At 70.7% G+C, this 56,268-nt stretch carries 57 protein-coding genes (1 of these 57 only partly in view); 23 read left to right on the top strand and 34 right to left on the bottom strand.

The window, feature by feature from the left end; genetic code table 11:
* The 5 genes from VF330_RS05065 to VF330_RS05045 form a co-directional block, all read right to left on the bottom strand.
* Window positions 1–510 carry the start of an aromatic amino acid ammonia-lyase gene (locus VF330_RS05065; protein ID WP_330850305.1) on the bottom strand. The gene continues 1,002 nt to the left of window position 1, outside the view, so only the first 510 of its 1,512 coding nucleotides appear in the window; its start codon is at window positions 508–510; its stop codon lies beyond the left edge, outside the window.
* Window positions 511–670: 160 nt separating this feature from the next.
* Entirely contained in the window at window positions 671–2,098 is a 1,428-nt protein-coding gene (locus tag VF330_RS05060) for an AMP-binding protein (protein WP_330850304.1), read from the bottom strand.
* 111 nt (window positions 2,099–2,209) lie between these two features.
* Window positions 2,210–2,995: a M23 family metallopeptidase gene (locus tag VF330_RS05055; protein WP_330850303.1), complete on the bottom strand. Its 786-nt coding sequence runs from the start codon at window positions 2,993–2,995 to the stop codon at window positions 2,210–2,212.
* 868 nt (window positions 2,996–3,863) lie between these two features.
* Window positions 3,864–5,957: a transglycosylase domain-containing protein gene (locus tag VF330_RS05050; RefSeq protein ID WP_330850302.1), complete on the bottom strand. Its 2,094-nt coding sequence runs from the start codon at window positions 5,955–5,957 to the stop codon at window positions 3,864–3,866.
* A 122-nt stretch (window positions 5,958–6,079) separates the two neighbouring features.
* The gene (locus tag VF330_RS05045; protein ID WP_330850301.1) at window positions 6,080–7,108 is read right to left on the bottom strand and encodes a carbohydrate kinase family protein; all 1,029 of its coding nucleotides are present in this window, start codon (window positions 7,106–7,108) and stop codon (window positions 6,080–6,082) included.
* A gap of 140 nt (window positions 7,109–7,248) precedes the next feature.
* Between VF330_RS05045 and VF330_RS05040 the strand changes: the two genes are divergently transcribed.
* Window positions 7,249–8,454 (top strand): MFS transporter, encoded by a 1,206-nt coding sequence (locus VF330_RS05040; RefSeq protein ID WP_330850300.1) that lies wholly within the window; start codon window positions 7,249–7,251, stop codon window positions 8,452–8,454.
* Here the strand turns inward: VF330_RS05040 and shbA are convergent.
* The 5 genes from shbA to VF330_RS05015 form a co-directional block, all read right to left on the bottom strand.
* Complete coding sequence (shbA, locus tag VF330_RS05035; RefSeq protein ID WP_330850299.1) at window positions 8,417–9,112, bottom strand: RNA polymerase sigma factor ShbA; 696 nt, start codon at window positions 9,110–9,112, stop codon at window positions 8,417–8,419. The two genes, VF330_RS05040 and shbA, sit on opposite strands and share 38 nt — an antisense overlap.
* Window positions 9,113–9,257: 145 nt before the next feature.
* Entirely contained in the window at window positions 9,258–10,484 is a 1,227-nt protein-coding gene (locus tag VF330_RS05030; RefSeq protein ID WP_330850298.1) for a cyclopropane-fatty-acyl-phospholipid synthase family protein, read from the bottom strand.
* Window positions 10,481–11,161, bottom strand: coding sequence for a DUF1365 domain-containing protein (locus VF330_RS05025; protein ID WP_330850297.1), 681 nt, complete (start codon window positions 11,159–11,161; stop codon window positions 10,481–10,483). Before VF330_RS05025 ends, VF330_RS05030 begins: the two co-directional genes overlap by 4 nt.
* Window positions 11,158–12,450 carry an NAD(P)/FAD-dependent oxidoreductase gene (locus VF330_RS05020; protein ID WP_414675337.1) on the bottom strand — a complete coding sequence of 431 codons (1,293 nt, stop codon included), beginning with the start codon at window positions 12,448–12,450 and terminating at the stop codon, window positions 11,158–11,160. Before VF330_RS05020 ends, VF330_RS05025 begins: the two co-directional genes overlap by 4 nt.
* Entirely contained in the window at window positions 12,389–13,060 is a 672-nt protein-coding gene (locus tag VF330_RS05015; protein ID WP_330850295.1) for an alpha/beta hydrolase, read from the bottom strand. Before VF330_RS05015 ends, VF330_RS05020 begins: the two co-directional genes overlap by 62 nt.
* Before the next feature lie 118 nt (window positions 13,061–13,178).
* On the opposite strand from VF330_RS05015, the gene VF330_RS05010 reads away from it, so the two are divergent.
* Together VF330_RS05010 and VF330_RS05005 are read left to right on the top strand one after the other, a co-directional pair.
* The gene (locus VF330_RS05010) at window positions 13,179–14,003 is read left to right on the top strand and encodes an alpha/beta hydrolase (RefSeq protein WP_330850294.1); all 825 of its coding nucleotides are present in this window, start codon (window positions 13,179–13,181) and stop codon (window positions 14,001–14,003) included.
* A gap of 9 nt (window positions 14,004–14,012) precedes the next feature.
* Window positions 14,013–14,582, top strand: coding sequence for a nucleotidyltransferase family protein (locus tag VF330_RS05005; protein WP_330850293.1), 570 nt, complete (start codon window positions 14,013–14,015; stop codon window positions 14,580–14,582).
* Between the two features lie 297 nt (window positions 14,583–14,879).
* On the opposite strand, the gene VF330_RS05000 is transcribed toward VF330_RS05005, so the two are convergent.
* From VF330_RS05000 to VF330_RS04990, 3 genes are all read right to left on the bottom strand, one after another.
* Window positions 14,880–15,728 carry a glycosyltransferase family 2 protein gene (locus tag VF330_RS05000; protein WP_330850292.1) on the bottom strand — a complete coding sequence of 283 codons (849 nt, stop codon included), beginning with the start codon at window positions 15,726–15,728 and terminating at the stop codon, window positions 14,880–14,882.
* Between the two features lie 25 nt (window positions 15,729–15,753).
* Entirely contained in the window at window positions 15,754–16,881 is a 1,128-nt protein-coding gene (locus VF330_RS04995) for a glycosyltransferase family 1 protein (protein WP_330850317.1), read from the bottom strand.
* A 68-nt stretch (window positions 16,882–16,949) separates the two neighbouring features.
* Window positions 16,950–17,933, bottom strand: coding sequence for a glycosyltransferase family 1 protein (locus VF330_RS04990; RefSeq protein WP_330850291.1), 984 nt, complete (start codon window positions 17,931–17,933; stop codon window positions 16,950–16,952).
* A gap of 20 nt (window positions 17,934–17,953) precedes the next feature.
* Here VF330_RS04990 and VF330_RS04985 point away from each other — a divergent pair, with 20 nt between their 5' ends.
* The 4 genes from VF330_RS04985 to VF330_RS04970 all read left to right on the top strand — a co-directional run bounded on the left by VF330_RS04985 (window position 17,954) and on the right by VF330_RS04970 (window position 23,088).
* Window positions 17,954–18,856 carry a glycosyltransferase family 2 protein gene (locus VF330_RS04985; RefSeq protein WP_330850290.1) on the top strand — a complete coding sequence of 301 codons (903 nt, stop codon included), beginning with the start codon at window positions 17,954–17,956 and terminating at the stop codon, window positions 18,854–18,856.
* An 89-nt stretch (window positions 18,857–18,945) separates the two neighbouring features.
* Window positions 18,946–19,497, top strand: coding sequence for a hypothetical protein (locus tag VF330_RS04980; protein WP_330850289.1), 552 nt, complete (start codon window positions 18,946–18,948; stop codon window positions 19,495–19,497).
* A 3-nt stretch (window positions 19,498–19,500) separates the two neighbouring features.
* Complete coding sequence (locus VF330_RS04975; protein WP_330850288.1) at window positions 19,501–21,996, top strand: glycosyltransferase; 2,496 nt, start codon at window positions 19,501–19,503, stop codon at window positions 21,994–21,996.
* Window positions 21,997–23,088 (top strand): glycosyltransferase family 1 protein, encoded by a 1,092-nt coding sequence (locus tag VF330_RS04970; RefSeq protein WP_330850287.1) that lies wholly within the window; start codon window positions 21,997–21,999, stop codon window positions 23,086–23,088.
* Between the two features lie 234 nt (window positions 23,089–23,322).
* Here the strand turns inward: VF330_RS04970 and rfbD are convergent, their stop codons facing one another.
* Together rfbD and rfbB are read right to left on the bottom strand one after the other, a co-directional pair.
* Window positions 23,323–24,171, bottom strand: a complete 849-nt coding sequence (gene rfbD, locus VF330_RS04965) for a dTDP-4-dehydrorhamnose reductase (RefSeq protein WP_330850286.1) — start codon at window positions 24,169–24,171, stop codon at window positions 23,323–23,325.
* A 3-nt stretch (window positions 24,172–24,174) separates the two neighbouring features.
* The gene (rfbB, locus tag VF330_RS04960; RefSeq protein ID WP_330850285.1) at window positions 24,175–25,161 is read right to left on the bottom strand and encodes a dTDP-glucose 4,6-dehydratase; all 987 of its coding nucleotides are present in this window, start codon (window positions 25,159–25,161) and stop codon (window positions 24,175–24,177) included.
* Window positions 25,162–25,287: 126 nt separating this feature from the next.
* Between rfbB and VF330_RS04955 the strand changes: the two genes are divergently transcribed.
* The 3 genes from VF330_RS04955 to VF330_RS04945 all read left to right on the top strand — a co-directional run bounded on the left by VF330_RS04955 (window position 25,288) and on the right by VF330_RS04945 (window position 28,799).
* Entirely contained in the window at window positions 25,288–26,829 is a 1,542-nt protein-coding gene (locus VF330_RS04955; RefSeq protein WP_330850284.1) for an LCP family protein, read from the top strand.
* A gap of 67 nt (window positions 26,830–26,896) precedes the next feature.
* The gene (locus VF330_RS04950) at window positions 26,897–28,087 is read left to right on the top strand and encodes an LCP family protein (RefSeq protein ID WP_330850283.1); all 1,191 of its coding nucleotides are present in this window, start codon (window positions 26,897–26,899) and stop codon (window positions 28,085–28,087) included.
* A gap of 10 nt (window positions 28,088–28,097) precedes the next feature.
* Window positions 28,098–28,799, top strand: a complete 702-nt coding sequence (locus VF330_RS04945) for a TIGR03089 family protein (RefSeq protein WP_330850282.1) — start codon at window positions 28,098–28,100, stop codon at window positions 28,797–28,799.
* On the opposite strand, the gene VF330_RS04940 is transcribed toward VF330_RS04945, so the two are convergent.
* Together VF330_RS04940 and VF330_RS04935 are read right to left on the bottom strand one after the other, a co-directional pair.
* Window positions 28,780–29,196, bottom strand: a complete 417-nt coding sequence (locus VF330_RS04940) for a DoxX family protein (RefSeq protein ID WP_330850281.1) — start codon at window positions 29,194–29,196, stop codon at window positions 28,780–28,782. The genes VF330_RS04945 and VF330_RS04940 overlap by 20 nt on opposite strands.
* A gap of 121 nt (window positions 29,197–29,317) precedes the next feature.
* Complete coding sequence (locus tag VF330_RS04935) at window positions 29,318–29,998, bottom strand: META domain-containing protein (RefSeq protein ID WP_330850280.1); 681 nt, start codon at window positions 29,996–29,998, stop codon at window positions 29,318–29,320.
* A gap of 175 nt (window positions 29,999–30,173) precedes the next feature.
* Between VF330_RS04935 and VF330_RS04930 the strand changes: the two genes are divergently transcribed.
* From VF330_RS04930 to VF330_RS04920, 3 genes are all read left to right on the top strand, one after another.
* The gene (locus tag VF330_RS04930) at window positions 30,174–30,500 is read left to right on the top strand and encodes a metalloregulator ArsR/SmtB family transcription factor (protein ID WP_330850279.1); all 327 of its coding nucleotides are present in this window, start codon (window positions 30,174–30,176) and stop codon (window positions 30,498–30,500) included.
* On the top strand, window positions 30,497–30,976 hold the full coding sequence (locus VF330_RS04925; RefSeq protein ID WP_330850278.1) for an SRPBCC family protein: 480 nt from the start codon (window positions 30,497–30,499) through the stop codon (window positions 30,974–30,976). Before VF330_RS04930 ends, VF330_RS04925 begins: the two co-directional genes overlap by 4 nt.
* A gap of 166 nt (window positions 30,977–31,142) precedes the next feature.
* Window positions 31,143–31,268 carry a hypothetical protein gene (locus tag VF330_RS04920; RefSeq protein ID WP_330850277.1) on the top strand — a complete coding sequence of 42 codons (126 nt, stop codon included), beginning with the start codon at window positions 31,143–31,145 and terminating at the stop codon, window positions 31,266–31,268.
* 54 nt (window positions 31,269–31,322) lie between these two features.
* Here VF330_RS04920 and VF330_RS04915 read toward each other — a convergent pair whose 3' ends face one another.
* The 7 genes from VF330_RS04915 to VF330_RS04885 form a co-directional block, all read right to left on the bottom strand.
* The gene (locus VF330_RS04915; RefSeq protein ID WP_330850276.1) at window positions 31,323–32,486 is read right to left on the bottom strand and encodes an acyl-CoA dehydrogenase; all 1,164 of its coding nucleotides are present in this window, start codon (window positions 32,484–32,486) and stop codon (window positions 31,323–31,325) included.
* Window positions 32,487–32,564: 78 nt separating this feature from the next.
* Window positions 32,565–33,053: a 5-(carboxyamino)imidazole ribonucleotide mutase gene (gene purE, locus VF330_RS04910; protein WP_330850275.1), complete on the bottom strand. Its 489-nt coding sequence runs from the start codon at window positions 33,051–33,053 to the stop codon at window positions 32,565–32,567.
* The gene (locus VF330_RS04905; RefSeq protein WP_330850274.1) at window positions 33,050–34,237 is read right to left on the bottom strand and encodes a 5-(carboxyamino)imidazole ribonucleotide synthase; all 1,188 of its coding nucleotides are present in this window, start codon (window positions 34,235–34,237) and stop codon (window positions 33,050–33,052) included. Before VF330_RS04905 ends, purE begins: the two co-directional genes overlap by 4 nt.
* Window positions 34,238–34,292: 55 nt before the next feature.
* Window positions 34,293–35,288 carry a hypothetical protein gene (locus tag VF330_RS04900; protein WP_330850273.1) on the bottom strand — a complete coding sequence of 332 codons (996 nt, stop codon included), beginning with the start codon at window positions 35,286–35,288 and terminating at the stop codon, window positions 34,293–34,295.
* A complete protein-coding gene (locus VF330_RS04895; RefSeq protein ID WP_330850272.1) occupies window positions 35,285–36,079 on the bottom strand; it encodes an ABC transporter ATP-binding protein in 795 nt (264 codons plus the stop codon). Before VF330_RS04895 ends, VF330_RS04900 begins: the two co-directional genes overlap by 4 nt.
* Window positions 36,076–36,456, bottom strand: a complete 381-nt coding sequence (locus tag VF330_RS04890) for a GntR family transcriptional regulator (RefSeq protein WP_330850271.1) — start codon at window positions 36,454–36,456, stop codon at window positions 36,076–36,078. The genes VF330_RS04895 and VF330_RS04890 overlap by 4 nt, the downstream gene beginning before the upstream one ends.
* Before the next feature lie 113 nt (window positions 36,457–36,569).
* On the bottom strand, window positions 36,570–37,337 hold the full coding sequence (locus VF330_RS04885; protein ID WP_330850270.1) for a GGDEF domain-containing protein: 768 nt from the start codon (window positions 37,335–37,337) through the stop codon (window positions 36,570–36,572).
* Window positions 37,338–37,533: 196 nt separating this feature from the next.
* On the opposite strand from VF330_RS04885, the gene VF330_RS04880 reads away from it, so the two are divergent.
* The 3 genes from VF330_RS04880 (at window position 37,534) to VF330_RS04870 (ending at window position 40,958) form a co-directional block, all read left to right on the top strand.
* Entirely contained in the window at window positions 37,534–39,762 is a 2,229-nt protein-coding gene (locus VF330_RS04880) for a sigma-70 family RNA polymerase sigma factor (protein ID WP_330850269.1), read from the top strand.
* Window positions 39,763–39,874: 112 nt separating this feature from the next.
* On the top strand, window positions 39,875–40,474 hold the full coding sequence (locus VF330_RS04875; RefSeq protein WP_414675338.1) for a GtrA family protein: 600 nt from the start codon (window positions 39,875–39,877) through the stop codon (window positions 40,472–40,474).
* Window positions 40,404–40,958, top strand: a complete 555-nt coding sequence (locus VF330_RS04870; RefSeq protein ID WP_330850268.1) for a GtrA family protein — start codon at window positions 40,404–40,406, stop codon at window positions 40,956–40,958. Before VF330_RS04875 ends, VF330_RS04870 begins: the two co-directional genes overlap by 71 nt.
* 20 nt (window positions 40,959–40,978) lie before the next feature.
* Here the strand turns inward: VF330_RS04870 and VF330_RS04865 are convergent, their stop codons facing one another.
* Window positions 40,979–42,253 carry an ATP-binding protein gene (locus VF330_RS04865; RefSeq protein ID WP_330850267.1) on the bottom strand — a complete coding sequence of 425 codons (1,275 nt, stop codon included), beginning with the start codon at window positions 42,251–42,253 and terminating at the stop codon, window positions 40,979–40,981.
* Window positions 42,253–42,927 (bottom strand): response regulator transcription factor, encoded by a 675-nt coding sequence (locus VF330_RS04860; protein ID WP_330850266.1) that lies wholly within the window; start codon window positions 42,925–42,927, stop codon window positions 42,253–42,255. Before VF330_RS04860 ends, VF330_RS04865 begins: the two co-directional genes overlap by 1 nt.
* A gap of 31 nt (window positions 42,928–42,958) precedes the next feature.
* Between VF330_RS04860 and hisN the strand changes: the two genes are divergently transcribed.
* Complete coding sequence (gene hisN, locus VF330_RS04855; RefSeq protein ID WP_330850265.1) at window positions 42,959–43,738, top strand: histidinol-phosphatase; 780 nt, start codon at window positions 42,959–42,961, stop codon at window positions 43,736–43,738.
* On the opposite strand, the gene VF330_RS04850 is transcribed toward hisN, so the two are convergent.
* Genes VF330_RS04850 through VF330_RS04835 form a run of 4 tightly spaced genes read right to left on the bottom strand, consistent with a single transcriptional unit; the run spans window position 43,719 to window position 47,401 of the window.
* Window positions 43,719–43,973 carry a hypothetical protein gene (locus tag VF330_RS04850; protein WP_330850264.1) on the bottom strand — a complete coding sequence of 85 codons (255 nt, stop codon included), beginning with the start codon at window positions 43,971–43,973 and terminating at the stop codon, window positions 43,719–43,721. The two genes, hisN and VF330_RS04850, sit on opposite strands and share 20 nt — an antisense overlap.
* Window positions 43,970–46,621, bottom strand: coding sequence for a TNT domain-containing protein (locus VF330_RS04845; RefSeq protein WP_330850263.1), 2,652 nt, complete (start codon window positions 46,619–46,621; stop codon window positions 43,970–43,972). Before VF330_RS04845 ends, VF330_RS04850 begins: the two co-directional genes overlap by 4 nt.
* 1 nt (window position 46,622) lies before the next feature.
* Window positions 46,623–46,937: a hypothetical protein gene (locus VF330_RS04840; protein ID WP_330850262.1), complete on the bottom strand. Its 315-nt coding sequence runs from the start codon at window positions 46,935–46,937 to the stop codon at window positions 46,623–46,625.
* A complete protein-coding gene (locus VF330_RS04835) occupies window positions 46,934–47,401 on the bottom strand; it encodes a YbaB/EbfC family nucleoid-associated protein (RefSeq protein WP_330850261.1) in 468 nt (155 codons plus the stop codon). The genes VF330_RS04840 and VF330_RS04835 overlap by 4 nt, the downstream gene beginning before the upstream one ends.
* A 95-nt stretch (window positions 47,402–47,496) precedes the next feature.
* On the opposite strand from VF330_RS04835, the gene VF330_RS04830 reads away from it, so the two are divergent.
* The gene (locus VF330_RS04830; RefSeq protein ID WP_330850260.1) at window positions 47,497–47,934 is read left to right on the top strand and encodes a MaoC family dehydratase; all 438 of its coding nucleotides are present in this window, start codon (window positions 47,497–47,499) and stop codon (window positions 47,932–47,934) included.
* 16 nt (window positions 47,935–47,950) lie between these two features.
* Here VF330_RS04830 and VF330_RS04825 read toward each other — a convergent pair whose 3' ends face one another.
* The 3 genes from VF330_RS04825 to VF330_RS04815 are packed head-to-tail and all read right to left on the bottom strand — an operon-like array spanning window position 47,951 to window position 50,209.
* The gene (locus VF330_RS04825; protein ID WP_330850259.1) at window positions 47,951–48,880 is read right to left on the bottom strand and encodes a hydroxymethylglutaryl-CoA lyase; all 930 of its coding nucleotides are present in this window, start codon (window positions 48,878–48,880) and stop codon (window positions 47,951–47,953) included.
* Entirely contained in the window at window positions 48,880–49,392 is a 513-nt protein-coding gene (locus tag VF330_RS04820) for a PH domain-containing protein (RefSeq protein WP_330850258.1), read from the bottom strand. Before VF330_RS04820 ends, VF330_RS04825 begins: the two co-directional genes overlap by 1 nt.
* Before the next feature lie 13 nt (window positions 49,393–49,405).
* Entirely contained in the window at window positions 49,406–50,209 is an 804-nt protein-coding gene (locus VF330_RS04815; RefSeq protein WP_330850257.1) for a biotin--[acetyl-CoA-carboxylase] ligase, read from the bottom strand.
* 117 nt (window positions 50,210–50,326) lie between these two features.
* Between VF330_RS04815 and VF330_RS04810 the strand changes: the two genes are divergently transcribed.
* Window positions 50,327–51,976, top strand: coding sequence for an acyl-CoA carboxylase subunit beta (locus VF330_RS04810; RefSeq protein ID WP_330850256.1), 1,650 nt, complete (start codon window positions 50,327–50,329; stop codon window positions 51,974–51,976).
* Window positions 51,973–52,212: an acyl-CoA carboxylase subunit epsilon gene (locus VF330_RS04805; protein ID WP_330850255.1), complete on the top strand. Its 240-nt coding sequence runs from the start codon at window positions 51,973–51,975 to the stop codon at window positions 52,210–52,212. The genes VF330_RS04810 and VF330_RS04805 overlap by 4 nt, the downstream gene beginning before the upstream one ends.
* On the opposite strand, the gene VF330_RS04800 is transcribed toward VF330_RS04805, so the two are convergent.
* Window positions 52,209–52,598, bottom strand: a complete 390-nt coding sequence (locus VF330_RS04800; RefSeq protein WP_330850254.1) for a hypothetical protein — start codon at window positions 52,596–52,598, stop codon at window positions 52,209–52,211. The two genes, VF330_RS04805 and VF330_RS04800, sit on opposite strands and share 4 nt — an antisense overlap.
* Before the next feature lie 35 nt (window positions 52,599–52,633).
* Between VF330_RS04800 and VF330_RS04795 the strand changes: the two genes are divergently transcribed.
* The 3 genes from VF330_RS04795 (at window position 52,634) to VF330_RS04785 (ending at window position 56,119) form a co-directional block, all read left to right on the top strand.
* A complete protein-coding gene (locus tag VF330_RS04795) occupies window positions 52,634–54,085 on the top strand; it encodes an MFS transporter (RefSeq protein ID WP_330850315.1) in 1,452 nt (483 codons plus the stop codon).
* Window positions 54,045–54,644: a nucleoside triphosphate pyrophosphatase gene (locus VF330_RS04790; protein WP_330850253.1), complete on the top strand. Its 600-nt coding sequence runs from the start codon at window positions 54,045–54,047 to the stop codon at window positions 54,642–54,644. The genes VF330_RS04795 and VF330_RS04790 overlap by 41 nt, the downstream gene beginning before the upstream one ends.
* Before the next feature lie 182 nt (window positions 54,645–54,826).
* Window positions 54,827–56,119 carry a dicarboxylate/amino acid:cation symporter gene (locus tag VF330_RS04785; RefSeq protein ID WP_330850252.1) on the top strand — a complete coding sequence of 431 codons (1,293 nt, stop codon included), beginning with the start codon at window positions 54,827–54,829 and terminating at the stop codon, window positions 56,117–56,119.
* The last annotated feature ends 149 nt before the right edge of the window (window positions 56,120–56,268 follow it).

Here is a 56,268-nt window from a genome sequence, read left to right as displayed (position 1 = left end):
CCCGTCGAAGAACGCGTTCCCGTTGCCACGCAAGGCGTGGGCGACGTAGGCGAGCGGCTGGAGGTCGCCGCTGGCGCCGACGGAGCCGAGCCGGGGCACCGCGGGGGCGAACCCGGTGTCCAGCATGCGGATCAGCGACGCCACGACCTGCTCGGACACCCCGGATCGCCCCTGCGCCAACGAGAACAGGCGGGCCAGCACGGCGGCGCGGGCGACGGCCGGCGGCAGGAGCTCACCGTGGCCGACGATGTGGTGGATGATCGTGTTGTCGCTCTGGCCCGCGCTGTCCGCGCGGCCCTCGAACTCGACGAGCGGGCCGAAACCCGTTGTGACGCCGTAGATGGCGCGCCCGGATCCGCTGACTTCGAGGACGAACTCGCGACACCGCGCGATCCGTTCCCGTACATCCTCCGAAAGGGTGATGTGCAAGGGATTTCGCGCGAGCTCGAGGTGGGCCGGTTCGAGGGCGGCGGCCAAGTTCAAGGCAGCAGGGGAAGTTCCGACGGTCATGACGCCTCCTGACGACTGGGGGCCACTCGCGACGATCCCCGTTGACCGGTCGGTGAGGAAGGGTCTTATGTACGCATTCGTCTATCGATTCGTTGCCCGTTGACAGGGAGTTCGCCCGCCGACTGCTCCACCGGCGTGAATCTTGCCGGAAAGCCTTGCGTCAGGCGGTTTCTTCCTTCAGGAGGCGACGCAGAACCTTGCCGGACACGGATTTCGGTATCTCCGCGACGAACTCGACCTGGCGCACCTTCTTGTAGGGCGCCACCTCCGCGGCGACGAACGCCATCAGCTCCTCGGCCGTGACTTCCCCTTGCGCCACCACGAAAGCCCGGGGCACCTCGCCGTTGGCCCGATCGGGCGCACCGACCACGGCCGCGTCCCTCACGGCGGGATGCCTGCGCAGCACGTCTTCCAGCTCCGCCGGCGCGACCTGGTACCCCTTGTACTTGATCATCTCCTTGATGCGGTCGACGACGTGGAACCTGCCGTCGCGGACCCGCACCAGGTCGCCGGTGCGCAGCCAACCGTCCACGAACGCCTGGCGCGTCGCCTCCTCGTCGTCCAGGTAGCCGTCCATGACCTGCGGGCCGCGGATGAGCATCTCGCCGACGTCCGCGTCCTCGTCGGTGCCGGGGTGGACGATCCGCGCCTCGGTACCGGGACAGAGGACGCCGACGCTCGTGGGATCGCTCTCCAGGTCGTCGTCGAACGTCTGGTGGGTGCCGCCCGCCTCGGTGAGCCCGTAGCCCTGCCGCACGGGCGCGCCGAGTTTTCGCTCGGCCTCCCGGCGGATGGCGTCGTCGAGCGGCGCGGCTCCGCAGAGGACGAGCTTCAGATGTCGTTGCGGCGGCGGGTCTTCGTGGTCCGCGATGGCGGCCGCGAGCGGGGGGACCAGAAAGGCGCGCGTCACGCGGTGTTCAGCCAGGCGCCTCAGATAGGTACCGGCGTCGCTGCGGGGCAACGTCACCAGCGTGGCGCCGCCGAGCAGTCCGGAGTTGAGGATGATCGTGAAGCCGTAGATGTGGAAGAACGGCAGGTTCGCCGCCAGCACGTCGGTCGAGTCGATGCGCCAGCCGGGACGGTGCTGCTCCAGGTTCGCGACGACGGCGCGGTGGCTGAGCTTCACGGCCTTCGTGAGACCCGTGGTACCGCTGGAGAACAGGATCGCCGCGGTGCTGCCCGGATCCACCCGCGGGAGCGTCCCGCTGTCGCTTCCGGGCAGGTCGTCGAGGTCGAGCGTCGCGGTGACGTTCGCGAGCTCCTTCAGCCTGCCGGTGTCACGAGGCGGAAGAACGGGGTTGAGGAGCGCGACCGCGGCACCCGCCGTGAGGACGGCGTGCAGCCCGACGGCGAACCGCGGCCGGTTCGCACTGGCGATCGCGACCGTGTCACCGGGCCCGATCCCTTGGCGGGCAAGGCCTTTCGCCGTCCTGCCGACCTGCTCCGCGAGCTCCGCGTACGTGAGCGCCTCACCCGTGACGGCGTCCACGAGCGCGACCTTGTCGTTGTGGCGTGCGCGTTCCAGCACGTGCTCGGGGACCGTGGCCTCGGGAACGGCCACCGCCGGCAGGGGGCTGCGGTAGATCACAGGGGCGGCTCCGGTGTTCCACGCCACCGGGCCTGGTGCCAGGCGGCGTGGCCGGAGAATATCGGCACTTTTCGTGGCCGTTCGACTACTTGTACCCGCTCGGCCGATCGGCTAAAGGCTGACGCCGCGCTCCGCGAGCCACCCCACGGGGTTGATCTTCTGAGATCCGGCGGCCCACACCTCGAAGTGCAGGTGCGGTCCGGTCGACTCGCCGCGGTTGCCGATCGTCGCGATCTGCTGCCCCGCCTTCACCTGCGCGCCCTGCGGCACGTCGATGGTGTTCATGTGCCCGTAGACGGTGATCGTGCCGTCGGCGTGCTGGATCCGCACCCACAGCCCGAACCCGGACGCGGGCCCGGCCTCGACGACGACGCCGTCCATGGCCGCCACGATCGGCGTGCCGATGGCGTTCGCGATGTCGACACCGTTGTGGCTGGTGCCCCAGCGAGCACCGAACCCGGACGTGAACGTCCCCTGGGCCGGCCGCACGCACTTGGGCTTGCGCGCCTCCTCCTCGGCCGCGATGCGCGCCGCCTCGGCCTTGGCGGCCTCCTGGCGCTGGGCGTAGGCGCCCTCCGCGGACTTCAGCGCCTCGCGGACGTGGAACTGGGCCTGGATCTGCTCGGCCTGCAGCAGCTTGCGCGTCTCGGAGCTCGTGTCGAACGAGTGGATCGTCTGCGGACCCTGGTCGGGCTGCGCCGTCATGGCGGCCGCGAGGTTCTTCGTGGCCGCGACGGGGACGATCCGGTCCATCGGCGTGACCGTGGCCATCGCCTGGGTGAAGCCGGCGCCGATGAGAGCGCCCGCGGCTACCACCGCCGTGACGGCCTTCTTGCGGTCCAGGTCCACTCTGTCGACCACGTCGACGAGTGAGCCCTTCGCTCGATGCCGTGCCAAAACTGCCTCCATGCACTCGGGGGAGTTCGATCCGCGCCTGGGTCGCGCCGGCTTCGGGGGCCGGGCGTTTCCGGGGCCTGGCAGGCGTTCCGGGGGCGGTGGGCGTTCGGGCGCCTCATCGCCGGTGGACTGGACCGGTTCGGGGGTGGTCCGTGTCCTGGCGGTTATCGAACCGTGACATGCGGCGGTGAACGTAACCCCGCGTTATCGAGGGAGGCAAGCGAAGTGGGGGTTCAGGTGATTAGGCCCACTGTTTGCTACTGGGCGTAGTTGGGTCGTTGCTGTGGTTGGTAACGATGGCTGGACCATTGCTTGTTTTGGGGTTTGCGCTGGTTGGGTGCTTGATCGTGAAAGAGTTCCAGCTTGGTTGGGTCGTTGTGGGCGGGTGCCTGTTCCAGCGTGGTCGTGCACCTCGGACGAAAGACCTGGGTGGCATCGCCGCTGACGCGTCGATAGCGATTGGGGCTTGACTTCGGGGCCCTTGCGAGGCGCTGTGGTCGGCCGGAAAAGGCCGGACGCTTCGCGACCGGCCGAGCCCGAAATGGGTAGCACCTCGCACCCAAAGTCAAGCCCCAATCGCCGAAACACGGGTGGGCTCACCGGCTCTAATCGGCGTCAGGGATGACTGCTCGCCTTCGGCATCGCTTGGAAGTGCGGGGGTTTTGTCGGCTCGCCTTCGGCATCGCGTGCGAAGGGCTGCTCGGTGCCTTCGGCACCCCGACGCATGCGCTCGCCACCCGTCCCCCTCCGGTGTCCCCGGCTGCCGGGGCCGGGCCTCCCGTCTCCCCCTCCCCCGGCACAGCAAAAGGCCGCCGGACGCACTGGCGTCCGGCGGCCGCACATCAAGCAGGCGTGCTGCCTGGGTGGCTTACTTGTACTTCGCCGTTGCCGGGGGCAGCGGGACCACCGGCAGGCCCTCGTGGATCACCTTCATCGCGTTGAACCAGGTCGGGGCTGCCACCTGGCCACCGAAGACGCCCTGCGAGCTGCCAGGGCAGAAGCGGATCGGGTTCGCGCAGATCACCTCGGGGCGGTTGCCGTCGGCGTAGGTCATCACGGCGCCCGCGTACTGCGGGGTGGCGGCCAGGAAGGCCACCGACTTGTGCTCTTCGGTGGTGCCCGTCTTGCCGATGGCCGGGCGGTTCCAGCCGGAGGCGGAGGCTGCCGCCGCCGCGGTGCCGGAGCCCGTGACGTCGTGGGACATGCCCTGGGCCAGCGAGTTCGCCAGGTCCGGGTTCACGGCCTGCTCGCAGGGCTTCTCCTTGAGCGGCATCTCCTTGCCGTAGCGGTCGAGGACCTTCTCCACCGGGGTGGGCGGGCACCAGGTGCCGCCGGAGACGATGGTGGCGGCCACGTTCGACAGCTCCAAGACGCTCGTCGCGCCGGGGCCGAGGGTGTAGGAGCCCGCGTTGTTCTGCTTCGTCCAGTCGCCCTGGGTCGGGCCGTTCGACTTGTCGGCCTTGATCGGCTGGCCCTCGCGGTTGACGCCCTGGAGGGTCTCGCGCATGCCCAGGCGGTAGGCCATGTCCACGACGCTGTCGAGGCCGGCCTTCTCCTGCAGGATCACGAAGCCCGTGTTCGGCGAGGTGGCGAGGGCCTGGGTCAGCGACATCTTGTCGCTGTAGTTGCCCGCGTTCTCGACCTTCCACGGCGCGCCGCCGTTGGGGTAGACCTTCGAGTAGTAGACCTTCGGGACGTCCATCTGCTTGTCGATGCCGATGACGCCCTTCTCCAGGGCCGCGGCGGCGGTGAAGACCTTGTTCACCGAGCCGGGGCCGAACGGGAGGACCTCGGCGGGCACCGGGCGGGCCACCTGGCCGAGCTCGGCGTTGTTGCCGTAGTCGCGGGAGGCGACGAGGGCGCGGACCTTGTGCTTGTCCTTGCCCGGCTCGACGACCGACATGACGTTCGAGATGCCGTTCATCGTCTTCGCGACCTGCTGCTCGGCCGACTGCTTCGCGGCCCTGGTGGCCTTCGGGTCGAGCGTGGTCTTGATCGTGAGGCCGCCGCGCTGGAGCTGCTTGTCGGTGACGCCGGCCTCGCGCAGGTAGTCGAGGAGGTAGGAGCAGAAGAAGCCGTAGATCGGGCCGTCACCCGCGCCGACGCAGCCCTTGGGCAGGATCTGCAGGTCCTCGACGACGCCCAGCGGCGCTGCCTTGTACTCGTCGGCCTTCGCCTTGGCCTCGGTCTCGTCGGCGCCGAACGCGCCGTTCTCGCGCATCTTGTCGATGACGGTGTTGCGGCGCTCCAGCGCCTTCTCCGGCGCGGCGCCGGGGTTCAGCGACGACGGGCGGTTCGCGATCGCCGCGAGCAGGGCCGCCTGCGGGACGGTCAGCTTGTCGGCGGTCGTCTTGAAGTAGGCCTTGGCCGCCGCGCCGACGCCGTAGGTCTGGTTGCCCAGCGGCACGATGTTGAGGTAGCCGGTGAGGATCTCGTCCTTGGTCATCTGCTGCTCGAGCTGCAGCGCGACCCGCGCCTCGCGCAGCTTGCGGCCGATGGTGGCCTCGGTCGCCTTCTCCCAGGCCTCCTGCTCGTTGTCGGCACCGAGCACGAACGCCATGTAGTTCTTCACGTACTGCTGGGTGAGCGTCGACGCGCCCTGCGTCGCGCCGCCGTCCACACCGGCCTTGGCGGCGGCGCGGGCGATGCCCTGCCAGTCGACGCCCTGGTGCTCGTAGAAGCGCTTGTCCTCGATCGCGAGGATCGCGGCCTTCATGGTGTCCGAGATCTGGTTGGCGTCCAGCGGCACCCGGTACTGGTCGTACAGGTAGGCGATCGGCTCGCCGTTCATGTCCTGGATCGTGGTGACGAGAGGCAGCTCACCCTTGGCGAGGTCTCCCGACGTCTGGTCGACGGTGTCGGCCGCGCGGTTGGACGCGAGACCGAGACCTCCGACGATCGGGAACACCATCGCGGCGAGGAGCACACCCGCCGTCAGGCACAACCCCAGCAACTTGACCAAGCCTGACGCGCGTGCGGCGAACAACCCGCAACTCCTTCCGAACCAAACCCCGGAGATTCCCCTACGTATTAAGTCGCGCGAGAAGCCCGTGAGGTTGCGTCCGCTGATCGACTGTTTTCAACCTACCGGAGCAACCGGAGGCCGATCGTCGGACTGGCCCTCCTCACCTCGACGCCGGCGTGGTCGGGCAGCACGTCGTCGAGGAAGCCGTACTTCGCCAGCTCCTCGTCGGGCCGCCGGCTCACCGTCCGCCACCACACCGCGATGTCTCCCCAGCCGGGAGCGGACAGGGAACCGCCGAAGTGCTGCACGGACAGGGCGGCGCACAGGTTCGCGAACCGCACGCGGTGCTCCAGCGGCCACCCCGCCAGAGTGCCCATGACGAACCCGGCCCCAAACACGTCGCCGGCACCCGTCGCGTCGAGCGGCGCCACGTTCAGCCCCGGCACGTCCACGCATTCGCCGGTGGAGCTGTCCACGGCGACCGCTCCCCCGCCGCCGCGTGTGACCACCACCACGGGCAGGTGCTCGGCGAGCTTGCGCGCGGCGGCCTCCGGCGTGTCGGTGCGCGTGTAGCCCTGCGCCTCCACGTGGTTCGGGAGGAACACGTCATATCCGTCAAGACGGCGCAGCAGCTCCGGCGACCACGCCCCGGTGCGGTCCCAGCCGATGTCGGCGAACAGCAGCGCGCCGTTCTCCTTCGCCGTGCGCACCCACTGCTCGTCCTCGGCCTGGATGTGCACGAAGCACGCCTTCGCCTTCGGCGGCGGGTTGAAGAGGTCGTCGGCGACGACCGGCGACTTGTGCCCGTGCGTGACCATCGAGCGGTCGTGCTCCATCGCCATGGAGACGGTCACCGGCGAGTGCCACCCGTAGAACCGCCGGCAGTAGGAGAGGTCGACACCCTCCTGGTCGGCCAGCACGTCCCAGCAGAAGTCGCCGTACGCGTCCTCGCCGAACGCCGCCGCCAGCGCCGTGTTCAGCTCCAGCCTGCGCAACGCCACCGCGAGGTTCGCGATGCCGCCGGGACACGACCCGAGGCCCTCCGACCACACCTCCGTGCCGGCGGCCGGCGGGCGGGGCAGGCCGGTGAAGATGATGTCGAGGAAGACGGTGCCGGTGAGCAAGACGTCGTATTCCTGTTCAGCCATGCGCAAACTCTGCCATCCCCCGGCGCCGTCCGAGCGGCGAAACGACGGCGGTAGGGGTCGCGCCGCGGAAGATGTGTGGTTCGGGGCGGGGGCGAAACTCGCTGTCGCCGGCCGGTGCCGGTGCGCTAGGAACGTCCGTCGTGGGAGTTCCGCTCAGGAAGAACGTCCAGTTCCAGCTGCTGTGGCTCGGCGGTGCCGTGTCGCAGCTCGGCACCACGATCACCTCGCTGGCGACGCCGCTGCTGGTCATCGCCCTCACCGGCTCCCCGTTCCAGGCGGGCGCGGTCGGTGGCGCGCGGGCCGCCGCGCTGGTCGTCGCGCTCGTGCCGGCGGGTGTCTGGGTGGACCGCTGGGACCGCGGGACCACGCTCGTCTGGAGCCAGACCGTCCAGGCGGGTGCCGCCGCGGTGCTGGCGGCGACGATCCTCACCGGTCGCGCCCACCTCGTGGTCTTCCTCGTGCTCGCGGTCGTCGACGGTGTGTGCTCGGCGTTCTCCGGTCCCGCGCGGGCTACCGCGCTGCAAGCCGTGGTGCCGAAGGACCAGCTCAGGACCGCCTACGCCCAGGAAGAGGCCCGCGGCCACGCGGCACGGGTCGCCGGCCCGCCGCTGGGGGCGCTGCTCATGGCCGCCGGACGAGCGGTGCCGTTCGTCGTGGACGCCGTCACGTTCGCCGTGGCCGCGGTCTGCGCGTGGTTCGCCAAGATCCCCGCACGGACCGAGACCCGGCCACGCCAGAAGATGCGCCACGACGTCAAGGAAGCGGGTTCCTGGCTCTGGGACCAGAAGGGCCTGCGCAACCTCACCGCCGTGTTCCTCGTGCTGAACCTCCTGGGCGGCGCCACGCTGCTGCCGGTCATCGTGCTGGTGGGCGAACGCGGCGGCACCGCGCTCGACACCGGCGTCGTGTTCGCGGGCATCGGCGTCGGCGGGGTCCTCGGTTCGCTCGTCGCCCCGCGGGTGGCGCTCGCCCCCGGCAGGCTCGTGGTCCTGGTGCTGGTGGTCTTCGGCCTCTGCAACCTGGCGATGGCCCTGCCGTTCGGCGTCTTCTGGCCGTTCGCGCCCCTCGCGGTGACCGCGGTCGTCACGCCGTTGATCAACGTGGCGGTGTCCGCGCTCTACACGGAGCTCGTCCCCGAGGACATGATGGGACGCCTCGACGGCATCACCACGCTGGCCAGCCGCGTGCTGACCCCGCTGGCCCCGGCGCTCGGCGGTGTCCTGGCGGGCGCGATGGGCGGGGGTCCGGCGTTGCTCGTGACCGGTGCGCTGGTCCTGGTGACGGCGCTGGTGGCCGCGACCGCCGACCTCAGCTCTCCTCGGCGATCATCTCCCGCATCCGGGTGAGCGCCCGGTGCTGCGCCACCCGCACGGCGCCCGGCGTCGACTCGACGGCCAGCGCGACCTCCTCCGCCGACAGGCCGACGGCGACCCGCAGCACGAGGATCTCGCGCTGGCGGGGCGGCAGCTTGTGCAGCAGGCGCGTGACCTGGGCCATCATCTCGCCGTTGACGGCGTGCTGCTCGGGGCCGTCCTCCAGCGACGGGCAGTCCGGCAGCTCCGGGACGACCTCGGCGCGGTTGCGGACGGCCTTGCGGCGCGCGTCGGCGACCTTGTGCGCGGCGATGCCGTAGACGAACGCCAGGAACGAGCCCGGCTCGTAGCGGTACTTGGACAGCGCGCCCAGCACCGCGACGCAGACCTCCTGCGCGATGTCCTCGGCGGAGACCAGCGTGCGCTCGCGGCCGCCCACGCGGGCGCGGCAGTAGCGCAGGATCAGCGGCTGGATGCGGCCGAGCAGGTGCTCGACCGCCCGTCTGTCCCCGTCGAGAGCGGCGTCGACGAGATCCGCGAACTCGGCCTCGGCGAGCCACTGGCTGGTCACCGGCGCCTGGCGCACCCGACGGCGCACGGGCACCGTTGGCCGGTCCCGGACCTCCGCGCCATCACCGGGCGCGAGGACCGCGACACCACCACCGGTCCGCACGGCTGTGGGCTCAACCATCCCGGCGACCTCCTCCACTACAGCGACACTGGGGCTTCACTGGAGTAGAGAACGCAGCGAGCCATTTGATACCGCCTGCTTCCAAGAGGACCACGAAGTCCAGGCAGGTGGGACCGGCGGCACCCTTTTGAGGTAGAACGTGGTCCTAATGGCCCAGTCTTTCGGCCATGCCGAACTGCTGCACCCCGAGGTAGCCGACGCGGAACCCGGCCTCCGAGTAGGCCAGGTAGAACTCCCACATCCGGCGGAACGTGTCGTCGAAGCCCAGCTCCCGCACCTCATCCCACCGGGTGAGGAACGTGTCGCGCCAGCGCCGGAGCGTCTCGGCGTAGTCGTGGCCGAACGAGCGCGTCTCGACGATCCGCAGCCGGGTGTGGTCGCGGACCGACTCCTCGATCGAGCGAACCGACGGGATGAGGCCGCCGGGGAAGATGTACTTGTGGATCCAGGTGTAGCTGGCCTTGCTCGCGATCATGCGGTCGTGCGGCATGGTGATCGCCTGCAGCCCCACCCGGCCGCCGGGCGCGAGCACGCGGTCGAGCATCGAGAAGTACGCGGGCCAGTACTCGGCGCCGACCGCCTCGATCATCTCGACGGAGACGACGGCGTCGTACTGGCCGTGCTCCTCCCGGTAGTCGCGCAGGTGGACCGTCACCTGGTCGTGGAGGCCGGCTTCCGCCACCCGGTCCAGCGCCAGCTTCCGCTGCTCCTCGGAGATGGTCAGCGACGTGACGGTGGCACCGCGCTGAGCGGCCCGGATCGCGAGCGCGCCCCAGCCCGTGCCGATCTCCAGCACGCGGGAGCCCGAGCGCACCCCCGCGTAGTCGAGGACGCCGTCGATCTTGCGCAGCTGGGCCGTGCGCAGGTCGTCGGACGGGCTCTCGAACAGCGCCGACGAGTACGTCATCGTCTCGTCCAGGAAGACCCCGAACAGCTCGTTCGACAGGTCGTAATGCCGGTGGATGTTCTGGCGGGAGCCGGCGACGTCGTTGATCTCGGTCTGCCGCCGCTCCGCGATCCGCCGCAGCCGCTGCAGGCCGGGCGGGATCAGCGTGGAGAGCTTCGCCGCGAACACCGAGAGGACGTCCGCGAGCTCGTCGGCGTCCCAGTCGCCCACCATGTAGGCCTCGCCGAAGCCGATCTTGGCGTCGGCGCCGAGCCGGTGGAAGAACTCCGCGGGCCGCACCAGGCGCATGACCGGGCCGCCGCCTCCCCACGTCTTGCCGTCGGGCAGCTGCACGGTCACCGGCAGCGTGCGCACGGCGTTGCGGAACAGCGACTCGGCGATCCGGGCCCGCAACGGCGACCGCGGGGCGTCGAAGAGCCCCGGCCAGACGCCCTGACCCGGGCGGGGCAACGACAACGTGCTCATCCATCACTCCTGGGGATGATCGGGATGCGCCTCAGGTAGAGCGCGATTCCGTGACGGCGGATCAGCGCGGACACGCGCTGGGGCATGAGGGGGCGGCGCAGCAGCATGCGCAGCCCGGAGGTGCGGGTGCCCTTCATGGTGGCGCTGAAGGTCGTCTTCCCGTTCTGCCGCAACGCGATCGTCACGGACAGCCGGTCTCCTGGCTTCGGCAGCTTCATCACGTAGTGGCCGTCGACCTCGAGGAACGGGGAGACGTAGAACTCCTTGTCCACCGACGCCCTGCCCTGGTCGTCGGTGCGCAGCAGGTAGCAGTGACGTCCGCCGTAGGTGTTGTGCACTTCCGCGACCACGCACACGAGCTCTCCGGAGGCGTCGTGGCACCAGTACACGGAGAGCGGGTTGAAGACGTAGCCCAGCACGCGGGCGTTGGCCAGCATCTGGACCCGCCCGCCGCCCAGGTCGATGCCGTGACCGGCCAGCCACTCGTCCAGGTTCTCCCGGATCGTGCGATCGGGCGACCCGAGGTGGTCGCGCGCCTCGAACCTCGCGAACGGTTTCACCCACCAGGGCAGGCGCGGTAACTCGTCGAGGTCGACCAGCCACAGGTACGCGCGGTTGCTGAAGGAGCGGTCGACCAGCTCGCGGCGGGTGTGCGTGATGAGGACGTCGTAGATCACCAGTCGACCCCGAAGTGCCCGGCCGCGCGCACGCCGGAGGCGCAGCCGTCCTCGTGGAAGCCCCAGCCGTGGTACGCGCCGGCGTAGGCGGTCGCCGAGCTGTTGATCTCGGGCAGACGTCGTTGCGCCGCAACGGACTCCGGCGTGTAGATCGGGTGCTCGTAGGTCATCCGCGCGATCACCCGCGCCTCGTCGACGGCGTGCGGGTTGAGCGTGACGACGAACTCGCGGGGCGTGTCGAGGCGCATCAGCCGGTTCATGTGGTAACTGACCAGGACCTGGTCGCTGCTCTCGCGGCAGGCCCGCTTGTAGAGGTTCCAGGACGCTTTCGCGCCGTTCGCGCGCGGCAGGATCGACGCGTCGGAGTGCAGCCAGGTCTCGTTGCGCGAGTACTGGAACGCGCCGAGCACCTCCTTCTCCTCGCGCGTCGGGTCGGCGAGCAGGCCCAGGGCCTGGTCCGGGTGCGTGGCGACGACGACGTGGTCGGCGGTGTGCAGCACGTTGCCCTCGTCGCGGATCTCCACGCCGCCGCCGGTGCGGGTGATCGCCCGGACCGGGGTGCTGACGTGGACGGCCTTGAGGCCCTTGACCGCGCGATCGACGTACGTGCGCGAGCCGCCCACGACGGTCTTCCACTGCGGGGTGCCGCCGATCGAGAGCATGCCGTGGTTGGCGAGGAACTCGAACAGGTACCAGGCCGGGTACTTCATGCTCAGCGCCGCACCGGACGACCACACCGCGCTGACCAGCGGGATGATGAAGTGGTCGACGAAGTAGCGGGAGTAGCCGCCGATGGCGAGGAACGCCCCGAGCGTGACGTCGTGCGCCTCCTCGTGGTCGAGGACGCGCTGCGCGTGCCGGTAGAAGCGGGTGATCTCGGCGAGCATCCGCAGGTAGCGGCCGTTGGTGGCGTTCTTCGACTGGGCGAAGAGACCCGGCAGCTTCCTGGCGCCCGCGTACTCCAGGCCGCAGCCGTCGCACCGGACGCTCATCGACATCTCGGAGTCCTGAGTGGACACGCCGAGCTCGCGGAAGAGCCTGATCAGGTTCGGGTAGGTCCGTTCGTTGTGGACGATGAACCCGGAGTCGACGGCCACGCCGCCGACGTCGTGGGTGTGGGCGTGACCGCCGAGCCGGTCGTCGGCCTCGAACAGCGTGACGTCGTGCTTGCGCTGCAGCACGTAGGCGGCGGTGAGCCCGGCCACGCCTGCTCCGATGACGGCGACCTCAGCCACGCGAACCTCCCAGGGGAACGTCGAGACCGCGCGGTGAGGTCTCGTGCATCGCATTCGCGATGTCCGGCGCCATCGGTTCGAGCCCGAGCTCGCCGTGCACGAAGTCGACGACGAGCCGGGTCCAGTCGCGCGCCCGCTTGAGCATCGCGTGGCCGTCGCCGACCACGCTGAAGCGCGCCACCCGGTCCGTGACGGTCTTGGCCTGCCGCGCGAACCGCAGCGACTGCGCCGGGTCCGTCATCCGCTCCTGGTCGCCGTGCGCGATCAGCAGCGCCTTGCCCCTGAGCTGCTCGAACGGCTCACCGGGCACGAGCCACGGCGCGAGCGCGCAGACCGCGACCACGCTGGGGTGACCGGCCACGCGCAACGCCGTGCGGCCGCCCATGGAGTGGCCGACGATCACCACCGGGACGCCGGGGTGCTGCTCGGTGATCCGGTCGAGCGCCCAGCGCGCGTCCCTGACCGGGTCGAGGCTCGGGGCGTTCCAGCCGCGGACCCGGTAGCGCAGGGTCCAGACCTCGACGCCGGGTGCCCTCAGCGCGCGGGCCAGCGGGACCATCCGCAGGTACGCGAGGTTGTGGCGCCGGACGGGTTCGGTGCCGTGTTCCCGTCCGCCGTGCAGCACGAGCACGACTGCCTTCGTACCGCTCTGCGGTTTCGCCACGTCTACATGCGGATGCACGTTTGGTGTTCGTGGGGCCACCTTCTTCGGCTCGCCCGTTGAGAGCCAGCTCACACCTGCCGGGCGAACTGCCCGAGCTCACGCAGTAGGGTTCGGCCCTGTGATCGACCACATCGGCATCTCCACCGAGGCAGGCACGTTCGACGCCATCGCGTCCGGTCCCGAGGACGGCCGCCCGGTGCTGCTGCTGCACGGCTTCCCCGAGGCCGCCATCGAGTGGGAGCACCAGGTGGCGGTGCTGGGCGTGAACGGCTTCCGCGCCGTGGCCCCCGACCAGCGCGGCTACTCCCCCGGCGTCCGCCCGGAGCAGGCCTCGGAGTACACGGTCACCCACCTCGTCGGCGACGTGGTCGCGATGGCCGACGCACTCGGCTGGTCCACGTTCGACCTGGTGGGCCACGACTGGGGCGGCGCCGTGGCGTGGTGGACCGCCATCGAACACCCGGACCGCCTCCGCACCCTGTCGGTGTTCTCCACCCCGCACCCCGGCGCCCTCAAGACCGCACTGCAGACCGACGAGGAACAGCAGATGCGGTCGCGCTACATGCTCGACTGGCGCGAACGCAGCACCGAGAAGCGCATGCTCGACAACAACGCCCACGCGCTGAAGCAGATGTTCGAATGGCGCGTCCGCCCCTCCCACGTGGAGGAGTACGTCCAGCGCCTGTCCGAACCGGGCGCCCTCACCGCGGCCCTGAACTGGTACCGAGCAGGCAAACCGCACGGCGCGGCGGACAAGGTCACCGTCAAGACCATGTACGTGTGGAGCACCGAGGACGTCGCCTTCGGCTCGGTGGCCGCGTTCGAGACCGAGAAGTGGTGCACCGGCGCGTACCGCTTCGAGATGGTCGAGGACGTCAGCCACTGGATCCCCGAGGAGATCCCCGAGGCCACGTCCTCCCTGCTCCTGGAGCACCTGAACTAGATTCGCGACATGCGCGTAGCCGGTCTGTTGCTGGCCGCGGGAGCCGGACGCCGCTTCGGCTCCCCGAAGGCCCTGGTCCCGTCGAACGGCACTCTCTTCGTCGACTCGGCAGCCTCCCTGCTACGCGCCGCCGGCTGCTCTCCGGTAGTAGTCGTACTGGGCGCACAAGCAGCAGAAGTCAGGGCAAAGGCCTCTTTGGACGACGTGACCGTCGTGGACAACCCGGCCTGGAACACAGGCATGGGCTCGTCCCTACGCACAGGCCTGCACGCCGTAGGCACCCCAGACGCCGTCGTAGTACTTCCAGTGGACACCCCCGGCATGACAGTCGCCGCCCTGCACCGCCTGATGGCACTGGCCTCACCAACCGCACTGGCCCGCGCCACCTACAACGGCGAAATAGGCCACCCCGTGCTGATCGGTTCCACCCACTTCCCCGGCGTGATGGCGTCGGCAGCAGGCGACCAGGGCGCACGCGACTACCTCCAGTCGAACACCGTCCAGCACGTGGAGTGCGCCGATGTAGCAGACGGCGCCGACGTGGACCGCCCGGAGGACCTGCGCCCAGAGGCCAGGTAGCACCACATGGCGAAGGCGAAGCCGAGCAGCAGCGAAGCCGAAGGCGAGCAGTCTTGGCTTTTCGCTCTTGGCTTTTTCCATGCCCGGCAGGTGGGGTGGTCCCGTCACGAGCAGTGCTGACGCGTTTGCCGCGCCCCACGGAATCGCGCCCAACGCACGCAACAGCAAGCCGCCCAACGCAACAGGCGTGCCATCTACCTACGCACGGCGCCGGCCCGGTCCTTGATCAGCTGGCGGGGTCCGGGGCGGAGCCCCGCGCCTGAAACAGGAACAAGACCACCCAAACCCCAACCACCCTCAAGACCGGGTCAACATCCGAACCCGCAACGAAAGCCCCACCTTCAGAGCAGCCCGAAAAGGAGCCCACAGAACCCCGCGATGCCGATCAGCCAGGTACCGGTAAGCAGACCGGTGGTGCTCCCGGAGCATCCGATCGGAAGACCGGGCAGTCGAGTGCCCCCCGATGTGCACGACCTCGGCATCAGGCACGTAGACGTTCAAGTACCCGGCCCGCCCAACACGATCCCCGAGGTCAACGTCCTCGAAGTACATGAAGTACCGCTCGTCGAATCCGCCGACAGCGTCGAAAACCTCACGCCGCATCAGAAAACAGGACCCCGACAACCACTCGGCAGCGCGCTCGACCGGAGCCTGCTCCTGCCGATAGGCACGGGTCCAGGGGTTCGACTTCCACACCACGGCGAACAAAGCATGTCCGAGCCCACGCCCCAGCGAAGGCAGCAACCGCGCAGACGGGTAGACCTCCCCGGAGGGCTCCCGGATCAACGGCCCGAACATCCCGCCGGAGGGCCACCGGGCGGCGGCGTCGATCAGCACGTCGACCGATCCGGGTGAGAACTCGATGTCCGGGTTGGAGATCAGCACCCACCCGACGTCGGGTCCCAGGGCGGCGACGCCGCGGTTGGCTCCCCCGCCGTAGCCGAGGTTCCCGCCGGTCGGCACGAACGCCACCCCGTCGCGGGAGGCCGCGACGGCTTCGGGCACGCCGTCGGTGGAGCCGTTGTCGGCGAGGATCACCTGCACCGGGCGGGTGGTCGCCTTCGCGAGGGTGTCCACGAACGGTGCCAGCGTCTCGCCCGGCGAGTACGTGACCGTCACGACACCAAGTCCGTCGCCGTAGTTCACGGCCGACACACTAGTGGTGTCCGATTCACCGCCTGCGACGCACCAGAGCCGCGCGCTCGTAGGCCAGGCGGTGGCGTTCGGCGCTGACGGCCCAGGAGAAGTCCTTGGCGCGTTGCTGGCCCGAGGCGGCCAGTGCCGCGCGGCGGGCCGGGTCGTCCAGGAGGTCGGCGATCGACGCCGCTATGTCGCCCGCTCCCACGCCGCAGTACGCGACCGCCTCGCCGCCCACCTCGGGCAGCGACAGCCGCCTGGTCGTCAGGACGCACGCGCCGCACGCCATCGCTTCCAGTACGGGCAGGCCGAAGCCCTCGCCCAGCGACGGGTAGGCGACCAGCTGGGCGCCGCCGAGGAAGCCCGCCAGCTGCTCGAACGGCAGGTAGCCCGCGCGGATCACGCGGATGCGGTGCGGCACGGAGTCCAGGGCGCGTTCGACCTGGCTGTCCCAGCCCGGCTGGCCGGCCAGCACCAGGGCCGGCGGGTCCGAGCGGCCCACCATCGCCTGGGCGAAGCCGCGGATGAGGGCCGGGACGTTCTTGCGGGGTTCGAGGGCACCGAGGAACGCGACGTACTGCGTGTCCCCCAACGACAACGCGCGCCGGACCGCCAGCACCTCGTCGGGCGAGGGCGGGTGGAAGCGCTCCGTGTCGACGCCGTGCTGCGCGATGTGCAGGACCCGGCGGTCGGCGCCCGCCACGCGCACCAGCTCGTCGGCGGTCGCCTGGGACGGCACCACGCACAGCTCCGCGCGCTTCAGCGATGCCCGTGTCCAGGTGCGGAAGAAGCGGGCCTTCACCGACGAGTGCAGCACGGGGTCGGTGAAGAACGTGGCGTCGTGCAGCGTCACGACGGAGGCGGCCTTGCTGGCCACCGGGAGCGTGTAGTGCGGCGAGTGGACCACGTCGACGTTCAGCTGCCGGATGAGCCTGGGCAGCGTCGTCTGCTCCCACGCCAGGCGCGCCGTCCTGGTCGCGACGGCCTCGGCCGCGCGCACGACGCGGGCGTTCGGAGCGATCTTCGAGAACAGGTCCTCGTCGCGCGGCTGGCACACGACGGAGAGCCTGGTGCCGTCCGCGTCCAGGGCCGCGACCAGCGAATCCACGTACCTGCCGACGCCACCTCGGTCCGCGGGCACGGCGGTGGCGTCGATCAGCACGCTGGGTTCGTCGGTCGACACGATCAGCTAGCGTAATGTCATTTGCGAAAGCGTTAAGAGGGAATGCGCTAATCCGGCTGTACAGCATGGGCGCCCCAGACACCCTCCGCCGTCTTTTCCCAGGTGAACTCACTCGCGCGGGTGATCCCGGCCGCCACGGTGTGATCTCGATCGGCCAGCACGGCCCTCAGACCTTCCGTCAACGACGCCAGGTCACCCCTGCGCACGACCGTGCCCGCGCCGCCCGCGACCTCCACCAGAGCGGGGTCGTCGGAGTGCACCACGGGCACGCCCGCGGCCATCGCCTCCAGCACCTGCAGCCCGAACCCCTCGGCGAGGCTCGGCGCGGCCAGCACGGACGCCCCGGCCAGCACGGACGCCAGCCGCGCGTCGGAAACCCTGCCCAGCAACGTCACGTGCGGCGCGCTCAGCGAGATCCCGCCCCACCCCTGCGGGCCGACGACGACCAGCGGCACCCGGAGCCGTTCGGTCGCCCGCACCAGCAGTTCGAAGCCCTTGCGCGGCTCGATCGTGCCGATCGCGAGCACGTAACCGGGTGCGAGGTCCTCCGGCGGCGGGCCGACTAGCCGCGTCACGCCGTTCGGCACCACGTGCACCGGGACCTCGACGCGGACGCGTTCTTCCAACTGAGACGCGACAGCTCTGGTCGGCACCACCAACGCGCGGGCATCCAGCGCGGCACGGGCGATCACCTTGCGGTGCCACGCCACACCACGCGGCGTCAACGTCTCGGGGTGCGTCCACGGCACCACGTCGTGCACGGTCACCACGGCGCCGGGCAACGGCGCGAGCGGCGTCGGGGCGTGGACGTGCGGTCCGAGCCGGGGCGGGAGTCCGCGCTCCCACAACGCCACCAGCGCCCGCCGGGGCAGCCTGAGCACGCGGTCGGCGTTCGCGGTGGCCGCGGAGACCACGGACCAGCCCTCGGGGGCGGTCCCGGCCAACGCCTGGAACAACTCCGCGGTGTAGCGGCCGGTACCACCGGGGACCGGCGCGTTGAGTTGCTCGGTCAGCACTACTAGCTCGGGCACGTCGCGTACCGTCTCACGCCGTGTCGGCACTCAGCACCGTGGTGGTCGTGACGTGGCGGGGCCGTGACCACATCACGGCGTGCCTGGACGCCCTCAAGGCCCAGAAGAGTCCACACAGGACGATCGTCGTCGACAACGCGTCCGACGACGGCACGGCCGCGCTGATCAGCGGGCACGAGGTCGTCAGGCTGCCGAGGAACCGCGGGTACGCCGGCGGTCTCGCCGCCGTGCTGGACGCCGTCGACACCCCGTACGTCGCGTGGCTCAACGACGACGCGGTCCCGGACCCGTCCTGGCTGACAGAGCTGGAGAGCGCTCTCGCGAAGGACCCCGGCGCGGCCGCCGCCACGTCGTCGATCCTGCTGACGGACGGCTCGACGCAGTCCGTCGGCGTGGCGCTGACCGCGGACGGCCACGGCAGGGACGTCGTGCTGGCGGGCCGCGAGGTGTTCGGGTTCTGCGGCGGCGCGGCACTGCTCAGGACCGCCGAGCTGAAGGCCGCCGGCGGGGTCCCGGCGAGCTTCTTCTGCTACTACGAGGACACCGACACGGCCTGGCGGCTGCGGCTGGCCGGGCACCGGGTGATCTCCGTCGGACCGGCGCGGGTCCGCCACCGCCACGGCGCCAGCACGCGTCCCGGCTCCCGGCTCTTCCACCGCTGGAACGAGCGCAACCGGCTGCTCATGCTCCTGCGCTGCGCCCCGGCGCGGGTCGCCTTCGCTCAGCTGGCCCGGTTCGCGGCGATCACGGCGCTGCTGCCGTTCCGCAAGAACGCCCCGCAGGCCGCCAACTTCCGCCTCGGCCTGCGCGCCCAGGTGCTCGCGGAGGTGCTCCTCCGGCTTCCCGCCACCCTCGTCCAGCGGCTCACCATCACGACGAAGACCCCGCGCGGCCGCGTCTGGCAGGACTGGGCGGGTCGCTGACCGACCGGCCGCAACCCGCGGCCGGTCACGCGCGTCCCCGGAGCGATGACTCTCATGGTTCCGGTCGCCCGGCTGCTCGGGAAGCAGCCGTGAGGCGGCCCGTCGCGCTCATCGCCGCGGGGCTCGCCGCGATCGCCGCCGCGGTCGTGCTGGGCGCCGTCGTGCCCGAGCGGTACCAGCTCGCGGTGCTGGCCCCGTGCTGCCTCGGCTCGCTCGCGTTCGCGTGGGGCGTCGGCGAGCTCGGCCCGCCGTGGCTCGTGCTCCCCGCCCTCATGGTCGTTGTCCCCGGCACCGCCGTGCTCGTGAGCGACGGTCACCGCGCGTTGATGGACGTGCTCGCCACACCGCAGACGTGCGTCATCCGCGGCGTCGAGGACGTGCCCGGACCGGACAACCCCGCGTTCGTCCACCGCGTCAGCTGCCCCGACGGCGCCGAGCTGCGGATCGTGGTGCCGGGCGAGCAGGAGAAGAAGATGCTGCCTGGTCCGGCGACCGTGCTGCGCCACCCGGTGATGCGCCCGCTGCTCGCCGACCGCAACGACTGGTCCGCCGAGTGGGTCTTCGGCGTGCCGCTCGGCGTCCTGTTGCTCCTGATCTGTGCAACCACACTGCGGGCGCGCAGAGTGATGAGGCAGGCTTAGCGCGTGGATCGAGCATCACTGCCCGCCGTCTCCGTCGTCGTCGTCAACTACCGCGGCGCCGAGGACACCATCACCTGCGTGCGCGGCCTGGCCGAGGTGGACTACCCGGCCGAGCTGCTCCAGGTGGTCGTCGTCGACAACGAGGCGCACGACACCGCACGGCTCAGGCAGGAGCTGGGCGGGCAGCCCGGCGTCAAGATCGTCACCGACGACCGGAACCTCGGCTTCGCGGGCGGCTGCAACCTCGGCGTCGAGCACGCCACGGGTGACGTGCTCGCGTTCCTCAACAACGACGCCCGTGCAGACCGCGACTGGATCAAGACCGCGATCAGGGTCTTCCACGCGGAACCGTCGGTCGGCGCGGTCGCGAGCAAGGTGCTCGACTGGGACGGCGAGAAGATCGACTTCGTCGACGGCGGCCTGACCTGGTTCGGTATGGGCTACAAGCGCCACGTCGGCACGGTCGACGACGGCAGCCACGACGCCCCGCGCGACGTGCTGTTCGGCACGGGCTCGGCGCTGTTCGTGCGCGCGGAGCTCTACCGCGAGCTCGGCGGGTTCGACGAGCGGTTCTTCATGTTCTACGAGGACGTCGACCTCGGCTGGCGGATGAACCTGCGCGGCTGGCGCGTCCGCTACGAGCCCGCGTCGCTCACGTTCCACCGCCACCACGCGTCGATGAGCTCGATCGACCACAGCCGCGAGCTGTACCTGCTGGAGCGCAACGCGCTGGCGACGCTCTACAAGAACTTCTCCGACGAGACCCTGGCCCGCGTGCTGCCGGCCGCCCTGGCGCTCGTGGTGCGCAGGGCGACCGCGCGCGGCGAGATCGACGCGAGGCAGCTGGAGATCACCCGCCGCCCGGCCGACCCCGCCGACGACCGCAGGCCCGCGGAGATCCCCCGGCAGTCGCTCGCCGGCTTCCTCGCGATCGACCAGTTCGTCGAGATGATGCCGAAGCTCGCCGAGTCCCGCCGCGTCGAGCAGGCCTCGCGGCGGATGTCCGACGTCGACCTGGTCCCGTTGATGCGCAAGGCGCTGGAGCCCGCGTACGACATCCCGCGCTACCTCGTGGCGCACGACATCCTGGTCGAGGCGCTCGGCATCGACGAGGTGTTCGGCAAGCCGCGCAAGATCCTGGTGATCACCGGGGACGCGATCTCCGAGCGCATGGCGGGCCCGGCGATCCGCGCGTGGCACATGGCGGACGTGCTGTCCGGCGAGCACGAGGTCCGGCTGATCACGACGAACCCGTTGTGCGACCCGCCGGACGCGCCGTTCACCATCGAGGGCGTCAAGCTCAAGCAGCTGCCGGAGAACGTCCGGTGGGCGGACGTGATCGTGTTGCAGGGCCACGCGCTGGAGATGGCTTCGGAGCTCAAGCAGCCGGGCAGCACCAAGATCGTGGTCTGCGACATCTACGACCCGATGCACCTGGAGCTGCTGGAGCAGGGCAAGGACGACAGCGACGAGAAGCGCGCCGCCGACCTGAAGAGCGTCACGCGCGTGCTGACGAACCAGCTGGAGCGCGGCGACTTCTTCCTGTGCGCGTCCGAACGCCAGCGGCACTTCTGGCTCGGCCACCTGGCCGCGCTGGGCCGGTTGACGCCGACGCTGTACGACAACGACCCGACCACGCAGTCGCTGCTCGGGATCGTCCCCTTCGGACTGTCGGGCAAACCGCCGCAGCGCACCGGTCCCGCGATCAAGGGCGTGGTCCCCGGTGTCGAGGACTCCGACAAGGTCGTGATCTGGGCCGGCGGCGTCTACTCGTGGTTCGACCCGCTGTCGTTGATCAGGGCGATGGACCACCTGCGGCAGCGGCAGCCGTCCGCGAAGCTGTACTTCCTCGGGATGAAGCACCCGAACCCCGAGGTCCCGGACATGGACATCGCCGGCCAGACGCGCTCGCTCGCCGCGTCGCTGGGGCTGACCGGCGAGAACGTGTTCTTCAACGACGGGTGGGTGCCCTACACCGAGCGGCAGAACTGGCTGCTCGACGCGAACTGCGGCGTCACCACGCACTACGAGCACGTGGAGACCACGTTCGCGTTCCGCACGCGGGTGCTCGACTACCTGTGGGCGGGGCTGCCGATCGTCACCACGTCCGGCGACTCGTTCGCGGACCTGGTGCAGCGGGAAGGACTGGGCGTCGTCGTGCCGCCGGAGGACCCGGAGGTACTGGCCGACGCGCTGGAGAAGGTGCTCTACGACGAGGAGTTCGCGGCGTCGTGCCGCGAGCGCATCGCCGTCGTCCGTGAGCGGTTCACCTGGGAGACGGCGCTCGCGCCGCTGGCGGAGTTCTGCCGCAACCCCAGGCCCGCCGCGGACCGTCTGTCCGGCTCTGCCCCCATGGTGCGCACGCCGGGGCTGAGCACGACGGACAAGGTGAAGCGGGACCTGCGGCTGGTGCGCGAGTACCTGGACGCGGGCGGCCCGACCGAGTTGGCCAAGCGGGCGTCGGGGCGCCTGCGCAAGATCGCGCGTGGTGGCAGGTAGATGGCGAGATCCCCGAAACCCCTCTCGGTGCTGCTGGACGGCACCCCCCTGCTCGGTCACCGGACCGGGATCGGCCGCTACACGGCGGCACTGGCCGAAGAGCTGGCCTCCATGCCCGGCGAGGTCGACGTGCGGGCGGTCGCCTTCACGTTGCGCGGCTGGCGCGCGTTGCGGACGGTGCTGCCGCACGACGTCACGGCGCGAGGCCTGCCCGTCGCGGCACGGGCGCTGCGGGCGATGTGGCTGCGCGCCCCGTTCCCGCCCGTCGAGTTCCTGACGGGCTTCTCGAACGTGATGCACGGCACGAACTTCGTGCTGCCGCCGACGTTGCGGGCGGGGAAGGTCGTGACGATCCACGACCTGGCGTTCCTGGACGCGCCCGGCGACCTGCCGCCGTCCGACCGCCGGCTCCCGGAGCTCGTGCGGCTGTCGGCGCAGCGGGCGGACGTGATCTGCACGCCGACCGCGGCCGTCGCGACCGTGGTGGCCGACCGGTTCTCGGTGCCGCTGGAGAAGATCGTCGTGACGCCGCTCGGCGTGGACCCCGCGTGGTTCGCCTCGCGGCCGCCGTCGCCGACGTTGCGCGGACGGCTCGGGCTGCCGTCGGAGTACCTGCTGTTCGTCGGCGCCAACGGGCCGCGCAAGGGCCTCGAGTACCTGATCAAGGCGCACGCGTCCGACCCCTCACTGCCGCCGCTGGTGCTCGTGGGCCCCGGCCGGTCCGGTGTGGACGGTCGGGTGCTGCGGACCGGGTACCTGTCGGACGTGCACCTGCGGTCGGTCGTCGCCGGCGCCACGGCGCTGGTGCTGCCGTCGCGGGACGAGGGCTTCGGCCTGCCGGTGCTGGAAGCGCTGGCCTGCAACGTTCCCGTGGTGTGCTCGGACGTGCCGGCGTTGCGCGAGGTGGCCGGCGGCCACGCGTTGCACGTGCCGGTGGGTGACGTCGAGGCGCTGGCCGACGGGCTGGCGCAGGCCGTCGCAGCTCCGGGGACCCCGGAGGCGCAGTCCGAACGACGGGCGCACGCGGCCGGGTTCACCTGGCGGCGGTGCGCGGAGAAGACGGTCGAGGCGTACCGGCTCAGCAGGGCGTGAAGCCGGTGCAGGGCGTCAGGAAGACCTGACGCCCCAGCGGTCTCACCGGGCGTGCGGCCTCGGCGACTGCTTGTCGAGCTGGCTCAGCGACACCTGTCGCGAGCCCGTGACAACAGCGGCGCACTTCAGGAAGCGCTGCCGGTCGGAATCCGTTGTCGCGGGCCGCCGATCATCGCGCCCGGAATCGAACATGCCGACCAGGCTGCCGCACCTGGGACGACCGTGCCAGACCGGTCACCCCAATGGCGCAGCACCCGTACGGGGAGCGACCACTCCCGCCCGGAAAGCGGCCGTCAGGGCGTCGCGCCAGTGCGGCAACGGGCGCAGTCCCGCTGCTGCCCAAGCTTCGCCGGACAACACCGAGTAGGCGGGACGCGGTGCCGGGCGCGGGAACTCGGCCGTGGTGCAGGGCCGCACGCGGTCCGGATCGGCACCCAGTTCCTCGAAGACGGCCCTCGCGAACCCGAACCACGTCGTCTCGCCGCCGCCGGTCGCGTGCAGCAGCCGCTGCTCGGGCAGCACCGAGGCCAGTTCGAGGAGCCCGGCCGCCAGGTCGTGCGACCACGTCGGCGAGCCCGTCTGGTCGTCCACAACGGACAGAGACGGCTTCGAGGACTCCAGTGCCGCCATGGTCTTCACGAAGTTCGAGCCGTGCACGCCGTAGACCCACGCCGTCCGCACGACCCAGCCACCCGCCTCCAGCACGCGGCGTTCGCCTTCGAGCTTCGTGCGGCCGTAGGCGGTCTTCGGGCCGACTGGATCGGACGGCTCGTACGGCCGTACCGCGTCACCGGAGAACACGTAGTCGGTGGAGACGTGGATCAGCGGAACGCCCGCGGACGCGCACGCCTCGGCCAGCAGGCCGGGACCGACGGCGTTGACCGCGAACGCGCGGTCCTCGTCGGTCTCGGCCGCGTCCACGGCGGTGTAGGCGGCGCAGTTGACGACCGCGGTGGCGCCGGCGAGGTCCGCGGCGGTCACCGAGGTCACGTCCAGCTCGGCGGAGGACACCGCGCGGACGTCGGGGGACAGTGCGGCGAGGTCGTGGCCGAGCTGGCCGCGACCACCGGGAACGAGGATCAACGCTCAGCCCTTCGCCAGCCGGGCGCGCTCCTTGAGCGGCTCCCACCAGGCGCGGTTCTCGCGGTACCACTCGACGGTGTCCGCGAGGCCGACGGCGAAGTCGACCCTCGGCGCGTAGCCCAGCTCCGAGGCGATCTTGGAGATGTCGACCGAGTAGCGGCGGTCGTGGCCCTTGCGGTCCTCCCACGGCTCGACGAACGACCAGTCACGCCCCGTGGCGGCCAGCAGCCGCTCGGTCAGCTCGCGGTTGGTGAGCTCGGTGCCGCCGCCGATGTTGTAGATCTCACCGGGCCTGCCGCCCTCGGCGACGAGCTGGATGCCGCGGCAGTGGTCGTCCACGTGCAGCCAGTCGCGGACGTTCAGGCCGTCGCCGTAGAGCGGGACCTTCTCGCCGTCGATCAGGTTGGTGACGAACAGCGGGATGACCTTCTCCGGGAACTGGTACGGCCCGTAGTTGTTCGAACACCGCGTGATGCTGACGGGCAGCCCGTGGGTGCGGTGGAACGCGCGCGCGAGCAGGTCGGAGGAGGCCTTCGACGCCGAGTACGGCGAGTTCGGCTCCAGGACGTGGTCCTCCGACCACGATCCGTCCTCGATCGAGCCGTAGACCTCGTCGGTGGAGACGTGGACGAACCGCCCGACGCCCGAGTTGAGCGCGCCCTGCAGGAGGGTCTGCGTGCCGAGGACGTTGGTCAGCACGAAGTCCGCGGACCCCGTGATGGACCGGTCGACGTGCGACTCGGCGGCGAAGTGCACGACGACGTCGACGCCCTTCATCTGCTCCTCGACCACGGCCGCGTCGCAGATGTCGCCCTGCACGAACTCGAACTTGCCCGCGACGGCCGCGAGGTTGGTCTCGCTGCCCGCGTAGGTGAGCTTGTCGAGCACCACCACTTCGGCACCGGCGAACGCCGGGTAGGACCCGCTCACCAACTCCCGCACGTAGTGCGAGCCGATGAACCCGGCCCCACCTGTCACCAGTACACGCATGCCTTTTCCTCCTGTGGTGTTCCCCGCTCGCAGTCTGTCACGTGGGTAATCGCTGCAACCCACAGCAATGTCACGTCGTTTGTCTTATAAACGACTAAACTCGGTGTGGTGGGGGAGGAAACGGCGGTGGAAGGCAGAAGCCAGCCGGTCAGGGTGGTCGGCGCCCGGCCGTCGGCGTCTTTCCGCGCGTTCCTGGTGACCGGGAAGATCTTCGTCTCGCTGGTCTCCGTGGCTGTGCTCCTCGTCACGTCGTACGGGTGGGTCAAGCTGCGGTCCGCCAACGACGGGATCGTGAAGACCGAGGTCATCTCCGACGAGCTCACCAAGCAGGGCCCCAAGCCGCTCGACGGCGCGGTCGACATCCTCCTCGTCGGCATGGACAGCCGCACGGACGCGCAGGGCAACCCGCTGTCGGACGAGGTGCTGGCCATGCTCAACGGCGGCATCGCCGACGGCGAGCAGAACACCGACACCATGATCCTCGTGCACATCCCGGTCGACGGCACGCGCGCCGTCGCCATCTCGTTCCCCCGCGACTCCTACGTCGAGATCGCGGACGGGTTCGGCAAGCACAAGATCAACTCGGCCTTCGCCCGCCAGCGCAACACCGTCGACCAGGAGCTGCGGTCACAGGGCGTGACGGACGAGCAGCGCATCCGCACCGAGTCGATGGCCGCCGGCCGCAAGACGTTGATCAAGACGATCGAGGGCCTGTCCGGCAACCAGGTCAGGATCGACCGCTACGCCGAGGTCAACCTGGCAAGCTTCTACGAGGTCACCAAGGCCATCGGCGGCGTCGAGGTGTGCGTGAAGGAACCCACCTCCGACACCGACTCGGGAGCGGACTTCCAGGCGGGCGCGCAGATGATCGAGGGCGCGCGGGCGCTGTCGTTCGTGCGCCAGCGCAAGAACCTGCCCGGCGGCGACCTCGACCGCATCGTGCGGCAGCAGGTGTTCATCGGGGCGCTGGCGAAGAAGGTGCTGTCGACCGGCACGCTGACCGACTCGTCGAAGCTCAACGGGCTCGTCGAGGCCGTGCAGAAGTCCGTGATCCTCAGCTCCGGCTGGGACATCACGACGTTCGCCGAGCAGATGCAGGGCCTGGTGGGCGGCAACTTCGAGTTCAAGACCATCCCCGTCGGTGAGCCGACGGACACCTACAGCGACGGCAACGTGCTGCCGGTGAACCAGGCCGAGGTGCGCAAGTTCCTCACCACCCTCGCCGCGGAGAAGCCCAGGACGAGCGGCTCGGCGACGGTGACGACGACCACTCCGCCCGCTCCCCCGGCGTCGTCGATCACCGTGCAGGTGTTCAACGCGGCGAACGTCCAGGGGCTCGCGACCCAGGTGATGACCACGCTGTCCACCAAGGGTTTCCAGCGCGGTCAGGTGGGCTCGGCGCCGGCCAGCGACACCACGGTCGTGCGGTACGCGGCCGGCGAGGAGGGCTCGGCGCGCAAGGTCGCGGCGGAGCTCGGCGCCGACGTCGCGGTCGAGGAGAGCGCGTCCGTCCAAAAGGGACAGGTGCAGGTGTACGTCGGGACGGACTACCGGCCGTTGGACGACACCGAGGACGTGGACCCGCAGAACGCGCCGGGCACCCCGTCCGCTCCGGTCACGAGCAGCACTCCGCCGATCACGGCGGGTGGACTGGTCTGCGTGAACTGAAATCCCGGCGTAACGGCCCTCCGATAGTTACGCTGAGAGAGCAGATTCAGCACCTGGAGGACCGACAGTGAGCGCCGCCGCACGCGCGAAGAAGACCGCCCTGGTCGCCGGCCGGACGGCCGTCGCGCTCGTCGCCGTGGCGACCCTGGTGTTCTCCGGCTACTTCTGGACGGCGCTGCGGCTGGTGAAGCAGAACACCAACACCACGCAGATCCTCGAGGTCCTGGAGGACATCCCGAACTCGCCGCCCGTCGAGGACGGCGCGGTCGACGTCCTGCTGGTGGGCAGCGACAGCAGGACGGACGCCCAGGGCAGGCCGCTTCCCGCGGACGTGCTGCGCAAGCTGCGCACCGAGGGCACCGACACGGTGAACACGGACACGATCATCGTGATGCGGATCCCGCGCAACGGCGGCAAGGCGAGCGCGATCTCCATCCCGCGCGACACCTACGTCCCGATCGCCGGCTACCGCGAGGACAAGATCAACTCCGCGTACGGCGCCGTGAAGTACCTCACGGCCGAACGGCTCCAGGCCGAGGGCGTGACCGACCAGGCCGAGCGCGAGCTCAAGTCCGACGAGGCTGGCCGCAAGGCGCTGGTGCAGGCCGTGCAGGACCTCACCGGGATGCGCGTCGACCACTACGCGGAGATCAACCTCTACGGCTTCTACCTGCTGACCGAGGTGATCGGCGGCGTGCAGGTGTGCCTGAAGGCGGGCACGTCGGACCCCAACTCCGGCGCGAACTTCCGCGCGGGCCCGCAGACGATCTCGGGCGGTGACGCGCTGTCGTTCGTGCGGCAGCGGAACATGCCGGGCGGTGACCTCGGTCGCATCGCGCGGCAGCAGGTGTTCATGTCGCAGGCGATGAAGCAGCTGCTGTCCGCGGGCACGTTCACCGATCCGACGAAGATGAACGGACTGCTGGACGCCGTGTCGAAGTCCGTCGTGGTGGACGAGAAGCTCGACCTCGCGACGCTGGCGACGCAGGCCCAGGGCCTCGCGTCGGGCAACGTGGAGTTCGCCACGATCCCGGTGACGAACATCGACGCCCGCAACGAACGCGGCCAGAGCGTGGTCACGGTCGACCGGGACGCGGTCAAGGCGTGGGTGGCGCAGCTGATCGGCGAGACGCCCAAGCCAGTGCCGTCCTCGACGACCCCCACGTCGCCCGCGCGGTTCGGCCCTGGGAAGCTGCTCTCGCTGGACGGCCTCCCCGCCGTCGCGGCAGCCCGCCAGGATGTGCCCTGCGTCGACTAGGAGTGACCGCGTGAGCGTGACCGAGATCCTCTTCACGCCCCTGCTGAAGGCCGACTCCGGCCGTCCGCTGATCACGCACTACGACGACGCGACGGGCTCGCGGGTCGAACTGTCCCGCGCGACGGTGAAGAACTGGGCCGCGAAGACGGCGAACTGGCTGCGTGACGAGCACGACGTCGAGCCGGGCGACACGGTGGCCGTGCTGCTGCCGGCGCACTGGCAGACCGTGGGCGTGCTGCTGGGCGCATGGTGGTGCGGTACCCGTGTCGTGGTCGGCGCGGGTTCCGGCGCCGCGAAGGTGGCGATCGTGCCGCCGGGTGGCACGGCGGACGCGGACGTCGTGGCCGTGGCGTCGCTGCACCCGCTGGGACTCGGGTCCGGTGCCCCGGTCGACTACTCCGACGACGTGCGCGTGCACGGCGACGACTTCCTGCCGTGGGAACCGGTTCCCGGCTCGGCACCCGCCCTCGGCGAGTCCACTGTGGACGATGTGGTGGCGGCGGCGCGCGAGCTCGGCGCGAAGCTGGGCGGCGAACCGCGCGTGCTGTCCACTGTGGAGTGGGACTCGGCGACAGCGGTGCTGGAGGGTTTCCTCGCGGTGCTCGCGGCCGGCGGGTCGATCGTGCAGGTCAGCAATCCCGACGCGGGCCGGTTGGCCGCGCGCCGGGACGCAGAGAAGGTCACGCAGGAGATCACACCGCCGCGGGGTTGAGCACCTTGTTGTTCTTGAACAGCACGCGGTCCAGCGCGTAGGCGCCACCGTTGAAGCCGAGCACGAGCGCGGCCGCGCCGAGGGCGATCACCAGCTCGGAACCGCCCTCGCCGATGAGGCCGTTGGGCAGGTGGACGAGGACCCAGGCGCCGATCATGTCGAGGGCGAGCAGCACACCGACGACCGGCAGCGCGACGCCGGCGATCAGCAGGACACCGCCGACGAGCTCGACGGACGCGGCGAACCACGCGGACAGCGTCGGGAGCGGCACGCCCATCTTGTCGAACGAACCGGCCGTGCCCGCCATGCCGAACTCGGTGAACTTCTGCCAGCCGTGGGCGATGAAGATGACACCGATGGCGATGCGGCCGATGAGCGCGGTCACGTCCTTGAGCATGGTTCCTGTTCCCCGATCCTGTCGTCCAGCTGGTCGTTCAATTCCGAACCAAAGCTAGTGCAGATTTGAACGACCTCATGATTTCGACAGGATTCGCACAGCAAGTCCTTAGGTTCCCAGGTCAGCGTTCCTTCTCCAGCCTCACGCCGTCGCCGGCGGCATTCGTGAGCGCCAGCGCCTGACCGTCCACTGTGAACTTCGACTGGCCGCGAAGTGCCTCTGCCACAGCCTTTTCGACGGCCATCTCGTCCGGTCCACACGCCTTGTCCGTCAGGACCAGCTGGTCGAACGTGATCTCGGCACCCTGCACCCGATATCCCGCGGAGCCGGAGTTGCACCCGGCGGACACCTCGACGCGGCCGTCCTGGAACGCCAGCGTCGCAACGACTCCGCCCGGCACCGACGACGCGGTGTCACCGGCGACCAGCGTGTCGACCGTCCACTTGCCACCTTCGAGCGCCGCGGGCACCTCGGGCGCGAGCACGATCTCCGCGTCCGCGCCGGTGACGACGAGGTTCGCGCCGTCCATCCGCCAGGACGGCGTGGCGCTCAGGAAGTTCGAGAGCCACTCGTCCTGGGCGTACCGGCCAGGACCGGGGCACCCCATCGCGGTCATGTCGAGCTCCGACACCGACAGCTTGCCGTCGTCCAACGACACGGGACTCTGCATCTGGTTGCAGCCGGCGTGGGCGAAGAGCCTGCCGTCCTCGGTGAACGTCAGCCGCACCCTCGTCCCGTCGACGAGCGCGCGCGGCTTGCCCTGCTCGGTGACGGACGTGGAGTGGAAGACCTTCCCCGCCAAGCCCGTTCCCGCGGTCCCTCCTCCACAGGCAGCCACCAATAGGACGAGGACGAGCACCAGGCGACTCATGCTGTCTTGACGGATCGCGAGGCCTCCCGGGTTGCCCACTTGACAAAGACGCCGCCACGCGGCTTACTTAACCCAGAGGTTAGATAACCAAGTGGTTAGGTAAGAGATGGACGAGCTGAGCGCCACCTTCGCCGCACTGGCGGACCCCACCCGCCGAGCGATCCTCGCGCGGCTGACGGAGGGTCCGGCGACGGTGAAGGAGCTCTCCGAGCCGTTCGACATCAGCGGCCCGGCGATCTCCAAGCACCTGCGCGTGCTGGAGAAGGCAGGCCTGATCACCAGGGGCAGGGAAGCCCAATGGCGCCCCTGCCAGCTCGACGCGACACCGCTGAAGGAGGTCGCCGTGTGGGCCGAGAACTACCGACGCTTCTGGGACGCGAGCTACCAGCGCTTGGACGCGCTCTTGACCGAGATGAAGGAGACAGACCGATGACCACCACCAAGTTCGGCACGTCCGTGACGCTCCCGTCCGACACGGAGATCGCGATGTCGCGCACGTTCGACGCGCCCGCCTCCCTGGTCTGGAAGGCGTTCACCGAGCCGGAGCTGCTGCGCCGCTGGCTGCTCGGCCCCGACGGCTGGGAGATGCCGATCTGCGAGGTGGACCTGCGCGTGGGCGGCAAGTGGCGCTACGGCTGGGCGCAGCCGGACGGCTCCGGCGCGTTCGAGATGCACGGCGAGTACACCGAGGTCACGCCGTTCTCGCGGATCGTGAACACCGAGCACTTCGAGGACAACCCGCCCGCCATCACGACCGTGACGTTCGAGGAGGTCGACGGCCGCACGACGATGACCTCGACCATGACGCTGGTGTCGCAGGAGGTCCGCGACATCGTGCTGGCGACGGGCATGGCGGACGGCGCGGGCCGCAGCTACGAGCGCCTGGGCGAGGTCCTGGCAACCCTCTGACCAGGGCGTGGTTGGCGGACAGTAGTCACCGACCGTGCACCCGGTTCCCCCGGTCGTCCTGTGGCTGCCTCGCGTCGAAGAAGCCGGCACGGACCTCAGTTGCACGACCGACGAAGCCCGCTCGGCGGCGATGAGGGCCGCGGCGAGCAGCGGAAGCCTCCGACAGATGGCGAACGCGGCACTCGCCGGGGCGCAGCAGCTCTCGGACAAGTCACTGACGCCGGAGTCGCCGTGCGTGCTGGGCGCGCAGGGTGCCGTGGGCGAGGCGATCGGGACGTGCGTGGCGGCCTGAGGCCGGACATGCGAAAGGGGAGCCGGTGCACCCGGCTCCCCTTTCGTGTCGAACTCAGCCGTTCAGGACGGCGCGCGACATGACGACGCGCTGGATCTGGTTCGTGCCCTCGTAGATCTGCGTGATCTTCGCGTCGCGCATCATCCGCTCGACGGGGAAGTCGCGCGTGTACCCGGCACCGCCGAACAGCTGGACGGCGTCGGTGGTGACCTCCATGGCCACGTCGGAGGCGAAGCACTTGGCGGCGGCGGTGATGAAGCCGATGTTCGGCTCGCCGCGCTCCGCCTTCGCGGCGGCCACGTACACCATGTGCCGGGCTGCCTCGATCTTCATGGCCATGTCGGCGAGCATGAACTGCACGCCCTGGAAGTCCGAAATGGACTTGCCGAACTGCTTGCGGTCCTTGACGTACGCGACGGCGGCTTCCAGCGCACCCTGCGCGATGCCGACGGCCTGGGCGCCGATCGTCGGGCGGGTGTGGTCCAGCGTCCGGAGCGCCGTCTTCAGGCCGGTGCCGGGCTCGCCGATGATGCGGTTCTCCGGGATCGTGCAGTTCTCGAAGTAGATCTCGCGGGTCGGCGAGCCCTTGATGCCGAGCTTGCGCTCCTTCGGGCCGACCGAGAAGCCGGGGTCGTCCTTGTGCACCACGAACGCCGAGATGCCCGCGGACTTCTTGGCGGCGTTGGGATCCGTCACGGCCATCACCGTGTACCAGGACGACTCGCCGGCATTGGTGATCCAGCACTTGGTGCCGTTCAGCACCCAGTCCGAGCCGTCCAGGACGGCACGCGTGCGCATCGAGGCGGTGTCCGAGCCGGCCTCGCGCTCCGACAGGGCGTACGACGCCATCGCCTCGCCGGAGGCGATGGACGGCATGACGAGCTGCTTCAGTTCCTCGGAGGCCGAGAGCAGGATCGGCATCGTGCCGAGCTTGTTGACGGCCGGGATCAGCGAGGACGACGCGCAGACGCGGGCCACCTCCTCGATGACGATGCAGGTGGCGACCGAGTCGGCGCCCTGGCCGTCGTAGGACTCGGGGACGTGGACGGCCGCGAAGCCCGCCTTGACCAGGGCGTTGTGGGCTTCTACCGGGAAGCGCTCGTTCTCGTCGACCTCGGCCGCGAACGGCTTGATCTCCTTCTCGGCGAGCGAGCGGACGGCCTCTCGCAGCGCCTCGTGCTCCTCGGCGAGCTGGTAGGTGCCGAAGCTCGGGTTCACCTTGTTACCTCCCGGTAGCGAGTACTCGGCACGATGTTAGCGCCCGTTCACGTGCGCCGCCGCTGTGCCGTTGAGCACTCAGAGGGACTTCTGCAGAGCCGCGTCCTTGTCTAGTACGAGCTGCTCGAGTTCGGCCTGGAAGCGCGCGATGCGCTCCTGCAGGGCCGGGTCGGACGCCGCCAGGATGCGGACGGCCATCAAGCCCGCGTTGCGGGCGCCGCCGATGGCCATGGTGGCGACCGGGATGCCCGCGGGCATCTGCACGATCGAGAGCAGCGAGTCCATGCCGTCCAGGTACTTCAGCGGCACCGGGACGCCGATGACCGGGAGCACCGTGGCGGAGGCGACCATGCCTGGAAGGTGGGCGGCGCCGCCGGCACCCGCGATGATCGCGCGCAGGCCACGGGAGGCGGCGGAGTTCGCGTAGTCGATCATGCGCTGCACGGTGCGGTGCGCGGAGACGACGCTGACCTCGTACTCGACGCCGAACTCGGCGAGCGCCTCGGCGGCGGCCTTCATCACCGGCCAGTCCGAGTCGCTGCCCATGATCACGCCAACCTGAGTCACTCCGCACTCCCGTGAATGTCGTATCCGTCTGACCAGACGCCGGTGGACAGCCAGTCCGCGGCCAGCCGCGCCCGCGAGCGCACCGACGCCATGTCGTTGCCGAGGAACGTCACGTGCCCGACCTTGCGGCCCGGCCGTTCCTCCTTGCCGTAGAGGTGCACGTGCGCGTCCGGGAACCGGGCGAACAGGTGGTGCACGCGCTCGTCCGGGCCCATCGCCGGGGTCTCGGCGGCGCCCAGGACGTTCGCCATCACCACGGCCGGCGCCATCAGGTCGGTGCGGCCCAGCGGGTAGTCGAGCACGGCGCGCAGGTGCTGTTCGAACTGCGACGTGCGCGCGCCCTCGATCGACCAGTGGCCCGAGTTGTGCGGGCGCATCGCGAGCTCGTTCACCACGACGCCGTCGGCCGTCTCGAACAGCTCCACGGCCAGCACGCCGACCACGCCCAGCGCCTCGGCGACCTTCAACGCCAGCTCCTGCGCGGCGTCACCGTCCAGCGACGGAGCCGGGGCCAGGACCTCGACGCAGATGCCGTCGGACTGCACGGTCTCGACGACCGGCCACGCCGCGCCCTGCCCGAACGGCGAGCGCGCCACCACGGCCGCCAGCTCGCGGCGCATCGGCACGCACTGCTCGACCATCAGCGGCGTCCCGGCCTCCAGCAGCTCGGGGACGACGCGCTCGGCGCCGGAGGGGGTGTTCAGCATCCACACGCCGCGGCCGTCGTAGCCGCCGCGGATCGACTTCAGCACGGTCGGCCAGCCGTGCTCCGCGCCGAACTTCAGCACGTCGGCCACGGAGTGCACCTCGGCGAACGGCGGCACCGGCAGGCCGAGCTCGGCGAGCTTCACGCGCATCTTCAGCTTGTCCTGCGCGTACTGGAGCGCGTCCGGGCCGGGGTGCACCTTCACGCCCTCGGCGACGAGCGTGCGCAGGTGTTCCTGCGGCACCTGCTCGTGGTCGAACGTGACGACCTCGCAGCCCTTCGCGAACGAGCGCAACGCGTCGACGTCGGTGTGCGTGCCAAGCACCACGTCGCGGGCCACGAGGGCGGCGGGGTCGTTCTCGGAGACGGCGAGCACGCGCAGGGACTGGCCGAGCGGGATCGCGGCCTGGTGCGTCATGCGGGCGAGCTGCCCGCCGCCGATCATGCCGACGACGGGGAGACGGGTACGGGAGTCCACGGTTCAGGCATCCTACCTGCGGCTTCACCCGCGCTCACCAGCAGAGCCAGCCGCGCTACCCCTCAGCCCGGGTTGCGGCCGTCTCCGGCTCGCTCGAATCAACGGGATCGGTGGGATCGGTGGGATCGGTGGGATCGGTGGGATCGGCGGGGCCGGCGGCGTCGGAGGTGATGCGGCGGTGGGAGCGCGACGGCTTCCAGCCGCCGCTGCGGCGCAGGATCCGGAACGCCACCGCGAGCAGCACGGCCGACAGCAGCAGGAACAGGCCGAGCTCGAGGAACTGGAAGAGCCCGATCCGGTCGGCCGGCTGGAAGTCGGCGTACCGGCCGGACGCCGCCCCGGAGCTGCGCATGCAGCTGTCCGCGGTGTAGGGCCGGCACTCCGCCGTCACGTCCACCGGGTCGAGGTCCGAGTCGACGAAGCCGGTGCGCAGCACCAGTGCGCCCGGCGGGACCTGCGGCATGCTCGTCCAGTCCGTCGTCGACCGCACCGAGGGCAGCAGGTGGTCGCGGACCACCACGGCCGTGAACACCCGCACCAGCGTGTAGAGGACGAGGGTGGCGGCCATCGCGGTGACCACGTGCCGGGAGAGCAGGCCGACCAGCACGCCCAGGGCGAGGCCGAAGACCGCGTACCCGGCCTGCAGGGCCCAGAACGCCTCGAACAAGCCCCACGTCCACCGCGGATCGCCGGAGTACCCGTCGCCGATCCCGATGACCGCCCCGAGCACCGCGGCGAGCAGACCGAGCACGACCACCTTGCCGCGCAACCACTGCACCGGCGTGACGTCCTGCCCCCACGCCACGAAGTACGTCCCTTCCTCCAGTTCACGGGAGACCAGCGGCGCACCCCAGACCACGCCGACCACGCAGCCGAACGCGAGCTGCACGACGGTCGCGTGGAAGCCCAGCATCGTCATCGATCCCGTCTGGCGCCGGCTGTCCTCCCCCTCGAACAGGGCCCACGCGCCGCCCAGGGCGAGGAGGGCGACCGCGCCGACGGCCCACCGGTGCTGACGCCAGGTCAGCCAGAGGATCGAGCGCGCGCTCATGCCGCACGCTCCAGGTGCGCCACGACCAGCTCCTCCAGCGTCACGAACCGCGCCGTCCACGGCTCGTCGATCCGCGCGCCGCCGGAGCGCACGAGGTAGGACGACTGCGAGACACCGTGCTTGGCCAGCACGACACGTCCTTCCACCGGTGACTTGGACGCGTGCGGGCCCGTGTAGAGGACGTGCTGCTCCAGCAGCTCGTCGGTGTCGCCGTCGATCAGCAGGCGCCCGCCCGAGAGCAGCAGCAGCCGGTCGGCGACACCGCCGACCTCCGCCACGACGTGCGTGGAGAAGACCAGCGTCGTGCCGTTGTCGCTCACTTCGGTCAGCAGCTCCTTCATCACCCTGCTGCGCGCCAGCGGGTCCAGCTCCGCCAGCGGTTCGTCGAGCACCAGCACGTCCGGGCGCGACCCCAGCGCCAGTGCCAGCGTCACGTGCGTGCGCTGGCCGCCCGACAGGTCGCCGAACTGCAACCCGCGCGGCACCTTGTACCTGGTGAGCCACTCGTCGGCGCGGTCGTGGTCCCAGACCCTGTTCATGCGGCGGCCGAACGACAGCACGTCGGCGACCTTGAAGCCCTTGTACATCGGCTTGTGCTGCGGGACGTAGGCGACGCGGCCCGCGACCGCGCAGTGCCCCGAGTACGGCGGCAGGTGCCCGGCCAGCACGTTCAGCAACGTCGACTTCCCGGAGCCGTTGGCCCCCACCAGCGCCGTGACGCTGCCGGGTGGCAGCTCGAAGGAGACGTTCCGCAACGCCCACTTCGAGACTTCGGCCGCAACCACGCTCATCCCGTTCCCCCGCTCAGCACCTCGCGCAGCAGCGCGTAGACGTCCTCGTCCTCCAACCCGGCGGAGCGTGCCTCCGCGACCCACGCGGCGAGCTCGTCGCGCAACGGGCCGAGGTCCTCGGGGGCGGCGGTCCCCAAGGTGCCCTTGACGAAGGTGCCGGAGCCCTGACGGGCCTCGACGAGGCCCGCCAGCTCCAGCTCGCGGTAGGCCTTGAGCACCGTGTTCGCGTTCACGCCGCTCGTCGCGACGACGTCGCGGACCGTCGGCAGCCGATCGCCGGGCTGCAACCAGCCGAGCCTCATCGCTTCCCTGACCTGCTGGTTCAGCTGCAGGTACGCGGGAAGACCGCTGCCGCGATCGACGTGGAACTCGACCACGCACACTCCCCAGATTGTTCTAGTGAACTAAGACAATAGAACACTTCTGCGGGCAGGGGGAAGCCACCCCGGTGGGGACGCGGGGAGATCGCGGGGCGCGGGACAGGGGTGGGTCAGCGCCCGAGCGAGGTCAGCAGCGCACGAGCCTCGTCGTGCGTGTCCGGCAGCCGTTCGATCCAGACCTTCGCGGGTCCGGCCGGCCGGACGTTCGGGTCGTCGGCGAGCCGGTCGGCCACCAGCACCCGCAGGTTCGACACCCTCCGCGCGAGCAGCTCGTCCCGGCGCACCAGCACCGCGGCCACGCACGGCCCGAGGGTCGCCAAGGTCTCGCCGCTGTCGAAGACGGTGCGCAGCGCGTCCGAGACGAGGGTCATGGCGACGACCCGCGACCACCCGGACGCGCGGTGCACGTCGAGGCGCAGCAGCACCAGCGCGTAGTCGAGCGGCGCCACCGGCGTCTCCCGGTACACCTCGGCCAGCCTCGTCCGCAGGTAGGCGGCGGTCGCCAGCCCGGTCAGGGGGTTCTCGGCCGTGCAGTCGCCCGCCTGCTTCGTCACCACGTCCGCCCAGCCCAGCGCCGTCATGCGCAGCATCCGCGACGGGAGCGCGTCGACGTCCGGCGACACGATGACCGACGCGTCGGTCATGACGGCGTGCAGCGCGGCGAGGTCGAGCAGCGTCTCGCCGAGCCCGGCACCCGCCTCGGCTCTGGCTCTGCCGAGCCGCACGAGCGCGTCGCCGGGGTCGGCCTCGTCGAGCACCGCCGCGCACACGTCGTCGACCTCGGCGAGCGGCCAGTCCGCGGGGAACGCCCAGCCGGCGGCCAGGGAGGCGGTCCGCCACCTCGACTTCAGCAGGCGCTCCGCTTGTGCGACACCCACCCGGTCTCCTTTCGCCGTCCGATTCCAGGTGGGAGACGCAGCCGTCCCCTGTTCGTGACGCAACCCGCGCGGGGGATTGAGATGACTCTTCCGCACGCCGTAAGTCAGACTGAGCGCCGCGAGGAGGGAAACGAAGACTGTGGCGACCGTTCCTGCAGATGTACAGGGGCCTGGCGACGCGGAACTGATCGAGTCCGTGCGCGAAGGGACCATCGACGCCTACGGCCAGCTGTACGAACGCCACGTCTCGGCGGCCTACAACCTCGCCCGCCAGTTGGCCCGCTCGCAGGCCGAGGCGGACGACCTCGTCTCCGAGGCCTTCGCGAAAGTTCTCGACACCCTGCGCGCCGGCCGCGGCCCCGACTCGGCCTTCCGCGCCTACCTCCTCACGGCGCTGCGGCACACGGCGTACGACAAGACCCGCCGCGACAAGAAGGTCGACCTCACCGAGGACATGACCGACGTCGCGCCGCCGGTGGCGTTCAGCGACACCGCCGTCGCCGGGCTGGAGAAGTCGATGGCCGCCCGCGCGTTCGCCGCGCTGCCCGAGCGCTGGCAGATGGTGCTCTGGCACACCGAGATCGAGGGCCAGTCGCCCGCCGAGGTCGCCCCGCTGCTCGGGCTGACGGCCAATGGCGTGTCCGCGCTCGCCTACCGCGCCCGCGAGGGCCTCAAGCAGCAGTACCTCCAGATGCACCTGGCCGAGACCGGCGCCGAGCGCTGCCGGGCGACCGTCGACCGGCTGGGCGCCTGGACGCGCGCCGGCCTGTCCAAGCGCGAGGCGACGCAGGTCGAGACGCACCTCGACGAGTGCGGCCGCTGCCGTGCGCTGGCCGCGGAGCTCGCGGACGTCAACGGCGCGCTGCGGATCTTCGTCGCCCCGCTGGTCCTGGGCGTCGGTGCCACGACCTACCTCATCGCCTCCGGGACGACCACGGCCGTGGTCGGCGCCGGAGCGGCCGCGGGCAGCGCGGGTGCCGTCGGTGCCTCGATCCCCCGCCAGCTCGTCACGGTCGGCGGGTCCGCGGCCGCCGTGGCCGTGGCCGTGGTGATCGCGCTGGCCTCCGGCAGCAGCGAGCAGCCCCCGCCGCAGGTGCAGGCCGAGCCGCCGCCTCCCGCCGTGACGCAGGTGCAGCCCCCGGCCCCGAAGCCGCCGGTGCCGGTCCCGCCCGCGCCGGTCCCGCCGGCCCCGCAACCGCCTGCGGCCGAGACCCCGGCGCCCACGCCGGAGCCCCCGGCACCGGCCCCCGAGGCCCCCGCTCCCGCGCCCACGCCGGCCCCGGAGCCCACGCCCGAACCGGAGCCGGAGCCCGCGCCCCTGCCGCCGTCGCTCACGCCGACCACGCCCAGCGGGTACACGCTGACGCCGGGCGAGGAGGCCAAGGACTTCCCGATCACCATCCGGAACACCGGCGGCACCGTCTCGCAGCCCGCGAGCATGCTGCTGACCCTGCCACCGGGCGTGCTGTCGACCGGCGGTCCGTCGTCGTTCGCCGCACGGGCGCTCCAGCTCGACGGCGCGGCGGACCAGACCGTGAACTGCCCGGCCGGCAGCGGCGTGATCACGTGCGTGACACCGCAGGGCATCGCGCCCGGCGGGCAGGCGACGTTCCTGTTCCGGCTGAAGGCGACGCACGAGGCGGTGCCCGGCCGGATCACCGGCACGATCAGCGCCGGCACGTCGATCTCGGTGAACGTCGACGTCGAGGTCAACGTGCCGCCGGTCAACGACGACTTCGAGCTGTCCGTGTCGACGTGGCACGAGGTGTACTGGGACCCGCGCGTGGACGTGAAGGTCCGCAACACCGGCCCGCGTGCCGGGACGTTGAAGCTCGACGTGTCGTCGTCGGAGAACATCGTGGTCTTCACGGCGTACCGCGAGTGCACGCGGACGGGCAGGAACTCGGTCCGCTGCGTCGCCGACCTGGAGAAGGACGGGAAGTTCCGGATGTCCCTCTGGGCGTTCGGGCTGCCGCACCGGGGCGGGTCGGTCACCGTCAAGGCGACGCTGGGCAACGCGGCCAAGTCCGTGACGGTGCCCGTGCGGTGGCACCCGGACCGGCCGCCCGTGGTCGAGGACCCTCCGTCGACGTCCACGCCCACCGTGCCGCCGACGACCACCACCACGACGCCACCGGTGAAGCCGACGACTCCGACCAAGCCGGGTACGCCTGAGGTTCCGACGGTGCCCACGGTTCCCGTCGTGCCCGTCGTGCCCACGGTTCCCGTGGTGCCGACCGTGCCGGGCCTGCCCACGGTGGTCCCGCCGACGATCACGGTGCCGACGGTGCCCACGACGCCGCCTTCGTCGTCACCGGTGCCGACCGCGCCGCCTCGCTCGGAGGAGCCGTGCGACCGGGGTGGCCTGCTGCCGTCGTTGCTGCCGGACCTGTTCGGGCAGCCCTGCCCTCCGCAGCGGAGTTGATCAAAAGTTGATCTTCGACCGTCACGGAACGTGCAGGTCGTGCACCTCTGCGTCGCGGTAGGTAACACCCGGAGGCAGTCACCGTTACCTTGATCCGTAAGCTGGCGCGGTGCTGCCAGTCGTCCGCCGGGCCATGAGCCGGTTGCCAGAACCACTCCAGTTCCTGCTGCACAAGCACCGCGAGATGATCCGGTTCGCCGTGGTCGGCGGCACGACGTTCCTCATCGACAACGGCGTCTGGTACGCGCTGAAGCTCACCGTGCTGACCGACAAGGTCGTCACGGCGAAGGTCATCGGCGTGCTGGTGGCGATCATCGCCTCGTACGTGCTGTCCCGCGAGTGGTCGTTCCACACCCGCGGCGGCCGCGAACGCCACCACGAGGCGGCCCTGTTCTTCCTGGTCAGCGGTCTCGGCGTGGCCATCAACATCCTGCCGCTGTGGCTGTCGCGGCACCTGTTCGGCCTCCAGGCGCCGTTCGTCTCGGCCCTCACCGAGGAGATCGCGGACTTCGCGTCCGGCTCGGTCATCGGCATGCTGCTCGCGACGGGCTTCAAGTTCTGGGCGATGCGGCGCTGGGTGTTCCCGGACGCGGGCGCGCGGCCTGACCGGCACGTTCACCCGATCTCCGTAGACTCGTCCCGTGTCCCTAGGCGAAACAGTGATCTCGCGGTTCCCGGAGCCGATCCGGTCGATCGCGCTGAAGCATCGTGAACTAGTCAAGTTCGCCCTGGTCGGGGGCACCTGCTTCGTCATCGACACAGCACTGTTCTTCGGCATCAAGACGCTCGTGCTGCCGAACAACCCGGTGACGGCGAAGATCATCGCGACCCTGGTCGCCACGATCGTGTCGTACATCCTGAACAGGGAGTGGTCGTTCCGCACCCGCGGCGGCCGCGAACGCCACCACGAGGCCCTGCTGTTCTTCCTCGTGAACGGCATCGGCATCGTGCTGAACTCGGCGCCGCTGTGGGTCTCGCGCTACCTGTTCCACCTCCAGGAGCCGCACGTGTCGCGGCTCACCGAGGAGGTCTCGGACTTCCTGAGCGCGCAGATCATCGGCACGCTGATCGCGATGGCGTTCCGGTGGTACGGGTACAAGCACTGGGTGTTCCCCGAGGAGAACGCGCGCAAGGGGCGGTCGTTCGAGGACGGGGAGCGGTCGATCGAGGAGGAGAAGGAGCTCGGCCACTCCTAGTGGCGACACACCACTAGCTCTCAGCGCGGAGTGCTCGGCGCCTTCCACGGGATCCCCACCACGTCCTGCGCCTTCGGCACCGGCAGGAACACCGCGAACGTCGCCGGCCGGGCCGTGGACAGCTCCAGCCGCCCACCGTCCGCGTCGACCAGTGCACGCGCCAACGCCAGCCCCACGCCCGTGGAGCCGCCACCGGACACGCCGCGCTCGAAGATGTGCGCCGCCAGCTCGTCCGGCACGCCCGCGCCGCCGTCGCTGACCTCGACGACGACCGTGCCGTCCTCGCCACGTGCCGAGACGACGACGGAGCCCTCGCCGTGGCGCAGTGCGTTGTCCAGCAGCACACCGATGGCCTCGCGCAGACGGGCGGGCGTCGCGCGCGCCAGCAGGCCGTCGGGCACTCGTACGCGGATCGCACGGCCCTGCGACTTCACCTGCTCGCGCCACTCCTCGGCGATCGCGTTCAAAGCGGGTCGCAGTTCCAGCGGTTCGGCGCCCACCGCACGGGCCGCGCGGGCGGCCGCCAGCAGCTCGTCCAGCACGGCGGCCAAACGTTCGGCCTGCTCCAAAGCCGCGCGCGCCTCGGCCGCGGTGTCGGGTTCCGGGTGTTCGGCGAGGGCTTCCAGGCGGAGCTGCAGCGCCGTCAGCCGGCTGCGGAGCTGGTGGGAGACGTCGCCGACGAGTTCGCGTTCGCGTTGGACGAGGCGGGCCAGTGCGGTGGCCGAGGTGTCGAGGGCCTCGGAGACCGCGTCCAGCTCCTCGATGTTGTAGCGCTGCTCGTCGGCGCGGAAGTCGCCGGCACCCAGGCGGGAGGCTCGGGCGGCCACGTGGCCGAGCGGGCGCGCGAGCGTTTGCGCCGTCACCAGGGCGACGACGGTGCCGGTGCCCACCGACAGGGCGAGCAGGAGCAGCACCAGGCCCGCGACCTGGGCCTGCGAGGTGTGCATCGGGCCGGACGGGATCTCCAGCCGGACGGTGCCCTGCTGCGCGATCGGCAGTTCGGCGGTCAGCGGGTCGTTGCCGGGCGAGGGGCCGACCGCCCGCGTGCTGCCCGCCGACACGACGGTCAGGCGGCCGTCGGTCGGGATGGCGATCCGGACGGCCTCGATGTCGATCTCGCGGCGGTTCGCCAGCTGGTCGTCGAGCGTCGTCGCGATCTGCTGGGCGCGTTCGGTCAGGGCGCCGCGGGCGGTGTCCTCGACGAGCTGGAGCGCCGTGTAGCCGAGCGGGATGCCGAGCACGAAGCCCGTCACCGCGACGGCGAGCAGGATGGCCCGCAGGATCCGGCGGCGCATCAGTCGGCGTTGAAGCGGAAACCGCGGCCGCGCACGGTCGCGATGCGGCGCTCGGCCGAGTTGGGGGTGCCGTCGCCGAGCTTCCGGCGCAGCCACGACATGTGCATGTCGAGCGTCTTGCTGCCCTTGAGGTCGGGGTCGTTCCACACCTCGGACAGGATCTCGTCGCGGCTCACGACCTGGCCCGCGTGCTGGATCAGCACCTTGAGCAGCTCGAACTCCTTGTTGGCGAGCTGGATCTCGCCGCCGTCGACCGTGACGCGCCGGGCGGCCAGGTCGACGCGCACGCCGTTGACCTCCAGCGTGCCTGGTGCGCGGCGGCGCAGCAGGGCCCGGATGCGGGCCATCAGCTCGGCCAGGCGGAACGGCTTCGCGACGTAGTCGTCGGCGCCCGCGTCGAGCCCGACGACGAAGTCGACCTCGTCGGCGCGCGCCGTGAGCATCAGCACGGGGATGCCGCGCCCGCTCTGGCGGAGCCTGCGGCACACCTCCAGCCCGTCCATGCCGGGCAGCCCGAGGTCCAGCACCAGGAGGTCGATGCCCCCGGCGATGGCGGCCTCGAACGCGCTCGGCCCGTCACCGACGACCTGCACCGAATAGCCCTCCCGCGTCAACGCGCGGGAGAGCGGTTCCGCGATGGCCGGGTCGTCCTCGGCCAGCAACACCACGCTCACGGGCCCAGGGTATTCGTGGAACGATCGCCGCGTGTCACGCCACGATGCTGATCTCGAACTCGCCCTCCGCCTCGCCGACGCCGCCGACGCGATCACCGCGACCCGGTTCCGCGCTCACGACCTCGCCGTGGAGCGGAAGCCGGACCGCACGCCCGTCACCGACGCCGACGTCGCGGTGGAGGACGCCATCCGTTCGGTGCTGTCCTCGGAACGCCCGGACGACGTCGTCATGGGCGAAGAGCGCGGCGGCACGCTCGACGCGTCGCGCGTGTGGGTGCTCGACCCGATCGACGGCACCAAGAACTTCCTGCGCGGCGTACCCGTCTGGGCGACGCTGATCGCCCTGGTCGTCGACGGCGTGCCGGTCGTGGGCGTGGTGTCCGCTCCCGCGCTGGGCCGCCGCTGGTGGGCGGCGGCCGGCGGCGGCGCGTTCGCGTCCGACGCTTCCGGTGAGCGCGCGATCTCCGTGTCCGGCGTGCGCGCTCTCGAGGACGCCTACGTGTCGACGACGGACATCAAGTCGTGGGTGACCTACCACTCGCGCGAGACGTACCTGCGCCTGGTGGACGCGACCTGGGAGAGCCGCGCGTTCGGCGACTTCTACCAGCACTGCCTGGTCGCCGAGGGCGCCATCGACCTGGCGCCGGAGTGCGTGGCGAACCCGTGGGACATCGCCCCGTTCCAGGTCCTGGTGACCGAGGCGGGTGGCCGTTTCACCTCGCTGGACGGCGAGGAGCGCTACGACGGCGGCAGCGTGCTGACGTCGAACGGCCACCTCCACGAGGAAGCGCTCAAGCTGTTGGCACGCTGAGGGTTCCGCGCGCGACCTGGGCCCAGGCGAGACGGCCGAAGAGGTAGTGGCACGCCACGCTCTCGTCGTCGAACCGGGCCCAGTCGTAGCGGTTGCCCTGCTCCTGCCAGAACACCTCGTGACCCGCCTCGTCGGTGAGGAGGCACCAGCGGCCCTCCGCCTCCTCACCGATGCTGACGACGTCGTCCGGCACGCCGATCCTGGTCAGCCACTCGGGCAGCGACTCGACGTTCATGCGGTGATCTCCGTGAGGTAGCCGAGCGCCACGAGGTCGGCGACCGGGTAGGTGGTGCGGTACCGGCTGCCGCCGCCGGGCTGGCCGAACCAGGGCGCGCTGATGGTGCGGTGGACCGGCAGGTCCTTCTCGACGCGGTAGCGCCGGTAGCCCTCGTCCAACGCGTGCGGCGGCAGCGAACGCTGGGCGAACGGCGTGCCGGCCGTGCTCAGGACTCGTCCCTCCGGCGTGCCGAACCGGTCGAGCTCGGCACCGGCGGCGAGCACCTCCGGCTGCGGGTCCTCGTAGCCGCCCTCGCGTTCGACGGGCCAGCGCGGCGTGCCGTCCTCGTTCTGGAAGAGGCCCTCCCAGTCGCGTTCGTGCATGCCCGCGAGCGAGTCGTAGCCCTCCAGCAGCTCCTGCACGACCGGGTGGTCCTTGCCGAGGCCGCCGGTCTGCTCCGACGGCTGCGGGTCCGTCACCTCGACGAGGTCGGCCCGCGGGTGGTCGTTCGGAGCGAACCTCGGCGTGACCCGCTCCTCGGCCTCCGGCGGGGGCGGGAGCTGGCGGGCGGGCTTCGGCGCGAGCCGCGGGGCCTGGCCGCCGGACAGGAAGATCGCCATGAACCAGCTGCCGGCCGCCACGGCCGTGTAGGTGTGGCGGATGACGTCCCCGGCGAGACCCGGGTCGACCAGCGCGAGGTTCTCGCGGTTCTCCAGGCGGTCGGTCAGCGAGCCCGACACGTGGTGGTGGCCGCCCGTGTCGACGGTCGCGAGCGGTCCGGACGTGCCGGTGCCGGTCCCGACGGGCGCGCCGCCGGGAGCCTGGGAGAAGCCGCCGGACTCGCCGAGCTCGGCGTCGTCGAGCAGGCCGTCCTTGGCCGGGTCCTTGACGAGGCCGTCCTTGCCGACCGGCGCCTGGCCCTGGGCCGTGGTCTGGGCCCCGCCGCCGGACTGACCGCCGGAGGTCTGGGTGCCGGACTGGTGCTGGACGGCGGTCTGACCACCGGACTGCCCCGCCTGCACACCCGGCGCCTGGCCCGTGCCGGTGCCCGGCACCGCACCGAGCGCGCCGGACTTGCCCGCGACGGCCTGGGCACCGGACTTGCCGTCGCCCGCCCTGACCTCACCGGCCTTGGCGTCGCCGACCTTCGCCTCGCCCGCCTTGGCCTCGCCTGCTTTGAGTTCGCCTGCCTTCGCGTCCGCGGCCTTCGCAGCCTGCTGACCGGCCTGGGCCTGCTGCTGCGCGGGAGCCTGCGCGGCACCCTGCTGCTGGCCCACGGCCGCACCGGCCTGGCTCGCCACAGCGGGACCCGCCGGCTGAACACCACCGACAGCACCGCTCACGGCACCGCCGACAGCACCGGCAGCGCCTCCGACCGGACCGCCGACGGGACCACTGCCCACCGCGGGTCCGGCGGCGGGAGCGGAAGTCGCCGCGGGAGCGGCCTGAGCGGCGGCAGCGGGTGCGCCGTGCACCTCACCGCCGCGCACGAGCGGCTGGTCGAGCACCGCGGCGGCGGAAGCCTGCGTCGTGCCGTCGGCGATCGGCCCGAGGTGCCCGTGCACGTTCTGGACGACGTCCACCACCGGCGCCGCGACGGGCGCGACGACCTGGTTGACCACGCCGGGCAGCACCTGCGGCCCGCCCTGACCGTGTCCGGGTCCCTGGCCCTGACCGGGTCCCTGTCCTTGGCCGGGTCCCTGGCCCTGACCGGGTCCCTGCGCGGGACCTTCACCGCGGCCGTGACCGTCACCGGGCCCGTCGAACACGGGACCGACGGCATCGCGGCCACCGGGCACGGCGTCGACCACCGGCTGGACGACGGCGGCAGCGGGCGCCGTCACCGGCGCGGCGGCGTCGAGAACAGGCGCGGCGACATCGGTCACCGCACCGACGACGGGCGCGACCGGCGCCGTGACGGCACCGACGACAGGGGCCACCGGAGCGGTGACCGCCCCGACGACGGGAGCGACGGCGTCGGTGACCGGCGCGACCACGGCGGCGACGGGTTCGACGACGGGAGCGACGACCTGGGCCACCGGCGCCACGACGGCACCGGCGACGTCCGTGACCGGCGACAGCACCCCGCCGAGACCGGGCCCGCCACCGCCGGGCCCGTGGGCTCCGGGAGCGGTGTTGACGGGCTGCGAGCCGTGCGTCATGTCCACGCCGCTGTCGAGGCGGATCGCGGAGGACAGCGTGTTCTGGAGGTTCGCGACGTTGGCCGCGGCACCCCTGGTCAACGTGTCGAGGCCGAGCAGCGCGGTGGGGTTGCCGGCCTTCGCCGACGTGTTCGCGGCGTCGGTGTTCTTCGCCAGCGTCACGAGCTCGCGCACGATCTCGACCTTCGCGGCCCCGACCTGCTTGGCGGCGTGGTCGAGCCGGTCGGCGGCGGCATGGCACCCGCGAGCAGCGCGCTGCAGCTCACCGTCCGGCGCCACGACCTTCGCCCACCGCCCGCGAGCGGCGTCACCGGTGGAGCCCTTGACGCCGTCGAGCGCACGGCCGGCGGCCCCGTCGGACGACGTGCCCAACCCCTTGATCTTGTCGCCGGCCTCGCGCCAGGCTGCGGCGCTGGAACGCATGGCGTCCTCGTCGGCCTTGGGCCACGTGACGCCTGCCTTGGCCGCGACGGCGGCGAGTTCGGCGGGGAGCTCGATGCCCATGTCAGCCTTCCAGCCTTCTCATCGCCGAAGCGTTGCTCTGCTCGACGTGCCGGTACGTCTCCGCGGTGGCGGCGAGCTTGTCGCCGACGTCACCCAGCGTCGTGGCCAGCGCGGCCACCGCGACGGCGGCCTCCCCGGAGGGCTTCTCGTGCGAGGCGGCGAAGCTCATCCCGATGGCGTCGTCCCCCCAGCACGCCCCGAACCCGGCCAACGCCCTGTCGAGCGACCCCTTGATCTCGGTCGCCTGCCCGGCGAAGCCCTTCAGCTCCCGCGCCCCGGCGTCCAGCCGCTCGAGGTCGGCCTCATACCCGGTCATCGCACCCTCCTGTCGATGAGCTCGGAGTCGAGCCAGCTCTCCCGCTGCTCGTTGTCCTCGTCGTCGTCGACGCGACGACGAGCAGGCTGCTGAGCCAGTTCAGGCTCGTACTCACCAGGCTCCAGGTCAGCGGTCCCCGCCACCACGGCAGCAGGATCGCTGGAGGCGGGCAACACCGCGCTGAGCGCCTGGTAGGTGTCCTCGGCGGCAGAGGCCGCAGCGGCCCCCACCGTCCGCACGATCAGTTCGGCCAGCTGCTCGGGCCGATACCGCCGATAAGCGAGCTCGGACAACTCCAGCTCGACGAGCTTCCCGCCCGTCCCCACGGTCGCCGAGACCGTTCCGTCTCCACTGGTGGCCCGCCCGGACACGGCAGCGAGCTCGCGCTGGACGGAAACCAGCTGCTCACGGCTGCGCCGGTAGTCGGCAAGCAGCTCCTCGACCTGCGCACGGTGGTCGTCCACCGAGTCCCCCTAACACGCATAGCCCGGGCCTCGGGCTCTAGGACGCCGTTGCCCGTAGATCGGTTCCCGGCGGATTCAGTTACTAGGATCAACGCATGATCGCCTTCGAGGATCTGCCCGCAGGCCGAATCATCCCGCTCGGCGACCTCGTCGTCGACCGGGAGGAGATGCTGGACTTCGCGAGGAAGTTCGACCCGCAGCCCTTCCACCTGGACGAGGAAGCGGGCAAGAACTCGATTTTCGGCGGTTTGTCCGCCTCGGGCTGGTACACGGCCTCCCTGTGGATGCGCCGCTGGGTGGACGTGGTGCTCTCCGACTCCACCTCGCAGGGCTCACCGGGTGGCAGGGAACTGTCCTGGCTGGCCCCGGTGTACCCCGGCGACACGCTGACCTTCGAAGCGGAGGTCCTGACGGCCCGCCTGTCGAAGAAGCGCCCCGAACTGGGCCTGGTGGAGTTCGAGGGCAGGGCGAAGCGCGGCGACGACCTGGTCTACCGCTTCATAGCGACGGGCATGTTCACCGCACGCGGCTGAGCAACCGGACGCGGGGCTACTTCGAAAGCGCCCGAACCACCCGAGACGGACTGGGCCGCCCCAACTGCTCAGCCATCCACACCGAGGTGGCGACCAACTTGTCCAGATCCACCCCGGTCTCCACCCCCAGCCCGTCCAGCATCCAGACGAGATCCTCAGTGGCCAGGTTCCCGGTGGCGGACTCCGCGTAGGGACACCCACCAAGCCCACCGGCGGAAGAGTCCACAGTGGTCACCCCGCACCGCAGAGCAGCAAGCGTGTTGGACAACGCCTGCCCATAGGTGTCATGGAAGTGCACGGCCAAAGAGGAAACGTCCCGAAAACCCTCGAGCAACGCCTCGACCTGCCCGGGAGTGGCCACTCCGATGGTGTCCCCCAAAGACAGCTGAGAACACCCCATCTCCAGCAGCCGCTCCCCCACAGCGACGACCTGGGACCGCGGAACGGCACCTTCCCAAGGATCCCCGAAACACATCGACACGTACCCGCGAACATCCAGCCCGGCGTCCAACGCCCGAGCAACGGTGGGCGCGAACATCTCGAACTGGGACTCCAAGGTCCGGTTCAGGTTCCGGGAAGCAAACGTCTCGGTGGCGGAAGCGAAGATCGCGATGTGCGAAACCCCGGCCTCGAGCGCCCGGTCCAACCCACGCTCATTGGGTACGAGAACGGGATAGACGACCCCGGCGCGTCGATCCAACCCGGCCAGCAGCTCGGCGGCGTCGGCCAGCTGCGGCACCCACGACGGGTGCACGAACGACGTGGCCTCCAGAACGGACAGTCCCGCGTCCGCCAGCCGCGACAGGAACTCCAGCTTCACCGCCACCGGCACCACGACGGACTCGTTCTGCAACCCGTCCCGGGCCCCGACCTCCCAGATCGTCACGGAAGACGGCAACGAGCCGGACGGGACCACGTCCGGCAGCCCGACCTCGCGCGCGCCCATCAGGCGCCCTGGGGGTGGAAGTCGTCAGAAGGGTTGTCGTTGACCTCTCGGTACAACATCGTGTGCACCTTCTCCACGGACGGGATGTCGTCGAACTCGAGCGGCTCGTCCGACGCCGACTCGATGATCAGGGTGCCGCAGCCCAGCACCCTGTCCATCAGAGAGTGCTCGAACCGCACGCTGTTGACACGGGCCAAAGGGATGTCGAGGCCTGTGCGCTTGAACACGCCCTCGCGGTACATCACGCGGTCGGACGTGATGATGAAGTGCGTGGTGCGCCACCGGAGCACGGGCGCGACGGTCAGCCAGAAGACCAGCACGACGGCGACCACGGCCAGGACGAGCAGCGCGACGAAGGCCCACGACTGGTCCGCGACCAGACCCGCCAGGTAGATGCCGAGCGCGACCACCACCAGCAGCCAGAACACCGGGAAGATCAGCATCTTCCAGTGGGGGTGCTTGTGGATCACGACGTGCTCGCCTGAGCTCAGCAGGTCGTCGGGGTAGGCCATGAACCAACCCTAACTACGCGGGGCGCAAATGCACCACGTCACCTGCGGACACGCCGTGCTCCAGGCCGTCGGCGGCGCGCACGGTGAGGGTGCCGTCCGGCTCGATGCGCTGCGCCACCCCTTCCAGCTGAACGCCTCCTGAAAGTTCGACGCGGACGCGCGAGCCGACGGTCGCCGAGTGCTCCAGGTACTCCTCCAGGACACCGGACTCGACGGCGTCGCCGCCGTTCTTGCGCCACACGCCCTCCAGCCCGGCGAGCTCGACCAGCAGCCGGAACGCCAGCTCCTCGCGGTCCAGTTCGGCGGCGCCCTGGTCCTCCAGCGACGTCGGCGCGAGGCCACCGGGTGCGGGCTCGACGCCGGCGGGCAGCTTCGCGACGTTCAGGCCGATGCCCACCACCACCGCGCCGTCCGCGGTGATCTCGGACAGGATCCCGGCGCCCTTGCCGGCGGACGAGCCGAGCAGCAGGTCGTTCGGCCACTTCAGGGCAGCCTCGACGCCGACCGACTGGGCGACGCGCACCAGCGCCAGCCCGGCGATGAGGTTCAGCCACGGCAGCTTGGCCGGGGACACGCCGGCGGGCCTGAACAGCACGCTCACGTACAGCCCGCCGACCGGCGACGACCAGCTGCGGCCGCGACGGCCCTGCCCCGCGGTCTGCTCCAGTGCGATCAGCACCGTGCGGTCCGCGGCGTCGGAGGCCGCGGCGAGGTCCGCGTTCGTGGACGGCGTGGACTCCACGACGTCGAGTGCGGCGTACGGGCCGTTGGGGGCGACGAGCTTCGCGCGCAGCGCATCGGCGAGTGCGGTGGTCATCGCGCCAGGCTATTGGAACGGAAGAGGGTACGTCCGATCGAAGGCGACCAACAGGTCGCCGTGACCTGGACAACTGCACGGAGCAGTTCAGCAATGGTCTCGTTAGGCTGCGAGCCCATGAGCAGTGCGACCGAGCCGATCGGGCACGTCCCCGCAGACGCCTCCTCCGGCGCCGCGGACGTCCACACCACCGCGGGCAAGCTCGTTGACCTCTACCGGCGCAACGACGAGGCGGTTCACGCCGGCTCGGAACGCGCGGTCGAGAAGCAGCACGCGAAGGGCAAGAAGACCGCCCGCGAGCGCATCGACCTGCTGCTCGACCCCGGCTCGTTCGTCGAGCTGGACGAGCTGGCCCGGCACCGCTCGACGAACTTCGGCCAGGAGCACAACCGCCCCTACGGCGACGGCGTGGTGACCGGGTACGGCACCGTCGACGGCCGCCCGGTGTGCGTGTTCTCCCAGGACGTCACGGTCTTCGGCGGCTCGCTCGGCGAGGTCTACGGCGAGAAGATCGTCAAGGTCATGGACCTGGCGATCAAGACCGGCCGCCCGATCATCGGCATCAACGAGGGCGGCGGCGCGCGCATCCAGGAGGGCGTCGTCTCGCTCGGCCTGTACGGCGAGATCTTCTCCCGCAACGTGAAGGCCTCCGGCGTGATCCCGCAGATCTCGCTGATCATGGGCTCGAACGCCGGCGGGCACGTCTACTCCCCCGCGCTCACCGACTTCGTGGTGATGGTCGACCAGACCTCGCACATGTTCATCACCGGCCCGGACGTCATCAAGACCGTCACCGGCGAGGACGTGACGTTCGAGGAGCTCGGCGGCGGTCGCACGCACAACACCAAGTCCGGCAACGCGCACTACCTCGGCTCCGACGAGGAGGACGCGATCGCGTACGTCAAGGAGCTGCTCAGCTACCTGCCGTCGAACAACCTGAGCGACGCGCCCGCGTTCGAGGGCACGCTCGCCGAGGGGTCGCTCGCGGACGCGGTCACCGACTCCGACCGCGAGCTCGACACGCTGATCCCGGACTCCGCGAACCAGCCGTACGACATGCACGAGGTCGTCCACCGCGTGCTCGACGACGGCGACTTCCTGGAGGTCCAGCCGCTGTTCGCGCCGAACATCCTGGTCGGCTTCGGCCGGGTGGACGGCCACAGCGTCGGCGTCGTCGCGAACCAGCCCACGCAGTTCGCCGGCTGCCTCGACATCGACGCCTCCGAGAAGGCGGCGCGGTTCGTGCGGACCTGCGACGCGTTCAACATCCCGGTGCTGACCTTCGTGGACGTGCCCGGCTTCCTGCCCGGCACCGGCCAGGAGTGGAACGGCATCATCCGCCGCGGCGCCAAGCTGATCTACGCCTACGCCGAGGCCACGGTCCCGCTCGTCACCGTCATCACGCGCAAGGCCTACGGCGGCGCGTACGACGTCATGGGCTCGAAGCACCTCGGCGCCGACATCAACCTCGCGTGGCCGACGGCGCAGATCGCCGTCATGGGCGCGTCGGGCGCGGCGAACATCGTGCACCGCAAGACGCTCGCGGCCGCCGCGCAGAACGGCGAGGACGTCGACGCCCTGCGCGCGCAGCTCCAGCAGGAGTACGAGGACACGCTGTGCAACCCGTACGTCGCCGCTGAGCGCGGGTACGTCGACTCGGTGATCCCGCCGTCCTACACCCGCGGTTACGTGGCGCGGGCGTTGTCGATGCTGCGGGACAAGCGCGAGACGCTGCCGCCCAAGAAGCACGGGAACATCCCGCTGTGACCGCGCCGGAGGAGAACGAGCCGCGGGAACAGCCGCTGCTCCGGGTCGTCAAGGGCGACCCGGACGACTTCCAGCTGGCCGCGCTGACGGCGGTCGTCGCCGGGCTGGCGGCGGCCGTACCGGTCGCGGACGACGAGCCGAAGCGGCGTTCGGAGTGGGCCAACCACGCCCGCCGGGTGCGCCGGCCGTTGCAGCACGGACCGGGAGCGTGGCGCGCGTCCGGGTTCCCCGGCTAGGAGCACTCGACCCGGCGGCTGGAGACGGTGAGACCGACGGCGACCTCGCGGCAGCGGGTCTCGCCGTCGACCTCCAGCCTCAGCGTCCAGAACGCGCTGCCGTAGGCGGTCGTCCGCCGCAGCACCTGCACGTCCGAGTGGTTTATCGGCAGGTTGCCGCGCACAGCCGGCTCGACGGACGTGAGGAGTGCGTTCTCCGCCCGATCGGCGGTGTCGGCGAACGGCCAAACGGGCACTCCGTACCCGATCGGGTCGCTCGCGAGCACGCTTCCAACGCCCCACGATCCAATCAGCCCGCCGAGCACGACGAGCAGTGCCGCGATCCGTCTGCGCTTGCCTTCGCGATCGGAACCGCGTTCGGTGAGGACAAGCACCCAGCGCTTCACTTGAACGAGAGTGCCGACTGAAGAGGTGATCGCGCATCAGTAGTACTACTCGGACGGACCGCGAGAACTGGCGGACCGTTTACGCGCTGTGCATCGGCTTCTTCATGACGTTGCTGGACACGACCATCGTCAACGTCGCGCTGCCGTCGATGATCACGGACCTGGGCGCGTCGCTGAACGACGTCATCTGGGTCGTCAGCGCCTACCTGCTCGCGTTCGCGGTGCCGTTGCTGCTGACCGGGCGGCTGGGCGACCGGTACGGGCCGAAGCGCCTCTACGGCATCGGGCTCGTGCTGTTCCTGCTGGCGTCGCTGGCCTGCGGCCTGTCGACCAGCGCGGAGGCGCTGATCGCGGCCCGCGTGTTCCAGGGCCTGGGCGCCGCGGCCATGACCCCGCAGACGATGGCGTTCATCACCCACCTGTTCCCGCCGGCCAAGCGCGGCGCGGCACTGGGCATGTGGGGGTCGGTGGCCGGGCTCGCGACGGTGTCCGGGCCGCTGCTGGGCGGGGTGCTGGTCACGCACCTGGGCTGGGAGTGGATCTTCTTCGTGAACCTCCCGATCGGTGTGCTCGCCGTGGTGCTGCTGTTCCTGTGGGTCCCCGACCTGCGGCCCGACCGCGCGCCGAGGTTCGACGTGCCGGGCGTGGTGCTGTGCTGCCTCGGGCTCGGACTGCTGGTGTTCGGCATCCAGAACGGCGAGCACTACCACTGGGGCGAGGTGGCGGGACCGGTCACGGTCGCCGAGATCATCGCGGCCGGGGTGCTGTTCCTCGTGCTGTTCGTGCTCTGGCAGGCGTCCGCGCGCAACCCCGAGCCGCTGATGCCGCTGCGGATCTTCCGCAACCGCAACTTCTCGCTCGGCAACGTCGCGAACATCGCCATCGGCATCACGGTGACCGGCGTGTTCGTGCCGCTGACGCTGTTCCTGCAGACCGTGCCGAAGCTGTCGCCGCTGATGGCGGGCCTGGTCACGGCGCCGGCGTCGCTGATGTCCGGCGTGGTGGCGATCTTCGCCGGCCGGCTGTCGAACCGGGCGAACGCCAAGTTCCTGCCGATCACCGGGTTCGTGCTGATGGGGCTGGGCATCCTGGCGATGACGTTCCTGCTCGGCGACGGCACGCAGTGGGTGCTGCTGCCGTCGATGGTGGCACTGGGCATCGGCATGGGGCTGGTGTTCTCGCCGCTGACGAACATCTCGACGCGGACCCTCGACCGGTCCCTGCTGGGCGCGGGCTCCGGCATCTACAACACCTCGCGCCAGTTCGGGAACGTGCTGGGCAGCGCGGCGACCGGTGCGGTGCTGCAGATCGTGCTGGCCTCGACCGGGGACTTCACCGCGGCGGTGCGGGCGGCGTTCTACCTGCTGCTCGCGGTGCTGGCGGTCGGGATCGTCGCGGCGTTCGCCTTCCGGCAGGTCGCGGCTCCTGGCGTGGCAGACTCCGCGCGTGCGTCTGATCCTGGCCTCCCAGTCTCCCGCCCGTCTTAGCGTCCTGCGGGCGGCGGGTGTCGAGCCCGTCGTCCGCGTGTCCGGTGTGGACGAGGACGCGCTCGTCGCGTCCCTGGACGACCCGACGCCCGAGGAGACCGTCGTCGCGCTGTCGGCGGCCAAGGCGGAGGCGATCGAGCACGACGACGAGTGCGTGGTCGTCGGCTGCGACTCGATGCTGCTGTTCGAGGGCGAACTGGTGGGCAAGCCCGGCACGGTCGAGGCCGCCCGCGAGCGGTGGCGCCGGATCGCGGGCAAGAGCGGCGTGCTGATCACCGGCCACACCGTGCTGAAGGTGTCCGGCGGGGTCGTCGTGGACCGCGCGTCGGCCGCCGAGTCGACGACCGTGCGGTTCGGCACGCCGTCGGACGAGGAGCTGGAGGCCTACCTCGCGACCGGCGAGCCGTTGCACGTCGCGGGCGGCTTCACGATCGACGGGCTCGGCGGCTGGTTCGTCGACGGCATCGAGGGCGACCACACGTCCGTCATCGGCATCAGCCTGCCGCTCACCCGGCGGCTGCTCGGCCGGTTGGGTGTTCCGGTGTCCACACTCTGGTAGACGCTGGTCACAGTTCACCTGATCAGGGAAGACTGCTCTCACCGCGAGCGTTGGGGGCGAGTGGTGAACGAGTACTTGACGCGTCGCAGGCACATCGACCTGGCACGCAGGACGAGCGCGGGCTGTCGGAGCTAAGAGCTCCCCTCAGCCCTCTTTCCGCCACCCCTGTGCAGGAGATCCCTGTGTCCTTCGTCCAGACGTACCGCAAGCCGAAGGTCTTCGGCTTCACAGTCCTCGGCGCACTCGTGCTCGGCGCCCTCGCCGGCTGGCTCGGCAAGGGCACGTGGCTCGCGCCCGTGCTCGCCAAGATCGGTTCCACGTTCACGGCGCTGCTCCAGCTCACCGTCATCCCGCTGGTGTTCACGGCGATCGTCGTGGGCATCGCGTCGCTGCGGAACCTCGGCGGCGGCCGCACCGCCGCCCGGCTCGGCGGCAAGACGTTCCTCTGGTTCGCCACCACGTCGTTCATCGCGGTGCTGATCGGCATCGCGGTCGCGTCGGTCTTCCGGCTCGGCCAGGGCGTGCAGATCGAGCCCGCCGCCGGTGCCGTCGACAAGCTCGCCAAGCGCGCGTCCGGCTCGTGGCAGGCGCTGCTCGACAACCTGGTGCCGACCAACATCTTCAGCGCCTTCACCGAGGGCGAGGTGCTCCAGGTCGTGTTCATCGCCGTGCTGGTCGGCTTCGCCGCCTACGCGCTCGGTGACAAGGCCGCGCCGTTCACGAACCTGGTCCGGTCGTTCTTCGACATCATCCAGAAGGTCGTCGGCTGGATCATCCTGCTGGCGCCGATCGGCATCTTCGGCCTCATCGGCAACGCGGTGGCGTCCTACGGCAACTCGTTCGTGAAGCCGCTGTTCTCGCTGATCCTCGCCGTGTACCTCGGTTCGGCGCTGGTGCTGTTCGTCGTCTACCCGATCCTGCTGAAGTTCGTCGGCAAGACCTCGCCGGTCGAGTTCTTCCGCAAGGCCGGCACCGCGCTGCAGTTCGCGTTCGTGTCCCGCTCGTCGGGCGCCACGCTCCCGCTGTCCCGCAAGGCCGCCACCGACCTCGGCGTCCCGCAGGAGTACGCGAACTTCGCCGTGCCGCTGGGCACCACGACCAAGATGGACGGCTGCGCCGCGGTCTACCCGGCCGTCGCGACGATCTTCATCGCGAACCTCTTCGGCATCCAGCTCTCGGTGTGGCAGTACGTCGGCATCGTGCTCGTCGCGGTCTTCGGCGCTCTCGCCACCGCCGGCACCACCGGCTGGTACACGATGCTCACGCTGACCCTGAGCGTCGTCGGCCTGCCGCCGGCCGTGATCGCGACCGGCGTGGCCGTGGTCTACGCGATCGACCCGATCCTCGACATGATGCGCACCGCGACCAACGTCGCCGGTCAGATCACCATCCCGGTGCTGGTGGCGCGCAGCGAGAACCTGATCGAGGAGCCCGCGGCTGCGGCTCCCGCCGAGAAGGACCTCGTGAACGCCTAGTGCGGTGACCACGAACCCTTGCCGGGTTGCGACCGGTCCAGGGCGATGCATCGTGGTGCCTCCCCCACGTCCTCGTACTGGTGGTACGGGGGCGTGGGGGAGGTGCCGCGAGGCGTCCACCTGGGCCGCGCGCAACCCGGTGAGGATTG

Source organism: Lentzea sp., assembly GCF_036380075.1.
Classification (GTDB): Bacteria; Actinomycetota; Actinomycetes; order Mycobacteriales; family Pseudonocardiaceae; genus Lentzea.
The sequence above is the reverse complement of the archived record's forward strand: the minus strand, read 5'-3'. Positions and strand labels throughout refer to the sequence as shown.

What these genes read in the sequence shown, in the direction of transcription:
- VF330_RS05045 (WP_330850301.1), bottom strand. Translation starts at nt 7,108, where the DNA reads ATGGCTGAACAGGAATACGACGTCTTGCTCACCGGCACCGTCTTCCTC.
- shbA (WP_330850299.1), bottom strand. Translation starts at nt 9,112, where the DNA reads ATGGTTGAGCCCACAGCCGTGCGGACCGGTGGTGGTGTCGCGGTCCTC.
- VF330_RS05030 (WP_330850298.1), bottom strand. Translation starts at nt 10,484, where the DNA reads ATGAGCACGTTGTCGTTGCCCCGCCCGGGTCAGGGCGTCTGGCCGGGG.
- VF330_RS05020 (WP_414675337.1), bottom strand. Translation starts at nt 12,450, where the DNA reads ATGCGATGCACGAGACCTCACCGCGCGGTCTCGACGTTCCCCTGGGAG.
- VF330_RS05005 (WP_330850293.1), top strand. Translation starts at nt 14,013, where the DNA reads ATGCGCGTAGCCGGTCTGTTGCTGGCCGCGGGAGCCGGACGCCGCTTC.
- VF330_RS04970 (WP_330850287.1), top strand. Translation starts at nt 21,997, where the DNA reads ATGGCGAGATCCCCGAAACCCCTCTCGGTGCTGCTGGACGGCACCCCC.
- rfbB (WP_330850285.1), bottom strand. Translation starts at nt 25,161, where the DNA reads ATGCGTGTACTGGTGACAGGTGGGGCCGGGTTCATCGGCTCGCACTAC.
- VF330_RS04940 (WP_330850281.1), bottom strand. Translation starts at nt 29,196, where the DNA reads ATGCTCAAGGACGTGACCGCGCTCATCGGCCGCATCGCCATCGGTGTC.
- VF330_RS04930 (WP_330850279.1), top strand. Translation starts at nt 30,174, where the DNA reads ATGGACGAGCTGAGCGCCACCTTCGCCGCACTGGCGGACCCCACCCGC.
- VF330_RS04925 (WP_330850278.1), top strand. Translation starts at nt 30,497, where the DNA reads ATGACCACCACCAAGTTCGGCACGTCCGTGACGCTCCCGTCCGACACG.
- VF330_RS04920 (WP_330850277.1), top strand. Translation starts at nt 31,143, where the DNA reads ATGGCGAACGCGGCACTCGCCGGGGCGCAGCAGCTCTCGGACAAGTCA.
- VF330_RS04900 (WP_330850273.1), bottom strand. Translation starts at nt 35,288, where the DNA reads ATGAGCGCGCGCTCGATCCTCTGGCTGACCTGGCGTCAGCACCGGTGG.
- VF330_RS04895 (WP_330850272.1), bottom strand. Translation starts at nt 36,079, where the DNA reads ATGAGCGTGGTTGCGGCCGAAGTCTCGAAGTGGGCGTTGCGGAACGTC.
- VF330_RS04865 (WP_330850267.1), bottom strand. Translation starts at nt 42,253, where the DNA reads ATGCGCCGCCGGATCCTGCGGGCCATCCTGCTCGCCGTCGCGGTGACG.
- VF330_RS04850 (WP_330850264.1), bottom strand. Translation starts at nt 43,973, where the DNA reads ATGAACGTCGAGTCGCTGCCCGAGTGGCTGACCAGGATCGGCGTGCCG.
- VF330_RS04845 (WP_330850263.1), bottom strand. Translation starts at nt 46,621, where the DNA reads ATGGGCATCGAGCTCCCCGCCGAACTCGCCGCCGTCGCGGCCAAGGCA.
- VF330_RS04840 (WP_330850262.1), bottom strand. Translation starts at nt 46,937, where the DNA reads ATGACCGGGTATGAGGCCGACCTCGAGCGGCTGGACGCCGGGGCGCGG.
- VF330_RS04830 (WP_330850260.1), top strand. Translation starts at nt 47,497, where the DNA reads ATGATCGCCTTCGAGGATCTGCCCGCAGGCCGAATCATCCCGCTCGGC.
- VF330_RS04825 (WP_330850259.1), bottom strand. Translation starts at nt 48,880, where the DNA reads ATGGGCGCGCGCGAGGTCGGGCTGCCGGACGTGGTCCCGTCCGGCTCG.
- VF330_RS04820 (WP_330850258.1), bottom strand. Translation starts at nt 49,392, where the DNA reads ATGGCCTACCCCGACGACCTGCTGAGCTCAGGCGAGCACGTCGTGATC.
- VF330_RS04815 (WP_330850257.1), bottom strand. Translation starts at nt 50,209, where the DNA reads ATGACCACCGCACTCGCCGATGCGCTGCGCGCGAAGCTCGTCGCCCCC.
- VF330_RS04810 (WP_330850256.1), top strand. Translation starts at nt 50,327, where the DNA reads ATGAGCAGTGCGACCGAGCCGATCGGGCACGTCCCCGCAGACGCCTCC.